The organism is Kaistella yonginensis, assembly GCF_030409525.1.
Classification (GTDB): Bacteria; Bacteroidota; Bacteroidia; order Flavobacteriales; family Weeksellaceae; genus Kaistella; species Kaistella yonginensis.
In genome coordinates this window covers 1-57,671 of sequence record NZ_JAUFQB010000022.1, presented here as the reverse complement: position 1 = coordinate 57,671, position 57,671 = coordinate 1, and the positions used below count along the sequence as shown (strand labels likewise).

The following is a 57,671-nucleotide window of genomic DNA, read 5'->3' as shown; positions in this document are numbered from 1 at the left end:
AAGTAGAAGCCGGTATTCCAGAAGACGATCCGAGAAACCCTGCAACAATCGCTGATAACGTGGGGGATAATGTAGGAGATGTGGCCGGAATGGGTGCTGACTTATTCGGATCTTATGTTGCAACTGTTTTAGCCACGATGGTTTTGGGTAGAGAAACCTTATCTGTAGATGCTTACGGAGGTTTTGCTCCAATTCTTTTACCCATGTTGATCGCCGGAACAGGAATCATTTATTCTATCATTGGAACCTTGTTTGTAAAGATTGCCGAAACAACAAGTTTAGATACTGCTCCTGTACAAAATGCCTTAAATTTGGGGAACTGGGGAAGTATTGTCTTAACTGCAATTTCTTCGTATTTCTTAGTGACTTATTTACTACCTGACACCATGGTTTTACGAGGTCATGAATTCACCGAAATGGGTGTTTTCGGTGCAATCATCGTAGGTTTGGTGGTAGGAACTTTGATGAGTATCATTACGGAATACTATACCGCGATGGGTAAACGACCGGTTAAAAGCATCATCAAACAATCATCTACTGGTCACGCTACCAATATTATTGGCGGTCTTGCCGTTGGGATGGAATCGACCATGTTGCCAATACTTGTTTTAGCAGGTGGTATTTATGGCTCTTACCTTTGCGCTGGTTTATACGGTGTGGCGATTGCAGCAGCTGGTATGATGGCAACAACTGCCATGCAATTAGCGATTGACGCATTCGGTCCTATTGCAGATAATGCAGGTGGAATTGCAGAAATGAGTGAATTACCAAAAGAAGTGCGTGAAAGAACAGACGTACTCGACGCGGTTGGAAATACTACAGCAGCTACAGGAAAAGGTTTTGCAATTGCTTCTGCTGCATTAACTGCGCTTGCCTTGTTTGCAGCCTTCGTAGGAATTGCGGGAATCGATGGAATCGATATTTACAGAGCCGATGTATTGGCAGGATTATTTGTGGGAGCCATGATTCCATTTATATTCTCCTCCTTGGCAATTAGAGCCGTAGGAACTGCCGCGATGGCAATGGTAGAAGAGGTTCGTAGACAATTCCGCGAAATCCCAGGAATCTTAGAAGGTAAAGCAGTTCCGGAATACGAAAAATGTGTAGCAATTTCTACCGATGCCTCTCTGAAAAAAATGATGTTGCCAGGTGCAATTGCTCTTGTATCTCCTTTAATTATGGGCTTTATTTTCGGTCCAGAAGTATTAGGTGGATTCTTAGCTGGTGCTACGGTTTCCGGAGTATTGATGGGAATGTTCCAAAACAACGCAGGAGGAGCTTGGGATAACGCTAAAAAATCTTTTGAACAAGGCGTAGAAATCAATGGTGAAATGCATTACAAAGGTTCAGAAGCGCACAAAGCTTCAGTTACCGGTGATACCGTTGGTGATCCATTCAAGGATACTTCAGGACCATCGATGAATATTTTGATTAAATTAATGTCTATTATTTCTCTGGTAATTGCTCCGACTTTAGCAGTAATGCATAAAGATAAAATCGAGGAAAATAGAAGGGCTAAAATCGAATCCCTACAAGGATTTTCAAGCGTTGCAGCGCCTACACTTTCTGTAGAAGGTACAGATGCTAGCACAGCAATAGTTCCCGTAACCGTAAAAGGAACTTTGAATGAAGAGGGTGATTTCGTATATGACACGGGAAACATCCAAGAAATTAAACTAAGCAATAAATCTATTGCACTGGGCGAAAATAGCCAATTGTATGCCTTGTATAACGGATTGAAATTAGAAGATAAAAATGTTTTAGACCAATCAACGTGGTTTACCCTAGAAAATCTGTATTTCCAAACCGGAAGCAGTGATTTAAAACCAGGCTCGCAAGAGCAAATCAATAATCTGGCTGAAATTCTAAATGCTTATCCTAATGCTAAAGTTAAATTAGGAGGATATACCGATAACACGGGTAGTGATGAAAGCAATTTAAAATTATCAAGCTTACGAGCGCAGGAAGCAAAATTAAAATTAATAGAATTGGGTATCGGATCTGATCGCATTGAAACAGAAGGGTATGGCTCTCAACACCCTGTGTGTGCAGCAAACGACACCGAAGAATGTAAAGCACAAAACAGAAGAATTGATGTGCGTGTTTTAAACTTTTAAGTTAGAATTCGCTTCTTTTAAAATAGTAAATCCCAGCTTTAAGTTGGGATTTTTTTTGCTCAAAACGCACCTATTTTTACGGCCTAACTGCTATTAATCTTCGATTTCCTGTCACTGTCTATTGTCTATAAGCGAATCAGCCTTCATAATTACCAGCCCTTTTTTCTAACGTACAAGAACGTAATAGAAGTAATTACGGCCATTAATCCCAGCGTAATATAATACCCATATTGTAAATTAAGTTCGGGCATGAAAACAAAGTTCATTCCGTAAATCCCTGCGATAAAGGTGATCGGAAAAAAATACATCGAATAGATGGCCAGAACCTTCATCACTTGGTTGGCCTTTTGATCACTCATGGCCAAAAACATAGAAATTAAGCTGGCCACCTGTGTATTCAAATGTTCAAAATCTGCAATTACATCCTTATGTTTATCCTTCAGATCGGTTACTGCAGTATCATCAAGTTGCAGCAATTTAAACTTTTCTACCCAGACCGTTGATATATTTAGGATTCTGGTGTTCAAGCCAGATTTTCTTTTCAGTCGATATAAACGTCGGATATGATTAGAATGATTAGTGGTTTTAAGGAAAATCTCACTCTCAATTTGATCCATTATTTCTAATAAATTTTTTGATTCATCATCAAAAGATTTCATCACCTTTAAGGCTAAATTTAATGCAATATGGTCGCGGTTAATATCTATATTAAGAGGAAGTAAAATTTCTTTTTTTAACTCGTAGATGCTTCTATTCTTTAACCGGTGAATGGTAATAATCACGTCATCCATCAAAAACACTCCCAATTTTGTCGAAATATCACTGATCGTATTTAGATTAGATCTTTCTAATTGTGTGTTTTCGCGCATGAGGAAAAAATTCACATTTCCATCTTGTTCAAATTTCGGTAAGTGATTCGCATCAATGGTATCCTCCAAAAGCAGCGTATTAATTTGGTACCGACTATTCAAAAAATCCAAATCTTCTTCAGTAGGACTTTCTACATCAATCCATTCGCAATGGTCATTTTTATAAATAATTTCAATAGGCATTCCGCAAATTTAGGTTAAAATTAACTTTCATTTATACAAAATTTTCTATGTCTTAAATTAAATTTATCTTTGTTTAAATTTCAAATTTATGCTTAAAAGTAGTATTAAAGGAGTCGGCCATTACGTGCCAGAGAATATAGTGACCAACGATGATCTGTCTAAATTGATGACCACCAACGACGAGTGGATTACCGAAAGAACGGGAATCAAAGAGCGCCATCATCGAAAAAACAGAAATGATTCCGAAGAAACAACCGCTCATTTAGCTTTCAAAGCCTCGGAAGCGGCATTAAAAATGGCAAAAATGTCTGCTAAAGACCTTGATTATATCGTCTTCGCAACACTCTCTCCCGATTACTATTTCCCTGGTTCTGGTGTACTTTTGCAAGAAATGTTAGGCTGTGAAACCATCGGAGCTTTGGATGTAAGAAACCAATGTTCTGGTTTTGTTTATGCAATGAGTGTGGCCAACGCTTTTATCAAATCTGGGCAGTATAAAAATATTCTGGTGGTCGGTGCAGAAGTTCACTCTTTTGGATTGGATTTTTCTGATGCCGGGCGTGGCGTTTCTGTTATTTTCGGAGATGGCGCCGGAGCCGTAATTTTATCGGCAACCGAAGAGGAAAGTGCTGGCGATATTTTAGCAACAAATATGCACGCTGAAGGAAAGCATGCCGAAGAATTATGCACCAAATTTCCTGGTTCTAAATTTGGTTGGAGTGACCGCATGCGTTTGGAACCAGATGAGGTAACCGATGCTGAAATCTACCCGATTATGAATGGTAATTTTGTTTTCAAACATGCCGTCACCAGATTTCCTGAAACCATGATGGAAGCCCTAAACAAAGCGGGCAAAAAACCAGAAGATCTGGATATGTTTATTCCCCACCAAGCCAATTTAAGAATTGCCCAATTCGTACAGCAACGATTCGGTTTGCCCGATGAAAAAGTGTACAATAATATTCAACGATTTGGCAATACAACCGCTGCTTCAATTCCATTGGCTTTAAGTGAAGCGATTGAACTAGGTAAAATCAAACGAGGGGATTTGGTTCTTCTATCTGCCTTCGGAAGTGGATTTACCTGGGGCTCGGTCTTATTTAATTATTAAAATATCAAATGCGTCGCTCGACGCATTTTTTAGTGCAGGTATGATTTTTATCAAAGGTGATTTTTATCATTTTATCTGAATATTCCTGAAAACAGCAGAGTTGTAACTTTACATAGAATCAAATGATTAGAAAGTGATCATTCATAAAAATACACTATGGCAACTCAAACTAAAAAACAACAAAAGTATGTTTATTTCTTCGGTGGTGGCAAAGCCGATGGTAATGAATCCATGAAAAATCTTTTAGGAGGTAAAGGGGCAAACCTGGCGGAAATGGCAGGTCACCCAGAATTGAAACTTCCCGTACCTCCGGGATTCACCATCACTACCGAAGTCTGTACGTATTATTATCAACACAAAAAAACATATCCTACCACTTTAAATCCCCAAATTAAGGACGCCGTTAAGCAAATCGAAAAATTAATGGGTAAAAAATTTGGCAATCTGAAAGATCCCTTGCTCTTGTCAGTACGATCAGGCGCCAGAAGATCAATGCCCGGCATGATGGATACCGTTTTAAATATCGGTTTAAATGATGAGACTGTAAAAGGTTTAATTAAAGTTACGGGTGACGAACGATTTGCCTACGATGCCTACCGAAGATTGGTGATGATGTATGCCGATGTGGTAATCGAAAAAGCTGGTGGATTGGAACCAGCAAAAGGAATCGGTATTCGCCGAATTATGGATGACAAACTTTCCGAACTTAAAAAAGAAAAAGGCGTAGAACTCGACACCGAAATTGAAGCCAAAGATTTAAAAAAATTGGTCAAAGAATTCAAAGCTTTAACCAAAAAATATTTGAAACAAGAATTTCCAGAAGATCCTTGGGATCAACTCATGGGCGGTGTTGGTGCCGTCTTCGCTTCCTGGAATGGAAAACGAGCCATTGAATACCGCAAAATCGAAAGGATCCCAGAAGAGTGGGGAACTGCTGTAAACGTACAGGCCATGGTTTTCGGTAACATGGGCGATGGTTCTTGTACAGGAGTTGCCTTTACCAGAAACCCTGGAAATGGCGACAATCATTTTTATGGTGAATATTTGGTGAATGCCCAAGGTGAAGATGTGGTAGCAGGAATCAGAACACCAGCTCCTATCAATAATTCCTCTAAAAATGACCACAGTAAAAAGTTAGTGACCTTAGAAAAATTAATGCCTGCGCAATTTAAAGAGCTCGATGATTTTCAAAAAAAATTAGAACGTCATTATAAAGACATGCAGGATATTGAATTTACGATTGAGAAAGGTAAACTATTTATGTTACAATGCCGAGTCGGAAAACGAAATGGTGTTGCTGCCGTAAAAATGGCAACCGACATGTACAAAGAAAAACTCATTACTGCAGACGAAGCCATCATGAGAGTGGCGCCAAATCAGTTGGTAGAGCTTTTGTTACCCATGTTCGATCTTGCAGAAGAGATGAAAAATAAACCGATTGCAAAAGGACTTCCAGCCGGGCCGGGCGCAGCAGTTGGTCGTTTGGTTTTTGAATCTTCAGAAGCCGTTGAATGGGCTTCCCGCGGTGAAAAAGTAATTCTTGTAAGAGAAGAAACATCCCCGGAAGATGTAGACGGAATGCACAAAGCTCAAGCAATTATCACCTCAAAAGGAGGCATGACTTCGCACGCGGCTTTAGTAGCAAGAGGTTGGGGTAAATGCTGTATCGTAGGTTGCAGTGAAATAGAAATTAGGGAACATGAAAAGATGCTCATTACCAAAGAAGGAAAAAAAATTCACGAAGGAGATTGGGTCAGTTTGAATGGAACCAAAGGCGTGATGTACGAAGGTGTATTGGAACTGATTGGAACTGATCTTAATAAAAACAAATCCTATCAGTCCTTAATGAAACTGGTAGAAAAAGCAAAAGTGCTAGGGGTAAGAACCAATGCGGATAATCCTAAAGATGCCATGCAAGCTGCCTATTTCGGTGCAGAAGGAATTGGATTATTCCGTACAGAGCACATGTTTTATGGGGAAGGAAGTGAAAAACCACTTTTCTTACTCAGAAAAATGATCATGAGCGATACCTTAAAAGAAAGAAAATCTGCGCTCGACGAATTATTCAAATTCGTAAAAAAAGATATAAAAGCCACTTTAGAAGTGATGGATGGAAAACCAGTAACCATAAGACTTCTGGATCCGCCTTTGCATGAATTTGTGCCACATGACAAAGAAAAATTAATGGCTTTAAGCAAAGAATTGGGCGTAAGCATGAGTATTTTGAATAGAAGAATTCTTGCTTTGCACGAAAATAATCCGATGCTAGGTCACCGTGGCGTACGTCTGGGCATTTCTTATCCAGAAATTACTGAAATGCAAGTGCGCGCAATTTTAGAAGCTGCTGGCGAATTGATCAAAAACGGGAAACACGCGATGCCAGAAATTATGGTACCTGTAACAATGGGCAAACATGAACTACGTCATCAAAAAGAGATTGTAGATCGGGTGTATTCAGAAACCTTGAAAAAACTTAAACTTAAGAAAATCGTTTATCTCTATGGCACCATGATTGAAATTCCACGAGCCGCTTTAAAAGCCGACTCAATGGCAGAAGTTGCCGATTTCTTCAGTTTCGGAACCAATGATTTAACACAAATGTCATTTGGTTTTTCCAGAGATGATATTGGTGGATTCTTGCCAAAATATCTGGATCTAAAATTACTACCAGACGATCCTTTCGTTACCATTGACCAAAGTGGCGTGGGAGAATTAATAAAAATTGGTGTAGAAAGGGGGCGCAGTACCAAACCAAAATTAAAAGTGGGGATTTGCGGCGAACATGGCGGCGATGCAGAATCCGTAAAATTCTGCCACCGACTCGGAATGAATTACGTAAGTTGTTCCCCCTACCGTGTACCGATTGCGAGATTGGCTGCAGCACAAGCAGCAATTGAAGATAAAAAAGCGCTATAGATGTTAGCATTAATAAATGTGAAAACTGCCCCGAATCGAGGCAGTTTTCACATTTTTACAAAAGGGCAATGAAGCTCAATAATCTATTCAAAAATTTCAAAAATTTCTCCATCAAAACTGGCAAAAACCATGGTTGGATAAGAATCCTGATGTGCTATATTTCCGTGATAATCAATGGCAATGATGCCGGCAAAACCATCAATTTCATGCAATTCTACAAAAGTTTTTTCCACCGCCGCTCCTAGGGAAAAACCATCGGTTACCCGGGTTACAATTTTAGCGGCAGTAGCATTGCTCACCAGATCTTCCCCAACTCCCGTACAACTTACTGCACAATATTTATTGGCGAAATTTCCGGCCACGGTAGCAGAATCAGAAATTCTTCCCACCAGTTCAAAACCTTTACCACCCGTAGAAGTTGCCGCAGCCAAGCTCCCATTCTTATCCAACGCTACGCAACCAACCGTTCCTTTTCCACCATTTTTTAATTTCTCTTCATATTCTTTTCTTCGTTGTGGGATTTCGGTAGAATACTGCTCAAAACCACTTTCAGTGGCGTATTTCTTAGCGCCATTTCCACCGAGAACCCGGTCGTCTTCTTTCATTAAAACCTGTGCAACTTCAATCGGATTTTTTACATTTTCAATATTAATAACCCCTGAAAATTTTTGGGTGTTACCATTCATCAAAGAAGCACTCATCCTGATTTTACCATCACTTTGGATTTGAGAACCCATTCCCGCATTATAAAGCAAATCGTCTTCCAACATTTTTACGGCATAAACTACCGTTTCCTCGGCGGAATTGGTTTTTAAAAATTCAAAAGAAGTCTTGGCGATTTCTTTCAAAGAATTTTGCTTGGCAATTTTTACTTCTAGACTTTGGTCGCTTTCCGAGAAAAAACCACCATGAATAATTATTTTCATTTTTTTTGATGCTAAAATTTTTTGCAATTATGCCTGTGGAATAGGATTGTATTGCGAGTTAACAATGGTCAGGTTCTTCGCTTTTAAGTCATAAAAATCATTTTGAGACAAAACATGTACGATGAGATTATCAATAGAGATAGGCTTTCCTAGATCAATGTTGGTCAGGTTAGTGTCTTTTATAAAACGACCATCAACCAAGATTACAAGTCCCGACCCAATGGCAGTCATAATATCATTATCGATAAAAAGTCCCGTATCTTCACCGAGACCTATTCCTAAAGTTCGGGGATTATTTACCACAGCCTGAAACAATCTTCCGATTCTCCCGCGCTGTACAAAATGCGTATCTACAATCACGTTATCGATAAAACCTAAACCTTGCGTAGTTTTAATTTCGCCTTTAAGTAAAGCTTCGCTGCTGGATCCTTGATAAATCATATTTTCAGAGGCAGCTGCTGCTCCCGCAGAAGTTCCAGCGTAAATGAAATTTTCCTCCTGATATTTTTGTAAAATAATATCATGAAACCGAGTGCCACCCAAAATTGAGGTTAACCGAAGTTGATCACCTCCCGTAAACATCACCACATCAGCTGCGCACGCACGTGCTGTAATGGCATCGCTGTTGGCTTGCTCACGATTTATAATATCTAAAATATTTACATTTTTAGCTCCTAAGAATTCAAATGCTTTTTTGTATTCAGGACCTACAATTTGTGGAATTTGCGAGGCAGTAGTGATAATTTCGATGACCGAATTTTCTTTTAATCGAGATTCATCAATGATTTTTCTTAAAATTCCACGCTCAAAAAAATTTAGATTTTTTTCGATATTCTGATCATAATCGGTTTCGGAGAAACTGCCCTTGTTTACGGCGCCACCAATGATCATTAATTTTCCAACTGCTTTCATAGGGTGCAAATTTAAAAAAATATTCTTGGTAGTTCAATAAAAATTAAGCAGATTGATTGCGGAAACGATTGTTTTATGAGAGGATGTCTAAAAAAAATGCTTTTAATTTTTATTATTTTTTTCTAATTATTAAGGTTTTCGTTTATCTTTGATAATCAAACAAAATTTTACACCACACAAAAAGACGATAATAACCTATGAAAATTGACAAAATACAAGTTTTACGCGGACCTAACATTTGGAGTATCAGAAGAAAAAAACTAATTCAAATGCGTTTGGATTTGGAAGAAATGGAGCATTTGCCTACCAATAAAATCGATGGATTCCGCGAACGGTTACAACTGCTAATGCCTACATTAATCTCTCATCGCTGCTCAGAAGGCGTAGAAGGTGGCTTTTTTTTGCGAGTCGACATGGGAACCTGGATGGGTCATGTCATTGAACATATCGCTTTGGAAATTCAAACCCTGGCTGGTATGGATACCGGCTTTGGAAGAACCAGAGAAACAAAAACACCTGGCGTTTACAACGTTGTTTTTAGTTACTTAGAGGAAAACTCGGGTATCTTCGCTGCAGAACAATCGGTTGAAATGGCGAGATGCCTGATTGAGGATCGGCCCTATAATCTGGACGAATGCATTCGGAATTTAAAGGAAATTAGAGAGCGTGAACGCTTGGGTCCTTCTACTGGAAGTATCGTTGAGGAAGCTGTTGCCAGAAATATTCCTTGGATTAGATTAGGCAGAAACTCCCTGGTTCAGTTAGGATATGGCGTTAACCAAACCAGATTTCAAGCAACCATTACGGGCAACACCAGTTCAATTGCGGTAGATATTGCGTGCAATAAGGAATTGACAAAAAAAATGCTCGATGAAGCTGCAATTCCCGTTCCCACAGGTGACTTGGTTCAGGATGATGAAGGCTTAGAAAGAGTCATTAGAAAAATTGGTTATCCCCTTGTACTTAAACCTCTAGATGGCAATCATGGCAAAGGTTCATCAATTAATGTTAATGATTTTGAAACCGCAAAAGCAGGTTTAGTTCACGCACAAAATTATTCTAAGAAAGTGATTGTAGAACGGTTTATCACCGGCTATGATTTCCGAATTTTGGTCATTAATCATAAAATGATCGCCGCTGCCAGACGAGTCCCGGCGCATATCATCGGCGATGGCGAGTTGACGGTTCAGCAATTAATTGATAAAGAAAACTTAGACCCTAGAAGAGGGTATGGACATGAAAATGTTTTAACCGAAATCCTGGTAGATAAAGATACCAATGAACTTTTAGAGAAGTTACATTACACCTTAGAAACAGTTCCTAAAAATGGTGAAATTGTTTATTTAAAATCAACAGCCAACCTTTCAACCGGCGGAACCTCAATCGACGTTACCGATATGGTTCACCCAGAAAATATCGTCATGGCAGAAAGGGTTTCGAGAATTATCGGCTTAGATGTAGCTGGAATCGATATTATGGCAGAAAACCTCACCCAACCTTTGAAAGAAAGTGGCGGCGCAATTTTAGAAGTAAATGCTGCACCTGGTTTTAGAATGCATCTTGCTCCGAGTGAAGGTTTGCCCAGAAACGTTGCCGCACCCGTCGTAGACATGCTGTATCCTCCTGGGAAACCTGTTAAAATACCGATTATTGCGGTTACGGGGACCAATGGTAAAACAACCACCACAAGACTTATTTCCCATATCGTGAAGAATAATGGTTTTAGAGTAGGCTTCACCACCTCAGATGGAATCTATATTCAAAATACCATGCTCACAAAAGGAGATACGACCGGACCGATTTCTGCCGAATTTATTCTTAAAGATCCCACCGTAGAATTTGCCGTTTTAGAAACTGCAAGAGGCGGTATTCTGCGCGCAGGCTTGGGTTACAGTACTTGTGACATCGGCGTTTTAACCAATATCAAAGAAGATCATCTCGGGATGAATGACATTCATTCCTTGCGCGATTTGACCAAGGTAAAAAGAGTCGTTATGGATTCTGTGAAGAAAGATGGCTGGAGTGTTTTAAATGCAGACGACGAATACTCCATGAGATTGATGCCTGAGTTGGATTCTAAAATTGCGATTTTTAGTTTAGATGAAAACAATCCGCACATTAAGAAATTTGCCAAAGAAGGAAAAGTGACTTGTGTGTACGAAGAAGGATTTGTAACCATCAAAAAAGGAGACTGGAAAATTCGGATTGCCAAAGCGCACAATATTCCAATTACCATGGAAGCCAAAGCAAAATTCATGATTTCTAATGTTTTAGCCGCGAGTTTAGCGACTTACCTCTATGGTTTTGCAATTGAAGATATTGCCAATTCTTTGCGTACTTTTATACCCAGCCCAATGTTGATGCCAGGCCGTTTAAATATTTTTAAATTTAAAAAATTCCAAGTATTGATCGACTTTGCACACAATCCAGCGGGTTATGAAGCCATCGAAGATTATCTTAAAAATGTAGAAGCCACCAAAAAAATCGGAATTATTTCTGGCGTGGGCGACCGTAGAGATGAAGATATTAAAGAATGTGGTAAAATTGCCGGTAGAATGTTCGACTATATCATCATTAGAAATGAAAAACATTTGCGCGGCAGAACAGAAGAAGAAATCAATGATTTGATTATTTCTGGCATTCAAGAATCGGATAGTACCGTAAGTTACGAATCGATTCCCAAAGAAATAGAAGCCTTAAAACACGCCATGAGTATGGCCGAAGAAGGCACATTTATCACCGCACTTAGTGACGTGGTCACCAATGCCATAGAATTGGTGCAGGAATACCAAACCCGCGAAATCCTGGAGGAAGGCAACATCAGTTAAGCAAATAAAGCAGTCTTGTTGGGCAGAGATTTCCGTCTTCCATTCCCGCTTTTTTGCTCCACTACGTTCTGCAAAAAGAGCTCCATTCAAGCCGGGCTGCAGTATTTGCACCGTTCAAACTAGGTCTTAATTTACCTTCGGAAACAAGTTTAACTCTCAAAATTATATATTTTGGGAGTTTTTTATTGTGAACGAACATTGACTTTTGAAGCGATTAAATTCATAAAAAAAAATAGGAATAATAATTTCGGGCTTCTGTTTTATTTTCCCAATTATTTCCCTATTTTTGACCAATGGAAAATTTCGTGGTTTCTGCAAGAAAATACCGTCCGCAAGAGTTTGATACTGTTGTGGGACAAGGTCATATTACAGAAACACTGGAACACGCCATTGAAGAAAATCAGTTAGCACAAGCCTTACTTTTTTGCGGACCAAGAGGAGTGGGTAAAACAACTTGTGCTAGAATACTCGCACGCAAAATCAATGAGCGAGACGGTTCTACCTCAGAAGATGGTTTCGCGTACAATATTTTCGAACTCGATGCGGCTTCCAATAACTCAGTTAATGACATTCGGGACCTGACCGACCAGGTTCGTTTTGCACCTCAAGTTGGGAAATATAAAATCTATATCATTGATGAGGTTCATATGCTATCTCAAGCGGCGTTTAATGCGTTTTTGAAAACCTTAGAAGAACCACCCGCACACGCCATATTTATTTTAGCGACCACCGAAAAACATAAAATCATCCCGACCATTTTGTCGCGCTGCCAAATTTATGATTTTAAGAGAATCACCATAGAGGATATTCAACTTCATTTAAAGAAAATTGCCGAGAAAGAAGGAATCCAATATGAAGATGATGCACTCTATTTAATTGCACAAAAAGCAGATGGAGCATTGCGTGATGCACTGTCGATCTTCGACCGACTTTCTACTTTTTCACAGAAGAATATCACTTTGGCAAAAGCAGCCGAAGTTTTAAATGTTCTGGATTACGAACAATATCTTTCCATTGTAGATTTAGCGCATGAAAATAAAATTTCTGAAACTTTGTTTGCTTTAAATGAAATCATTAAAAAAGGTTTTGATCCCCATATTTTTATTGCCGGTTTGGGAAGCCACTTTAGAGATTTAATGATGGCTCAAAATCCACAAACGGTCAGTTTAATTGAGGTGGGAGAAAAAACAAAAACCAAATTTTTAGACCAAAGTAAAAAGTGGAATGCGCAGCAATTGGTGGATGCCGTTGAGATTTGCAATCATGCAGACATTAACTATAAAAATTCCAAGAATCCACGTTTGACCGTAGAAATCGCGTTAATGCAACTTTCTTCTTTATCTGCAAACACGGCAGATTCTAAAAAAAAAAGCATCTGATTTTAGCGCCGTTTCTTAGGACTGCTCCTGTAATGAAAAAGGTTCCTACCAAAGAAATACCTAAAGAAACTTTAATCGAAACACCAGAGGAAATCAAAAAAGTTGTTCAAAAAACGACGGTTCCTTTGGGTCAACCAAAAAAATCTTCTCCATTCAGTATCAGTGCTGCTTTAGAAAAATCTGAAGAAGAACCTGAGCAAATCATTGATTCAACGCAGAAAAATTTGCCGAGTCAACATTTTAGTGAAACGGATTTAAAAATCGAGTGGCAAAAATTCTTGGCCGAACTGCAACCGAAAGATATCATTATCTATAATGCAATCAATTCTTTTACCCTTCAGAAAAAAACGGAAGATATTGTGGAAGTTACGTATCCTTCAGAATCTGCAAAAGGAGAATTTGAAAAAATACGAACCGAATTTTTCAATCACTTTATGCACAAAGTCAATCATTATAACATCAATATAGACTATCGGGCAGATTTTAGCATGAAAAAAGAAATCGTTACCAAACGAAAGATTTTCGATAAATTTGCCGAAATAAATCCAGTCCTTAAGGAATTAGATGATCTTTTTAAATTGGATTTTAATTAAAATTAATACTTCACAACCTTCCATATGAATTTACAGAACTTAGAAAACAATTGGATTAAAGAATTTTCCAATCCCTTAATTATTGCCGGACCTTGCAGTGCGGAGAGTGAATCACAAATGCTGGAAACCGCTAAAAGAATCAAAGAATCAAATGCTGATGTACCAATTTTTCGGGCCGGAATCTGGAAACCAAGAACAAAGCCTAACGGTTTTGAAGGCGTAGGAGTGATTGGTCTAAACTGGTTAAAAAAGGTAAAAGAAGAGTACGGATTCAAAACAGCTACCGAGGTTGCTAATGCCCATCACGTAGCAGCTGCCTTAGAAGCAGATGTTGATATTTTGTGGATTGGTGCCCGCTCGACCGTAAATCCTTTTACCGTTCAGGAAATTGCAGAAGCACTCAAAGGAACAGATAAACCGGTCTTGGTTAAAAATCCAGTTAATCCAGATTTGGCTTTGTGGATTGGTGCTTTAGAAAGACTACTGGGGCAGAATGTTAAAAACCTAGGGGTTCTTCACCGAGGCTTTTCAACCTATCAAAAAACAAAGTATAGAAATATTCCAAATTGGCAGATTGCCTTGGATTTTAAAAATCAGTTTCCAAATATTCCTATGTTGGTTGATCCCTCGCATATTTGCGGGAACAGAACAGGCTTAGCCGGCATTGCGCAGGAAGCCTTGAACGTGGGTTATGAAGGAATGATGATTGAAACACATTGTACTCCTGATGAAGCGTGGAGCGACGCGGCACAACAAATCACACCCGAAACCTTAGCCGATTTAATGCAGAACTTGCAGGTTAGAAATTCTGACATTTCTGCTTTTGATGGAGAAATGGGTCGCCACCGAACTTTAATCTCTGATTTGGATTTTCAGTTGATCGATTTATTATCTCAAAGGATGAAGATTTCTGAAAAAATAGGGAACTTGAAAAAAGATAATAATATTGCGATTTTTCAACCCGAACGATGGAAAGTAATTACCGAATATGCTACGCAAAAAGCAGATGAATCAGGAATGTCGGCCGAATTTATAGAAAAAGTTTTCAAGGCAATTCATGAAGAATCGATTGAAGTTCAGAACAGTATTTAATTCTTATTTTTAAAGTTAATTTCCCTCAAAAATAATTCGTGAAAGGACTCATTACAAAATCCACCGGAAGTTGGTACCAAGTTTTAGAACGTGAAACCGGAAGATTTTTCGAGGCAAGAATTCGTGGAAAATTTAAACTGATCAAAACGCGTTTAACTAACCCGCTCGCTGTAGGGGATTTGGTAGAGTTTTCTTTGGAACAGGATGAAGTCGCTTGGATTACAAAAATTAAACCCAGAAGAAATTATTTGATTAGGAAATCGGTTAACCTATCTAAGGAAGCGCATATTATCGCCTCGAATATTGATATCGCGTGTTTTATTTTTACGCTTAAACATCCAGAAACTTCGTTCGGTTTTCTGGATCGTTTTCTAGCCTGCTGCGAAGCTTACAATATAAAACCGCTTATTTTATTTAATAAAATGGATGTCTTGTCGGAACAAGAAAAAGAATTTTCGGCAGAAATAGAAACCTTGTATGAGAACATAGGATATGAAACTTTGGAAATTTCGTCTTACTCAAAACTAAATCTAGAGGTACTACAGAACATCATCAAAGATAAAGTTTCGGTGTTTTTTGGCCATTCCGGCAGTGGCAAATCTACCTTGGTCAATGCAATGCAACCAGAACTTAATTTAAAAACTTCTGAAATTTCTGAAACGCACCTGAAAGGAAAACATACAACCACCTTTGCTCAAATGCATTTCTGGCATTTTGGCGGAAGTGTAATTGATACACCTGGCGTGCGTGAATTTGCAATGATTGATGTGCAAAAAGAGGAAATTCAACATTATTTTCCAGAGATTTTTAAAGAGGGTCGGAAATGTAAATTTCATAATTGTATGCACATTAACGAGCCAAAATGTGCGGTATTGAAAGCTATAGAATTAGGAGAAATAGAGGAGACACGTTACATCACCTATTTAAAAATCATGGAAGAAGCTCAGGAAAATACAGCACAATAAAAAACCCAGCCGAAGCTGGGTAAAAACTAATAACCATGAAAACTCAAATTAAACATGAGAATCGTGAATGAATTCACAACTTTCGTGCCAAATAAATTTGGCAAATCTCTGTAAGAATTTTCAGTACAAATATAGAAAAGTTTTTTGTATTTTCGCACCACAATAAAACAAGATTTATGTCAGGTAACATTACATTCACCATGATTAAGCCAGATGCAGTAGCAGACGGACATATCGGTGCTATTTTAGGAAAAATTTCAGAAGCTGGTTATAAAGTAAAAGCTTTAAAACTAACACAGCTTACCATTTCAGATGCAAAAAAATTCTATGAAGTTCATGCTGAAAGACCGTTTTACGGCGAATTGGTTGACTTTATGAGTTCAGGACCAATGGTAGCAGCAGTTTTAGAAAAAGACAATGCTGTTGAGGATTTCAGAACATTAATTGGGGCAACCAATCCTGCGGAAGCAGCAGATGGAACCCTTAGAAAAATGTTTGCAAGAAGCGTAGGAGAAAATGCGGTTCATGGTTCAGACTCAGATGAGAACGCTTTAATCGAAGCAAGTTTCCATTTTTCTGGTAGAGAAATTTTCTAAAAAAACAACATCGTACCGCGATGATGTTTAGAAAAAAAAATCATAAAAAACCCTTTCAGTACTCATACTGAAAGGGTTTTTGTCTTTAAATGTATTGCTTTTTTATTTATATTTTCAATAATTCAATCATTTTTTCCGGACTGTCTACAGAAAAAACTGCATTTCCAGCAACTAAGACATCAGCGCCTGCCTCAAAAAGCTTAGAAGCATTGTCTAAATTGACGCCGCCATCAATCTGAATGAGCGCCGTAGAATTATTAGATAAAATTAAATCTCTGGTTTCCGCAATTTTCTTGTAAGTATTTTCAATAAATTTCTGTCCACCAAATCCTGGATTTACACTCATAAGTAAAACCAAATCAACATCAGCAATAATATCTTCCAACATTAAAACAGGGGTTGCAGGATTAAGAACAACTCCAGCTTTCGCACCTTTGTCTTGAATTAGATTAATGACCCGATGTAAATGCGTACATGCTTCATAATGCACCGAAACCAAGTCTGCACCTTGATTGATGAATTCTTCCACATATTTTTCTGGTTCTACAATCATCAAATGCACATCGATAAATTTTTTGGCGTGTTGCCGAATTGTCTTCATCACCGGAAAGCCAAACGAAATATTGGGTACAAACCTTCCGTCCATAACATCTACATGAAGCCAATCAGCTTGTGATTGATTGAGCATTTCTATATCTCTTTGCAAATTTCCGAAATCTGCGGATAATAGGGAAGGAGCGATTAATTTTGTTTTCATTATTATTTATTTTCGATTTACTTTTTATTTAAATTAATGATATTTTAAAGCCATCGTAGGTTTAATCTGTAACAAAGTGTCATAAATAAGTTGAATTACATGAGCCACGTCTTCCTGAGCAACCATTTCTACGGTTGTGTGCATATATCGCAATGGAAGTGAAATTAATGCTGATGGCACTCCGCCATTCGAATGGGCAAATGCATCGGTATCAGTTCCGGTTGCTCTGCTCGCAGCGGCTCTTTGGAAAGGTATTTTTTTTGTTTTTGCAGTTTGCACAATCAGCTCACGAATGTTATGGTGAACACTTGGCGCAAAATAAATAACAGGACCATGCCCACACTTTAAATCTCCTTCTTTTTTCTTTTCGATCATCGGGGTAGAAGTGTCATGGGTAACATCCGTCACAATGGCAATATTTGGTTTAATGGTGTCTGCAATCATATTGGCACCGTATAAACCAACTTCTTCCTGAACAGAATTGGTCACATATAAACCGAAAGGGAGTTCCTTTTTGTTCTCTTTTAATAGTCTGGCAACTTCGGCAATCATAAATCCGCCAACCCGATTATCTAAAGCACGTGACACGAAATATTTATTGTTTAATTGAAAAAATTCGTCGGGATAGGTAATCATGGTACCCACAAATATTCCTAATTCCTCCACCTCTTTTTTGTTGGAAGCACCACAATCGATGAAAATGTTTTCTAGTTTCGGAACGGGTTCATCAGAATTTATTCCTCTTGTATGGATTGCAGGCCAGCCAAAAACACCTTTGACAATACCTTTTTCGCCATGTAAATGAACCACTTTCGAAGGAGCAATCATTTGATCTGAGCCTCCATTTCTGATGACATAAATAAGTCCCTCATCAGTAATATAATTCACATACCAAGAGATTTCATCTGCATGGGCTTCAATAACTACACGAAATTCTGCCTCGGGATTAATGATTCCGTAACATGTTCCGTAATGATCAAATTCAATTTTATCCACATAAGGCTTTAAATAATCCATCCAGATTTTCTGGCCGTTGTGCTCGTAACCTGTTGGAGATGCACAGTTTAAATAATTTTCTAAAAATTCTAATGATTTGTTTTCAAATTTCATAATAAAGGAATGAATTTTGCTGAGTTAAATTTTGATTTAATAGAAGGTAAAAATAATGAATTTTAATAGACTGATCTTTATATTTCTTCTGTTTTTCGCAGTTCATGCAAATGCGCAGGAGGTTTTAACTACACTAAAACCCATTAGCGAATATCCACCTGAACTTCTTAAAACTGATGAATTTGGAAGTAAATATTACTACGATGCCAGTCAGAAGGCGAGAATTTATGAAATTAACGGCGAAAATGTGGTGGTTATGGACGAGCTTTTCTTAAGAAATAAACCCCGATTTAACAATCAACTCGATCGCAATTATTACTATTTTCTTAATAAAAAATTAAACCGAGTTTATCCGCTTTTCCTGACTGCGTTGGAGCAGTATGAAGATATTCAAGACGAAATGCAATCGCTTGATAAAAATTCGCAAAAACAATATGTTTATCAACGTCAAAAAGATTTGGCCAATCAATATGAAATTCAATTGCGCGATTTAACAACTACTGAAGGTCGAATTTTTGCCAAACTCATGAATCGTGCCACGGGGAAAACCGTCTATGATATAATCAGAGAGTTGCGTGGCGGATGGAGTGCTTTCTGGTGGAATGTGAAGGGGAATATTGCAGATGTAAGTCTCAAAGAACCTTACAATCCGCATAATGATCGAAGTGATGAATTTTTAGAATCATTGCTTCAAACGAATTGGAATAGCGGATATTTGCAACCTTATCCAGGTTATCTTACTTTTAAAGTCAAAAAATAATATGAACAAAATTTTACAGAATTCGGTACTGCTGCTTGCTTTATTAAGTTTTAATTTCGGTTATTCTTGGGGAACTACCGGTCACCGAGTAATCGCAGATATTGCAGAAAATCATTTATCTGCAAAAGCTAAGAGAAATTTAAAGAAAATGATTGGCGATCAGAAATTAGCCTACTGGGCAAATTGGCCAGATCAAATTAAAGCAGATACCACTGGAGTTTGGAAACCTACGGAACGCTGGCACTACGTAAATGTAAATCCTCAACCCAATATTAAACAATTTTCAGACAGTCTGAAAGCGCAACAAGGACCAAATATTTATACGCAAATCAAAATTCTTTCAGAGCAAATTAAAGATAAAAAAACGCCTGCTCAAGATCGCGAAATTGCGTTGCGATTTCTAATTCACCTCGTTGGTGATGCGGCACAACCCCTTCACGTAGGTCGCTATGAAGATTTGGGCGGTAATAAGATAAAAATAAATTACTTTGGTTTACCTACCAACCTGCATGCCCTCTGGGATTCTAAAATAGTCGATTTTGAAAAATACAGCTATACCGAATACACCAGAGTCTTGGATGTAAAATCCAAACAGGAAGTAAAAACCATTCAATTAGGAACTCTGGAAGACTGGTTGTACAATAGCCAGAAAGCAGCAAATAGAATTTATGCAAATTCGGTTGCAGAATCAAATTATTCCTACGATTATAATTATAAATTTCAGCCTTTGATCGAGCGACAATTGCTGTATGGTGGTTTGCGTTTGGCCAAAATTCTGAACGAAATTTTATAAAATTCTTTTCTTTAAAACATCAAAAGCAACTTTATCAATAGGTAACGGAAATGGGTTTTCTTCGGTATTGAGGGAAACCCATTCAATTTTCTCAATACAAGGATCTAAAATCAGTAATTCGTTTTCATCGACCATTTCTGCAAGATAATAAATGGATAAAAGCTGTTCATTATTTCGAAATTTTGAGACCAAAAAATCTTCTTGAGTATATAAATGTTGTATATTTTTAACTTTGATATTAAGCTCCTCCTCTAATTCTCGTTGGACACATTCTAAAACGCTTTCGCCCAATTCTAAGCCACCACCCGGAAACTTCATCAATTGTTCACCCACATATTCTTCATGAAGAACCAGCACCTTGCCATTTTTCAGAATCATTGCATAGACTCTAACATTTATTTTATCGATCATAATTAAAGTTTAGATTTTTTAATCGTTACAAGTTAGGAATTTTTGCCTCATTTAATTCTTGATGGCATTAATCATTTCACGTTTTCCCGGAGGGCCTGATTTTTTTTCTACTTTAAAGTTTAATGCCGTTAAAATGCGGCGAACACTGCCTTTAGAAGAATAGGTTGTTAGCAATCCTCCAGATTTCATAGTGTCTGCAACCAATTCAAAAAGAGGTTTTTCCCATAAATCAGGTTGAACTCGCGCACCAAAACAATCAAAATAAACCAAATCAATTTTCGGGAGGTCTAGATTTTTAAGCTCAAAAAAATCAGCCTGGTATTTGGTAAGGAAGAAATTTGGCCAAATTTCGGTCTTTTTGCTCCAATGAGCATTGTGAATTTTTAGGAAAATTTCCGACATTTCATTTTTAGAAAATAGTGATCCGTAATTTAATTCTGTCACTTCATCTATATTTATAGGATATTTTTCAAGGGTAAAATAATGAATTTTATGATTTTTGTCAGTTTTCAAAAATTCATCAATTGAGACTAAAACATTAAGACCTGTTCCAAAACCGAGTTCTAAAATATTAATATCGCAATCTTTTATTAAATTTAATCCATTATCAATAAATACGTGTTTGGCTTCCTGAAGGGCACCGTGGTGCGAATGGTAATTCTCATTTAATTCATTGATATATAATGTTTTGCTACCATCTGAGGTGGTTTTTATTTCTCGTTTCATGCTATTTTTTTTCAAAATTAATTTAAAATTTTGATATTTGAAAAATTATTATAAATTTGTAGAACATCAATAAAAATTTAAAAAATGATAATTGAAAAATCTACTCATCCGAGAATTTCAGAATTTGATCCAGAGAACTTTTCTTTCGGAAATATGTTTAGTGATCACATGGTTATTTGCGAATATGAGAACGGGAAATGGGGAGATGTGAAGGTAATGCCTTACGGCCCACTTCCTTTTACTCCAGCAATGATGGGTGTTAATTACGGCCAAGCCTGTTTTGAAGGAATGAAGGCCTATAAAGATAAAGACGGTCAAGTTTTCATTTTCCGACCAGAAAAGAATTTTTCCCGAATCAATAAATCAGCCACTAGACTTGCAATGCCAGAAATTCCTGAAGAAGTATTTTTAGGTGGTTTGAAAGCCTTGGTCGACCTAGATAGAGATTGGGTCCCTTTTGGCGAAGGAAATTCATTATACATTCGACCGCTAATTTTTGCGACAGAAGAAGCCTTAAAAGCTAGAATTGCCAATAAATACATGTTTGCTATCGTAGCAACACCAGCAAAAAGTTATTATTCTGCACCCGTTTCCGTAAAAATTTCTGATTATTATTCTAGAGCTGCCAACGGTGGTGTAGGCTTTGCCAAAGCTGCAGGAAATTATGCCGCTTCTTTTTACCCGACTAAATTGGCGAATGACGAAGGATTTGAGCAGATTATTTGGACTGATGATTCTACGCACGAATATTTTGAGGAAAGTGGTACGATGAACGTTTTTGTTCGGATTAATGATACGATTTATACACCACCAACTTCAGAAAAAATCTTAGACGGTGTTACCAGAGACAGCTTCATCCAACTAGCGAAAAAGAGAGGAATTGATATAAAAGTGGAACCCGTTTCCGTGAAAGCTGTTGTTGAGGCGCATAAAAATGGCGAATTGAAAGAAATCTGGGGAGTAGGAACTGCAGTTGTTACGTCCGTTTTCAAAGCGATAGGTTATCAAGGTGAGAAATTAGAATTGCCACAATTATCATTAGAAGAAAGTTTTGCCTTAACCCTTCAAAAAGATTTGGTAGATATTCAAACGAATATTGCTGAAGATCCTTTTGGGTGGAGAGTTTTAGTAGAAAAAAACATTTTATAAACGGTATAATTTTTCCAGATCATTAGCAAATTAAAACCGGGAATAATTTCTTCTCGGTTTTTTCGTTTTTGAATCTAAATCGAAATGCTTATTTTCGCAAAAGTTTTTATGAAAAAATTGATTGTATTTTATTCGTTATTAATGATTGGCTGTGTGGAACATGCACCCACACATCCACCAGTAGGTGGAATATTGAGTGAAAAAGATTTGGATATTTCGAAAAACAGATCGAAAAACCTAAATATTCTTGAAAGAGGACAAATTGAAGACTGGATTAAAAACCAAAATGAAGACTTTTATCCCATGAAGATGAATTATTGGGTAAATGATGCAAATCTTCAAAATCAAAACAGGAAAAGTAATGGTGACTCGATCTCTTACCTATATTATATTTATGATTTTGATTGGGTAAAACTGTATGAAACTCCCATAGAAAATAAAAATGTTGTTTTTGGTCATTTCCAAGAGCTAAAACCCATAGAAGATGCATTACGGTATATGGGCAAAGATCAGGAAGTAACGTTGCTGATTCCGTCTGCCTTAGGCTATGGAACGTACGGAGATAATGATCAGATTTCAAATGATATGCCTTTGATAATTAAATTAAAAGTACTCTAAAATATTGCTATTTATGTTAAAAAAGAATTTATTAATCGCGATAGCAGCGATTTCAATAACAAGTTGCACCCCAATTTATAAAAAAATGAATGTAGACAAAGAAACTTACGCAGGTCTGAAAGAAGGACTTTATGCCAATTTCCAAACTTCAAAAGGAAATATGATTGTAAAACTTGAAGACAAAAAATCCCCCGTTACCGTGGCGAATTTTGTTGGATTAGCTGAAGGAAAAATTGAAAATACCGCAAAAAAGAATGATATTCCTTTCTACGACGGTACTATTTTTCACCGGGTAATTAAAGATTTTATGATTCAAGGTGGAGATCCAAAAGGAACCGGAATGGGCGATCCAGGATATAAATTTGATGATGAAAAAAACGACCTTCAGCATACCGGAAAAGGAATTCTATCGATGGCAAATTCAGGACCGAATACCAACGGATCACAGTTCTTCATTACAGAGATTGCAACCCCTTGGTTGGATGGAAAGCACACCATTTTTGGTGAAGTAGTCAACGGAATTGAAGTTATTGATTCTATTGCCACGGTAGAAAAAGGAGCACAAGATAAACCTAAAACTGATGTTGTTTTAGAAAAAGTGGCCATTTTCTCAAAAGGTGATCAGTACAAAAATTATGACGCTGCAAAAATTTTCACAGAAGGAAAAGGAAAAATCAAGGAAAATAACAAAGCAATTCTCGACAAAATAGAGGCAGATAAAAAGAAAAAAGCCGAAGAGTTTGCTGCCAATCAGCAAAAACTAGTTGATGACTTAAAAGCCACAATGCAAGCGACACCTTCTGGATTATACTATAAAATTACAGAAACAACCAATGGGAAGAAGGCAAATACAGGCGATGTAGTATCTGTGCATTATGCAGGAAAACTGGTTGATGGAAAAGAATTCGACTCTTCATTTAAAAGAAATGAACCGATTGAAATCCCAATTGGGGTAGGACAAGTAATTAAAGGTTGGGATGAAGGAATTCTTTTATTAAAAGAAGGAGAATCAGCTACTTTACTAATTCCATCGGAGCTTGGTTATGGAGCAAATGGAGCGGGTGGTGTTATTCCTCCAAACGCATGGCTCATCTTTGATGTAAAATTGGTAAAAGTGAACAGCACGCTTGCACAATAGATTTCCAAAAAAATCCTTTTGATGGATTTTTCATTGCAAATTAAACAAAAGCACTTCAAGCAATTGAAGTGCTTTTTAGGTCTTAATAGCTCCTATTAATAATTATTTGCATTATAAATTACTTTTCTAATAAAAATAGGGTGATTTAACGGTGAGTTTTTAAGGAATTAACTTTTATATTTGTAGCATAAGATCAAGCACTATGAATTTAATTTTATTTTTTCATTAATCTATTATAATCTACCGTAAGATTTATTTCTCAATGGGGTCAATTCATATTTCTTCGATCTAATTTAATCTTAAAAAATAGGGTAAAAGCTACAAACCAATCAAACACAAATGATGATTTTTTTAACCCTAAAAAATCAAGATTAAGTAAAAAGCCAATTACGAAAACACAAATGATTGGAAGGAAGAAAAGGTGCATTTTTTAATGTACCTTTCTTTTATTCAACGATTCTCTCCCCACAAATTTTACAAAATCTGGAGTCGTCATCAACATCTCCATTACCACAGCGGTTGCAAAATTTACCAATCTCCTGGCGTTTATTTCTCATTTCAGCGGTAACAATCCCGGTAGGAACAGCAATGATTGAATACCCCGCAAGCATTAATAATACCGAAAGAAATTTTCCCAATGGTGTTCCCGGTGAAACATCGCCATAACCAACTGTTGTCACGGTAACTACTGCCCAATAAATACTCTGAGGTATACTTTCAAAACCCTCACGGTGACCTTCTACCATAAACATCATCGAACCCACGATTACTGAGAATATCATTAAAAATAAGAGGAAAATATAGATTTTTCTGGAACTATTCTTCAGCGCGGTGACAATGAAATAACCATCGTCCATAAAATCCATTAAGTTTAAGATTCTAAAAATTCTTAACATTCGGAGCATTCGAATGATGAGGAAGTATTTGGTAATGGGAAAAAATAAACTCAAATAGAAAGGTAAAATTGCCAGAAAATCGATTACCCCAAAAAAACTAAAAATATAATCTTTTTTATTTTTAATAGTGATGACCCGTAAGGCGTATTCGATCGTAAAAAAAACCGTAATGATGATCTCTACAATCACAAATACATTATGCAGTTTGGCATCGAACACCCGAACACTTTCCATCATGACAATGAAGGTGCTGAGCAGGATTAAGACCAACAGCATGATATCAAAGAGTTTACCCATCTTGGTATCAGCTTTGAAAATAATGCGGAATAATTTACGTTTCCAGCGGGTTCGCTCCGGCATAAAATTATGTTCTCTTTCCATTGCTATTGAGGGTATATTTACAGATTTAATTCTTAAATTCGTTGCAAACATAAGAAAATGACAGTAAATGAATTAATTATTGACCTGAAAAGAATAATTCCTTTAGCACAAGCGGAAGATTATGATAATGTAGGCTTACTTTGCGGAAATCTAGAACGGCAGGTTTCCGGTATTTTGGTCTGCCACGATGCGTTGGAATGTGTTATAGAGGAAGCTATTACTATGAATATTAATTTCATTGTGACTTTTCATCCCATTATTTTTTCAGGTCTAAAATCGATTACCGGAAAAAACCATGTTGAAAAAGCAGTGCTGAAAGCCATCGAAAATAAAATCGCTATTTATGCTATTCACACGGCTTTTGACAATGACTTTTTTGGTGTGAATTTTAGAATCTGCGAAGAGCTTGGACTTCAAAATCAAAAAATTTTAATGCCAAAAAAACAAAACCTGCATAAACTTGAAGTTTTCGTTCCGCAAAATTTTAGCGAAAAATTGCAAAATGCACTTTTTGATTCTGGTGCGGGAAATATCGGCTTTTATGAAGAATGCAGTTTTTCAGTTTCGGGCCAAGGAACATTTAGACCAATTGAGGGAGCAAAGCCATTTTCCGGAACACTAGGAGTTCGAGAAAAGGCTGATGAAGTGCTGATTTCTGTAATTTATGAAAATTACAAAAAAAACCAGATTCTCGCTGCCATGCGGTCGGCCCATCCTTATGAAGAAGTAGCCTATCAAATCATTCAGCTAGAAAATGAAAATCAATTTGTAGGTTTGGGACGATTTGGAGAATTTGAAGAACCAATGCACGAAGAAGAATTTTTAGGTTTTGTACAAGAGAAATTTAATTTACAAGCCATTCGGCACTCCAATTTAAACAAGAAAAAAATCAAACGAGTTGGGGTTTTGGGTGGAAGTGGAGCAAGTGGAATAGGCGCCGCTCTTGTGCATCAATGTGACGCATATTTAACAGGCGACCTCAAATATCATGATTATTTTCTGGGAGAAGGCAAAATGTTAACCTGTGATATCGGTCATTTTGAATCTGAACAATTTGTTACGGAGCATTTAGTTGATATATTATCACAAAAATTCACTACCTTTGCAGTCTCAAAATCTACCGAGAAAACCAACCCTGTAAACTATTTTTTATAAAATATGGCTAAAAAAACAGTAGAAATCGCCGTTGAAGACAAACTAAGAGCACTTTACGACCTACAAATCATCGATTCAAGATTAGACGAAATCCGTAGCACAAGAGGCGAATTGCCGATTGAAGTTGAAGATTTAGAAATTGAAATCGAAGGTCTGGAAAAAAGAGCTGATAAGTTTCAAAGCGAGATTAAAGCTCAAAGTGATGAAATCAATACAAAGAATGAAGTGATTAGTCACGCAAAAACTTTGATTGATAAATACAAGTCTCAGCAAGATAACGTAAGAAATAACAAAGAATTTGAAGCTTTGGATAAAGAAATTGAATTCCAGGAATTGGAAATTCAACTTTCAGAAAAAAGAATCAATGAATTTAGTGTGAAAATTGGTCATAAGAATGAAACTTTAGAGGAGTTAAATTCTAAAATTGCTGATTTAAAAAATCACTTGAAATTCAAAAAAGAAGAGCTTGAAAACTTGGTTTCAGAAACACAGAAAGAAGAAGATTTCTTAATCGGAAAATCAAAGGAATTTGCAAAGAATATCGATGAGAGATTATTGGCATCATACCAAAGAATCCGCACGAATTCACCAACCGGTTTAGCAGTTGTAGGTTTAGAAAGAGGTGCGCCGAAAGGATCATTCTTTACATTGCCGCCACAAAAGCAAATGGAAATCGCACAGCGTAAAAAAATAATTATCGACGAACATTCCGGAAAAATCCTGGTAGACGATGATTTGGTAAACGAAGAAAATGAAAAAATGAAAGATATTATTAAATTTTAATACTTTCTTATAAGAAAAAAAAACCGGTTTGAAATAAATATTCAAACCGGTTTTTTTATGGGTTATTTATTTAGCTGAGTGCTACATTTTCTAAAAATTCATGAATCCTTTTCATGGCCTCTTTCAAATCTTTTTCAGACGCTGCATACGAAAAACGAATGCATTTGGGGTTGCCAAAAGAAACGCCACCAACCGTACCAACATGTGCGTTTTCTAATAAAAACATTGCAAAATCATCAGCATCGTTAATGAAGTTTCCATTTAATGTTTTACCGATATAATATGAGATATCTGGAAAAAAGTAGAAGGCCGCTTTCGGATAATTAACATTGAATCCTGGGATATTTTTAATCAATGAGTACACCAAATCCCGTCGCTTTTTGAATTCCTCAATCATAAATCGATATTCGCCTGGATCGGTTCTCAAGGCAGTGATAGAAGCTTTCTGAGCCATTGAATTCGCACCGCTGGTCATCTGCCCCTGAATTTTTTCACATGCTTCTGCCAACCAGGTCGGGCAAGCCGAGTAACCAATCCGCCAACCCGTCATCGCAAATGCTTTCGACATGCCGTTAATCACTGCAGTTTGTTCATAAACCTGCGGAAACTCTGCAATGGAAGTATGTTTTCCTTCGTAATTAATGAACTCATAAATCTCATCAGAGATAATTGTTATGTGCGGGTATTTTGCAATCACATTTGCAATACCTTCCAATTCTTCGTAAGTGTAATAACTTCCCGAGGGATTGCAAGGAGAACTGTAAAGCAAGGCTTTTGTTTTAGGCGTAATGGCTTGTTCAAGTTGCTCAGCGGTAATTTTAAATTCAGTATCAATCGATGTTTTTACAAATACCGATTTACCACCCATCATTTTAACCATTTCGTCATAACTGACCCAGTAAGGTGCGGGTAAAATAACTTCGTCACCATCATTAATAATAGAAGAAAGTACGTTTAAAATCGCTTGTTTGGCGCCATTGGACACGCAAATTTGCGCTGCGCTGTACTCTAAATTATTATCTCTTTTTAATTTTTCGCAAACCGCTTCTCTTAAATCTAAAAATCCCGGCACAGGCGAGTAGTGGCTAAAATTATTATTAATCGCCTCAAAAGCCGCTTCTTTAATATTTTGTGGCACATCAAAATCTGGTTCACCCAAGGTTAAACTGATCACATCAATCCCTTCTGATTTCATTTGGCGAACTTTGTTGCTCATTACAAAAGTCTGTGAAAAGCTCATTCGGTTTAGGCGGTCTGAGAATTTTTTCATATTGATTTTAAAAGAATCAAAGATAATTTTTTAGTTTGAAAGTGCAAACCAAAAAATTGTGAATTCGTTTGTTTATTTTTGTAAAAAATTTATTTAAAAATGTCTGTAGAATTAATTGAAAAATATTTTCCTAATCTTTCTGACACTCAGAAAAAACAATTTGTAGACCTTGAGCAATTGTACCAGGAATGGAATGAAAAAATCAATGTGATCTCTCGAAAAGATATGGATTCGCTTTACGAAAAACATATTCTACACTCCCTTGGAATTGCCAAAGTAATGGAATTTGCACCAAATACCAAAGTTCTAGATATTGGCACTGGCGGTGGATTTCCCGGTATTCCATTGGCTATTTTATTTCCTCAAGCTCATTTTACTTTGGTTGATTCCATCGGTAAAAAAATTACCGTGGTTAAAGAAGTTTCGGCGGGAATTGGCTTAAAAAACGTAACAGCAATTCACGAAAGAGCAGAAGATATGAAAGACCAATTTCATTTTGTGGTGAGCAGAGCAGTGACACAAATGCCGGTTTTTTTACGTTGGTTGAAAGGTAAATTTTTAAAAGAGCAATTTAATCCAAAACACAACGGTGTGCTTTATTTAAAAGGAGGAGATTTGGGCGAAGAGCTTGCTGGTTTGAAAGCAGAGTTATTTCCATTAAAGAATAATTTTGAAGGAGAATTTTTTGAAACTAAAAAAGTAGTATATTTATCTAAGGGAAATTTTAATTCCTAAAGAGATTATTATTTTAATTAAAATTTTACTGCAATGAAAAATAGTTTAAAATTCAGTTTGGCACTTTTGGTGTTTTTCTCATTGACGAGTTGTAATGACCGTGAAGAAGAGGATTTAATACAAAGTGTAGCTCGTGTAAAAATTGATAGTGTAAAAATTGCACAAGATTCGATGGATGTTTTTACGACCCAAACCATCAAAACCTATTCTAATTTCACTACCAAATGCGAAGGCTTTTATGGTTACGATTATATTCATACGGATGAACTTAGCCGTTCTGTGAGTTCTTTTAAATTTAAAACTGGGGTCGCTTGTGGAGAAGAAGTTGCACGCGCTGCCCAAATTAATTTCCGTCCGCAAATGCCGGGTAATTATGTTTTTAAATTTTGGAATGGAAAAGATGCTGCCGGAGAAAACACTTGGATTGAAAAAACAATCGTGGTACAATAAATACATAAGTTATTCAGTACACTTATTATAATTATAAAGCATTAAGATTTCAATTATTCTTAATGCTTTTTTATTTTATTTTTCTTATTTTCATCTTCTAAATAATCTTTAGGATTAAAGGCAGTAATTAAGAATATATTTATGAAATTTCTCCATAAAATCATCACGGAACTTCTGGTACAAGATGCAGATCTATCCACCTTTAATATTGTTCTTCCGGGAAAAAGACCGATCGTTTTTATCAAAAAAATATTGAAGGAAAAACAGTATTCTGGGATGCTGCCGAATTTTTTTACCGTAGAGGATTTGATCAAAGAAATAGCTGATCAACAGCCCGTACAGGGCATTGCCTTGTGGCTCTTTTCTTTTGAGGTGTATCGCGAAATACAACCCTCAGAGGATTTTGCCAATTTTTTGAAATGGTTTCCAACGTTGTTAAAAGACTGGGATGATATATTGAAATTTTCTGAATCCGACCAAGCGGTGTTGGAATTTATGTTTGACGATGAACAAATAAAAAACTGGTCAGAGAACTTAGAAATACGCGAAGACGGATCCTTAAGAAAATTCCTCACGTTTTGGCAAAAAATGAATTTATTTTTACCATTATTAAAAAAGAAGTTGACTGATAAAAGTTGGGCAACCTCTGGAATGATTCATGAAACTGCAAAAAATAAAATCGAAAATTATGCGCAGAAAACAAGTGGAAAGTTTGTCTTCTGTGGCTTTAATGCCTTTACACCGGTAGAAGAAAAACTAGTAAGAAACCTAATGCAATGGGACAAAGCACAGTGTTTTTTCCAGGCTGATGCCTATTATATTGATGATGAAAGACAGGAAGCCGGCAAATTTTTGCGAACCATAAAAACCTGGAAAGAGTTTAACGAAAATCGAAATTTCAACTGGATTGAAAATGATTTTTCACAACCTAAAAACATCAAAGTGTATGAAGTTTCCGGAAATATAACCCAAGCCAAAGTGCTGCCGGAAATTTTTGCTGAAATAAATGATGAAAATTTATCAAATACCGCAGTTGTTTTATTAGATGAAAACTTGCTGCCAACTTGCTTAGATGCCATGAGCAGTGTAGAATATTTGAATATTACCATGGGATTTCCATTGAAAAATCTTGGGTTCAGCAATGCCATGAAACAGCTTTTTTATCTGCAAAAACAGTTGGAGAAAAAAGACTCTTCGTATTATTACAATGATGTTTTATCGGTTTTAGAAGAACTTCCTAATGAGGAATTTGATCAGCAGCTTGTTTTGGAATTTAAATCTAAAATTGAACAAAGAAATATCGTGTATATTTCAAAAAAGCAATTCAACTCATTTTTATCAGAACTTTCTTATTTTACTTTATTTGAAAAGCCCACCTCAGTAAAAAAATTCATTGATGATTTAATCGCTTATTGTTATCAATTAAAATACAGAGACTTAGACGATATTTTGTATGAAAATATTTCCCATTTCGAAAAAAGTTTTAAAATTATTAAAAATCAACTTTCACCCTATTCATTTGAAATAAAAATGGAAACTTTGGAAGTGTTGATTAATCAATTGGTGAATTCGGAAACCATTGATTTTCAAGGAGAACCTTTGCAAGGATTACAGGTCATGGGACTTTTGGAAACCCGATTATTGAACTTTGATAATATTATTTTATTATCCACAAATGAAGGAAAATTGCCTTTAGGAAATTCGCAGAATACCTATCTCCCTTTTGATGTTCGGCAACATTTTCATCTGCATACTTTTTTAGAAAATGACAGTATTTATGCCTATCATTTTTACCGCTTACTGCAGGATTCGCAAAATGTTCATTTGTTGTTTAATGCCTTAAGTTCGGGTGTAAATACAGGTGAAAAAAGCAGATTTATTACTCAAATTGAAATCGAGGATCAACATCACAAGCTCGAAAATATTGTTATAGAAAACGCTTCAGAGCCGATTAATAAACAATTGATTCAAATAGAAAAAACGCCTTCTGTTTTGCAGAAATTAGAGGAATGGAAAAAAAGAGTTTCACCCTCACACTTAACTTCTTTCATTTATAATCCGGTTGATTTCTATTTAACAAAAATTCTAGGAACCAGCGAAGCCAGTGAAATTGAAGAAGAACTTTCGCAAAGAAGCTATGGGAATTTGGTTCATTATGCACTGCAAATTATTTATGAGAAGCACTTGGGTAAAAAACTAACTGTTAACGATTTAGAGCTTTCAAATCAACAATTGCTTGAAGTAATGAACCAGGCGATTATTCAATTAAATCATCAAACCGATTTTTACGAAAAAGGGATGAATTATATTCATAAATCAATTGCAGAAAGGGTAGTGCGAACGATTTTGGTGGTGGATCAAAAAATAATATTAGATGGGAATATTTTAGAAATTTTAAGTGTGGAAGGGAACTTTGAAAATATTGATTATTACCTTGATGAAGGGAAAACTGACAAGGTTTCTTTCTACGGATTTATCGACCGAATCGACCGACTGAACGGGAACCTAAGAATTATTGATTATAAAACAGCAAAAACTAAAAACCTGCTCATTAAAGAACCTAAAAAAGAAGAGGATGCAGAAAAAATGGAGCAGTTATTTTTTAGAGATGATTATAAACAGGCAATGCAACTGTGTGTTTATGCTTATGCGGTTTTAAATGAAAAAAAATATCCTGATCATTCTTTAGCATGTGGCATTTGGAGTTTTGCAGAAGCCAACAAAGGCGTGCAGAATCTACAGATTTATGGTGATGATACGATTAGCAATCAAGCACTTGTAAGTCCTATGAATTGGGTTAAAAACGTAATTGTAGAAATTCTAAATCCAGCAAGTGATTTCGTAGAAGAAGTGAAACAAAGTTGGTAAAATAAAAAATCCTTCAAAGTTTCTAAAGCCTTGAAGGATTGAGTAAATTATCCGAAAGCATTAATTCCGGTAATATCCATGCCTGTGATTAGCAAATGAATATCGTGGGTTCCTTCATAAGTTATTACAGATTCGAGGTTCGCAGCATGTCTCATCATCGGGAAATCTCCCATAATTCCCATACCACCCAAAATTTGTCTGGACTCTCGTGCGATGTCAATTGCCATTTTCACATTGTTCCTTTTCGCCATAGAAATTTGCGCTGGCGTTGCGGTGTTTGCATTTTTCAAATTTCCTAACTGAAGACAAAGCAATTGTGCTTTCGTTATTTCCGTTAAAAATTCTGCCAATTTTTTCTGTTGCAATTGGAAAGAGGCAATTGGTTTTCCAAACTGCGATCTTTCTTTTGCATATTGAACTGCGGTGCAATAACAATCGATTGCGGCACCAATTACACCCCATGAAATTCCGTATCGTGCAGAATTTAAACAAGATAAAGGTCCTTTTAAACCAGTAACTTTCGGTAGTAGATTTTCTTTTGGAACTTTCACATTATCAAAAACCAATTCTCCTGTTTTGGAGGCGCGAAGAGACCATTTGTTATGAGTTGTTGGTGTTGTAAAACCAGCAAAATTTCTTTCTACGATTAAACCTTGAACTTTTCCTTCTTCATTTTTTCCCCAAACTACAGCGATATCACAAACAGGAGCATTGGTAATCCACATTTTTGCACCGTTCAGCAAATAATGATCGCCTTTGTCCACAAAATGAGTTTCCATAGAACTAGGATCTGAGCCGTGATTGGGTTCGGTTAAACCGAAAGCACCAATCATTTCGCCACTTGCTAATTGCGGAAGAAATTTCTTTTTTTGTTCTTCGGAACCGAATTCATTAATAGGAAACATCACCAATGAACTTTGTACAGAAGCCGCTGAACGAACTGCCGAATCGCCTCTTTCTAGTTCCTGCATGATAATTCCGTAAGAGATTTGGTCTAAGCCAGAACCGCCATATTCTTCCGGAATATAAGGACCGAGTGCACCAATTTTCCCCAATTCCTTCATTAAGTTTGGAATATCAGTATGGTTTTGCGCGGCTTCATCAATTTGCGGCATCACAAAACTTTCTACCCAATCACGAACAGACTGGCGTATAAGTAATTGTTCCTCAGTAAGTAAATTGTCAATTCCGTAATAATCTGGAATAGCGTTCAGTGGATAGTATGACATAGTATTTTGTTTGTCCTAATTTAGGATATTTAAAAATTTTAAGAAGATATTTAATGAAAATTAACTGACTTAATTAACAGTGAGGATTTAATTATTTAGATTTTGGCATGAAACGATATAAGTACGGGGCTTTATTTGCAGATCCATCGAAGAGTTTTTCTAAACGTTCCAAGGAATTTTCTGCGAGTACTTTTCTCTGAAAATTGTTTCGGCGGAACTTTTCGTCCAAGACGGTTTCATATACATTTTGCAATTCCTTCATGGTAAATTTCTCAGGAAGAAGATTACTTGCGACCAATTGGGTATCAATATTTTTTCGAATATGTTCTAGTCCTGCAGTAATAATAATTTCATGGTCAAAAGCCATTGGGGGTAAGTCATCGACTTCGAACCAAGCGCAGGTCTCATTGAAAGCATCAGGAAAGGTGTCTACCAAAGAAAAATCGATTAAGCTACAATATCCAACGGTGATAAACCTTTGAAAAATCCAATGATCTTTTGGAAGCTCAATATTTTTATTTTTCAGTAAGATTTGATGTACATTATTTTCTGTTCGGTCAATGCTACCAAAGGTATGAAATTGTTCCAGGAAAATATCTTCAAGGTGCGTTCTTTCGTACAACACTCGAAAAGCGGCATCGTCTAAATTTTCATCATTGAAAATAAATCCGCCAGGCAATGACCATAAATCTAAATCGTGGTATTTTAAAAGAAGAACTTTTAAAATATTTTCATGGAAACCGAAAATAACGCAATCTACCGAAAGATGTTGTACAAAGTCTCTGGTATCAATTAGTTCCTGTAGCGATTGTTTATTTTTAGAGGAATCTACTTTCATATCTAACAAAATTAACACTTATTTTCTTATTTAGAGACAAAGGATTTAAAATAAATGAAACTTGTAATAAAGACAATGATCACCGCAATCGAAATAAAAATAGCGTAATAACTTCCCAATTCATTTTGGAACAAAAAAGAAATGGATATTGAACCGACCGAACTTCCGAGCGATGAAAATATGACCATTAATGAAGTGAAAATATTGATGTCATCTTTCTTGATTCCCGCAATCATTTTAGAACTAATCACAGGGTAAAGTGGCGCTAGAAATAAACCGATCAACGGAAAAAGAAAAAGCGTGATTTGTGAGTAATTTAGTGTTAAAAGCAAATGCGCAACCATTAACATCACGAAAATAAAAACCAGACAAGTCATGAAATATTTTGCCAGCGAAAATTTATGAATAATGTGAGCAGTAATAATTCGACCGATATACGAAAATAAAGCTAAGAAAGCAGAGGCTTGTAAAGCAGAAAATGTACTTACATTCAAATGTTTTTTGTAGAAGGAAGGCAACCAAGAATTGAAATTTTGCTCCACAAATACAATTCCGAAAATGATGCTAAAAAACAACACCGTTCTGCGCCTAAAAAACTGGGCGAGAATGCTTTTAGAGAATACTTGAGTTCTTGTACCACCATCTACTAATTCCGTTTTAAAAAGGATTAAAAAATTAAAGAAGGCCAGAACAGCAATCAACCAAAATCCAAATTTCCAGTCTGCTGCATATTTACTTGCCAATAACCATCCAAAGCCGATGTTTACTAGAAAAATCCCGAGCATAAACGATGCTTCTACGCTGCTCATCACTTTTGCTAATTCGTTTTCTGTGGAAATATTATTTCTAATAAGTCCGTAAACGGCAATTTTGGCCATTCCAAAACAAATACCGATGATGCTAAACCAAATTTTGAAAAACCAGAAATCCTGTAGAAAAGGGAGGATAGAACAACAAACACCCACAATGAAAAGTGCGATTAATAATGATTTTTTATTTCCTAATCGATGTATAAAATTAACTGCAAACAACGAAACAAATGCGATTGGTAAATCTTTGAAAGCCTCTAGCAGACCTAATTTATTATAAGAAACCTGCGTGTCTGACAATTGCAGAATAACGATTCCCATACAGTTTAAAACCATAGAGAATATTAAGAAACTCATTTTCAATCCAAGCGTATTTGATGAAAAAATTTTAACAGTCATTTGTAAAAATTGGGATTTCCTTCCTCCAAAGTTCGTTTTTGGGAGTAATTATTTACCGTTTATCGTTAGTTTTCACTCCAGTGAATCGTTAGAAGTGCCAAAAATACTAGAAAAATAATTATTACAAGAAATAATTTTGTTGTGTTAAAATAATCTCTAACTTTATTGTCTCAATATGAGATAACAAAAACTTAAATAATATGAACTTAAAGTATTCAAAAAGTCTGGGATTAATCGCAGTACTTTATTTTGCCTCCGGAATGAATGCCCAAACAACCGATTCGATCAAAGAAAAAACGATTGAAGAAGTGGTGGTCATTGGTTATGGTTCTGTAAAAAAGAAAAATGTAACCAGTGCAATTGAAAACATCAAGTCGGATGTTTTTGAAGACCGACCGATTTATAATATTGGTCAGGCACTTCAGGGAAATGCGGCTGGAGTAAGTGTTATTCAGAATTCTGGGAAGCCTGGTCAATCTTTAAACGTAAAGATTAGAGGAAATAACTCGATTTCATCTGGTGTAAACCCACTTTATGTGGTAGATGGTATTCAGACCAACGATGTAAGCGGCATCAATACTGATGATATCGTTGATATTACGATTCTAAAAGATGCAACTTCTACTGCAATTTATGGGATTAACGGTTCTTCGGGTGTTGTAATCATTACCACCAAAAGAGCAAAAGCCAATCGTTCTGAACTTAATTTCAATGCCTATTGGGGAGTTTCTGAACAAGTTGATAATGTAGATGTACTGAATCCTGAGGAATACCGAAAATTAATGGGAGAAATTAATCCAGCCTATCTTACGACGATTGACAATCCAAGATATGCAGGAATCCAATCAGACTGGCGTAAAGAAGTTTTCCGTACCGGATTTGATCAGAATTATAATGTAAATTATACCTTCGGCAATGAAAAAATGAGGGCTTATACCTCCTTGGGTTACCAAGGAATTGATGGCATCGTCGCTCCTTCCAAATTTGAGCGGGTTTCTGCCAAAATCAACTTAGACTCAAAAATTAATCATTGGTTGAAGGTTAATGCATCTTTAAATTACATTAACACAAAACTTAAAAACACCAATGATAATGCCGCTGGAGCTAGAGCAGGTGTCATTCTAAGTACCTTAACAACCCCTACTTTTATGCCCGCTTATGCCGATCAGCTGAAAGTTAGAGAAACCGATACGAACGGAAATTACCTTGATGGTTATAAAGACGGGCAGTTTGCCATGAACCCTTTTACAGCAGGTTGGGAAAATCCAGTCGCTTTTCAGTACAGAGGTTTAGACAATACCAATACACAAAGATTCCTCTCCAATATCGGTTTAGAAGTACATATTCTACCCACTTTAGTTTGGAAACCAAGCGTGTCTTTGGATGTCATTGACAGTGTAAACGATAAATTCATCGATGCCTATCGTTCTGTTTATGGTCGCTCTGAAAAAGGAACTGGCTCCCAAAGTTTTAATCTATACCAGGATTTTAACTTTGAAAACACTTTAAATTATACCTTAAAATCTGGCGTTCACGATTTGGGATTATTAGGTGGGTTCCAATTGCATGAGCGTAACACGCAAGGACAATATTTTTGGGGAAATAAATTTCCAGAATATTTAAGAGAGTTTGTTTTTGACTTATCTGAAAATCCGAACCAAGTGTTCCGTAAGGAAATTTTAAGAGAGCTTTCTTATTTCGGCCGTGCGATCTATACCTTAGATAACAAATATACGGTAATGGGTGTTTTCCGTTATAATGGAAGTTCAGCGTTAGATCCTGACAAAAAATGGGGCTTCTTTCCAGGAGTTTCTGCATCTTGGAATATTTCAAATGAAAATTTCTTAGTCGACAATACAATAATTTCCGACCTGAAACTACGAGGAGGTTGGGGTAAAACCGGTAACGCCTCTGGAATCCCACCTTATTCTCATTTTAATTTAGAACGATTAAATCAAGAAGGACCAAATGGTTCTTGGTCTACCTACCAATGGGCGAGTGATATTGGCTGGGAAGTGACCACCGACACTAACTTTGGAGTTGATTTCGGCTTTGTAAATAACAGAATAAAATTAACCGCTGATTTCTACAAAAGAACTACTGATGATTTGATTATGCCAATTGCAATGGGACAAATCGGAAACATCCTGCGAAATGTGGGTTCTATGGAAAATAAAGGAATGGAATTTACCTTAAACACGGTGAACATTAAAAATGAAAATTTCACTTGGAATACCAATTTTAATATCTCCTTTAACAAAAGTAATATCAATGAAATTGCTTGGATGCCAAATATAGATAGAGCAGGGATCGAAGGAATGGGTAATCTTGTACGATTTACAGCTGGGCAACCAATCGGTGCTTTCTTTGGTTACCAGATGGAAGGAGTAAATCCACAGACTGGTGATATTGTCTATCGAGATTTAGATGGCGATGGTACATTTAATACCGCAGATCGGACCTTTATAGGAAATCCAAATCCGGATTATACGTTTGGATTTAGCAATAACCTCACTTACAAAAATTGGTATTTTGATGTGTTGGTTACGGCTTCCCAAGGAAACGATATTTATAATGCATCGCGTTTTGAGTTGGAATTAATGAACGATTTTAAAAACCAGTCAACAGTAGTTTTAGACCGTTGGACAACGCCGGGACAAATTACCAATGTTCCACGCGCAAAATCGAATTCTGCCATGGTTATCTCCGATCGATTTATCGAAGATGGCTCTTTTATTAAACTGAAAAGTGCTACTTTAGGATATAATTTTGCCAAACCAATGAAAGGAGTTAATAAACTAAACCTTTATGTAACGGGACAGAATTTGTATACTTGGACTGATTATACAGGATTTGATCCTGAAGTGAATGCTTTTGCAAATACCAATGGAGTAACAGGAATTGACTATGGAACCTATCCACAAGTTAGAACCGTAATCTTCGGTCTTAAAGCTAATTTTTAATCTTATAAAATCTGAATTATGAAACTTAATAAAACCATATTTTATTTATTTTTAGGAACAAGTTTGGCTTTAGGCACAACTTCTTGCTCCGACTATCTTGATACCGAACCCATCACAGATCAAGCGGTACCACTGAGTGATACACCATATACTACCGCTGTACAAGCAGAAAACTTGATGAATACCATTTATAATGGTTTAGGGAATGAATATTGGCAGCTGGATTATTTTTTCAATGGAGATGCTCAATCAGACGTTGCATACATGGGAGGCGATAATCCTCAAAATCAGCAACAAGCAGAATATCGAATCCAAGCAACCAACAGTAATGTTAGCCGTGATTGGAACTATCTTTATGGCTTAATTAATAATTGTAATAAAGTTCTGAATTACGTAGACAATATTCCTGATCCAGCGCTTACAACAGCTAGAAAAGCACAAATGAAAGCCGAGGCTGCCACCATGAGGGCGATGTATTATTTTCACGCTGTTCAACTTTGGGGCGATGTTCCAATTGTTACCAAAGCAGTCATTGGAGTAAATTCCCAAAACTTTGAAGAAGTATATGCTCAGGTTTATCCAGCAAGAAAACCTGTTAGCGAAGTCTACGCACTCATTCTTTCTGATTTAGAAGGCGCAGCAGCCACACTACCTTCTTCTGCAGATAAATATAAAGTATCGAAAGGCGTAACTTTATCTTTACTCGCCAAAGTAAATGCAACTAAACCAAGCCCTGATTATGCAAAAGTAATTTCGTATTCCGATGCAGTGATGGCACAAGGTTACAGTTTACTACCGAATTACGCAGATCTTTTTGATAATGCCCATAATGCAAATGCTGAATCAATTTTTGAAATCAATGGTAATGGGTCAAGCATCTGGTGGTGGGGAGCCTCTATGTTTGTTGGTAACGATTGGAAAAAATTCAACACGCCGTCTAATGATTTGGTAAAATCGTTTGATGCTGAGGCTGATGCCGTAAGAAAAACCGCAACGGTTAAATTTGAAGCAGTGGGCTGGGCAGATAATTACTGGCCGAGCAGCAATTATCCTTTCGCCTGGAAACAAAGAGATACCAGCGGAAATCAAAATAATTACATCTTAAGATTAGCAGATATTCTTTTGTTCAAAGCAGAAGCAAAAGTTAAAACTGGCGCGTTCGGAGAAGCGACTACGCTGATTAATCAAATTAGAAGTAGAGCAGGATTGACACCTATTGCAACAATTACCAGTGAGGCAGACGGAATTAATAAAGTTTTGCACGAGCGTAAATTAGAATTGGCATTTGAAGGACACCGCTGGTTCGATCTAAAACGCACAGGCAAAGCCATAGAAATCCTAAGCAACAGACGCGATCAAAACGGAAACATCTTGAGTTACGCGTCTAATATCAATCAAAACAGATTATTATGGCCGATTCCGCAAAATCAGCTTGATAATAATCCGAACCTTACCCAAAATCCAGGGTATTAATGAAGGAGTTTAAAACCTCATATAGTTTCTTTTATAAAGGTGCTGCACTGTGCGGTGTAGCACTTTTTTCTTTGTTATCTTGCGGTAACAGAGTCGGCGAAATCACCCCAAAACCAATGGATAATACGATTGAGGTTTGGTTGACCAAAGGTGATGAATCCGTTAAATTACAACAGCAAAATAGTTTACAATTTACTGCGGAAACCAATCAATTGCAATCCATTGTTATTGATGACACCCAGAAATTTCAGACGGTAGATGGATTTGGCTACACCCTAACCGGTGGCAGTGTAGAAGTGATTAATCAACTGTCGGCAGTCAAAAGAAAAGAGCTTCTGGAAGAACTATTTGGTAAATCTGGAAAATCGATTTCAGTAAGTTATTTACGACTGAGCATCGGCGCTTCTGATTTAGATTCCGACGTATTTTCTTACAATGACTTGCCCGCTGGGCAAACAGATGAGAATCTAACCAAGTTTAGTTTGGCAAAAGATGCGAAACTCATTTTGATGCTAAAGGAAATACTGACCATTAATCCAGATATAAAAATAATGGCAGCACCATGGTCACCTCCCGTTTGGATGAAAGATAACGGCAGTACCGTTGGTGGAAGCCTGATACCAGAGTTTTACCAAACATATGCAAATTATTTCGTAAAATATATTCAGGGAATGAAAAAAGAAGGTATTATTATCGATGCAATTACGCCTCAAAATGAACCACTGCACCCGGGAAATAACCCCAGTTTATATATGACCTCTGACCAACAACGTGATTTTATTAAAAATAATTTGGGTCCCACTTTTAAGACAGAAAATATCAAGACCAAAATTGTACTTTACGATCACAATTGCGACCGACCAGAATATCCGATCAATATCTTGAATGATCCTGCCGCAAAGAATTTTATTGATGGTTCTGCCTTTCATTTGTACAATGGTTCTATTTCTGCCTTAAGTACCGTGCACAATGCACATCCTGATAAAAATGTTTATTTCACTGAACAGTGGACAGGCTCAAAAGGAGACTTTATTGGTGATTTAAACTGGCATATAAAAAATGTAATCATTGGTTCAATGAGAAATTGGAGTAAAACTGCGTTAGAATGGAATTTGGCCAATAACGAAGAATTCGGCCCACATACGCCTGGGGGTTGTACCGAGTGTAAAGGTGCTATTACCATTAACTCCAGCGAATATTTCACCAGAAATGTAGCGTATTATATCATTGCACATGCTTCTAAATTCGTTCCAGCAGGCTCAGTACGTGTTGCTTCTTCAGAAACATCTAAAATTTCTAGTGCCGCATTTACTACACCGCAAGGAAAAACTGTGCTAATTATACAAAACGATCATTCTGATCCAGAAAATTTTAATATTAAATATAAAGGAAAGACAGCAACGGCAACGATAGCAGGAAAGTCGGTTGCAACCTATCTATTTTAGCAGATTTATCAAAAGTGATAAACTGTGAAAAGTAACAAATAAAAATAAAGATAAAATGAAAAGGACTATAGTAACTCTATTTATTCTAGGCAGCATGGTGAGCATCAATGCGCAGAATTTTTGGAAGAATAATACTGGAATTGAGGCGAAAATTATTTTAACCAATGCAAAAACCGGCGAGAAATTTGCTAAAAAGGGCAGTGCTTCATTCGCAACATTTGCCCAACCCAAAGAAACTGATGTTTGCGTATTCATTGATCCAGATTATAAATACCAAAAACTCATCGGATTTGGTGGTGCAATTTCTGATTCCTCAGCAGAAACGCTGTATAAATTACCAAAAGATAAACAAAAGGAAATTCTAGAAGCCTATTATGGGAAAACCGGCCTAGGATATAATATTGTTCGTACCAATATGAATTCTTGTGATTTCTCCAGCAGTTCTTATACCTATGTAAAAGACGGAGATATTTCGTTGAAATCCTTCGACATTAAACATGATGAAAAATATAAAATTCCCATGATTAAAGAAGCGCAAAAATTGATTGGGAAAGATCATTTCCTATTTTATTTTTCACCGTGGAGTCCACCTGCTTGGATGAAATCTAATAAAAGTATGCTGCAAGGCGGAAGGTTAGAAGATCAGTATTATCAATCCTGGGCGAATTACTACATTAAATTTATTCAGGAATACGAAAAACGTGGCATGCCAGTTTGGGGATTAACCATACAAAATGAGCCAATGGCAACCCAAACCTGGGAATCATGTATTTACACTGCCGATGAAGAAGCTAAATTTTTAAGAGAAAACCTTGGACCCACTTTATGGAAAAATGGGTACAAAGACAAAAAAGTAATCATTTGGGATCATAATCGAGATCTAATTTTTCAGCGTGCTACAACCACTTTGCAAGATCCAGAAACGGCAAAATATGCACACGGAATTGGGTACCACTGGTACGAAACCTGGACGAAAAGTAAACCTCTTTTTGATAACATCGGAGAAACCGCCCGAGCTTTTCCAGATAAATTTTTAATATTTACAGAAGGGTGTAAAGAGCAGTTTGATTTCAGCAAAATTTACGATGTAAGTTTAGGCGAATTGTATGGTAGAAATATGATTAATGATTTTAACCAAGGTACAGCAGCTTGGACCGATTGGAATGTTTTATTAGATGAAAATGGGGGACCAAATCACGTTGGCAATTTCTGTTTTGCACCCATTATTGCAGATACACGAACGAACGAAATTCATTATACCTACGAATATTATTACATCGGTCATCTATCAAAATACGTGAAACCACAAGCACAAAGAGTTGCAACCTCTACGAATCGCGACTTTTTACTGTCAACCACTTTTATGAATGAAGATGGCAGAATGGTCAATGTCATCATGAATGAAGGTGATACCGACACTGATGTGTTTTTATGGATTGAAGGAAAAGCAACGAAACTTAAAGCGCCAGCACATTCAATACAGACCATCTTACTTTAATTATTTTTTTCATGTTAAAGGAAAAGAGCAATCAAAATTGGTTGCTCTTTTCTCATGATAAAAATAAGTGATTATTTGTGGGTGAAATTTTTATCAAAATCGGTACAATCTACTTGTTTTAAAGTATGCCCTTCATATTTCAGTTGACGGTCATTGGCATAAGTCGATGTATTCCCATCAACTTTTTGTTCACCAATTCCTTCAATTAAATTTTCGCCTTTTCGCAAGAAATAAATCATACGGTCAGAAGTTGTACCTTCTGCTTCAAAAGTATAGGTTAATTTTAAAGTGTCCCCATATTGGCTTCCGATCACTGTTCCCATAGAACTGTCTTTTTCGAAATTCTTATAACGCATTTTCCCGATTATTGTACCTAGATTATCTTCCAAGGAAACAAAGACAGAATCCTTTCCAGAGACCTCTAAATAACATGTTTGTAGCGTAGAGGACTCAATAGGCTCGTTGGTTTCCGGAACCACGACCATAGAATCCATCGGTGTGCTATGTACGGTTGTTTCTGCAGAATTTTTATTGCAGCTTAGAGCCAGTAGAACAACTAAGGCAGAAATAATGAATTTTTTCATAAATTGATAAATCGTTTGTTGAAGCTTAAATTTACGAAAATTAAAATAGAGCGAAAAATATTATGTTAAATTTGAAAATGATTTTAATCATGGTCAATCTTACAGGGAATAAGATGCAAGCCGAAAACTTCTAAAAATTTATTTGAAACTGGAAACAAAAACTAACTCGGAATATTCCATTAAAATTTTGGAATGCCAGTATTTTCCAAAATAATAGAATTTGAATCTTAAAAGAAATTCTAATTAATGTTCACCATGCTAAAGATTTTTTAATCGTACGTAAGAATATACATTTTTTAAACGTTGAGAATCGACTGTATTTTTTTTACGGCCAAAGCCAGATGAAATACTGCCTATAAATTCTCGATTGGGTAAAATTTTGCTTTAAGACAGATTGCAAAAAGTCCTATAATTTATATTATGTTAAATCGTAAATATTTCTTTAGAAAGGAGTCTATCTACTAATCATACATCATTTTCAATTAAATAATCGTTTGTTAAACAATGACTAATTGTTCAATAAAAAAAGTCTTCCACTTGAGAAGACTTTTTTTTACTATTATTTATTTTTTAAACACTTTTCAAGAAACTGATCTTGTTCCCACAACGTATGTAAAATACTTTCTTTGGCTGCATAACCATGAGATTCCTTTGGTAAAAGGACCATTCTCACTGGAGCTCCCAAATTTTTCAATGCTTGGAAATATCTTTCGGTTTGCAAAGTAAATGTTCCAGGATTATTATCCGCTTCACCGTGAATTAGCAACAATGGTGTTTTCATTTTGTTGGCTTGCATAAATGGTGACATTGTATTGTAAATATCTGGAACATCCCAGTAATTTCTCTGTTCACTTTGGAATCCAAATGGTGTTAATGTTCTGTTGTAAGCTCCACTTCTCGCAATTCCGCAGGCATAATCTTTGGAATGAGTCAGAAGATTCGCTGTCATAAATGCACCGTAAGAATGTCCACCAACCGCTACTTTCGTTCGGTCAATATATCCTAATTTATCCACTGCATCAATCGCTGCTTTTCCGTTAGCAACCAATTGAGTTATAAAGGTGTCATTCGGTTGCGCATTTCCTTCGCCAATGATTGGGAACGCCGCATCATCTAAAACTGCATATCCTTTGGTTACCCAATAAATAAACGATCCATAACTGGGGAAAGTAAAATCATTGGGATTCTGCGTGTTTTGGCCGGCCGTATCTTTACTCACAAATTCTCTTGGATAAGCCCAAATTAAAAGTGGTAATTTTTCTTTAGGGTTTTTACGATCGTAATTTGCTGGTAAATACAATGTTCCTGTCAGTTCTACTCCATCATTTCTTTTATAAGTAATTACTTCTTTATACACATTTTTAATGCTTTCAAAAGGATTGGCAAAATGGGTAACCGCTGTTGCTTTTCCGTTCTTAATATTTCTTACAAAATAGTTCGGATATTGACTTGCCGATTGCTCAACTACTAAAACTTGGCCACTTTTCGCATCTAAAATATCTACAATACTTTCTTTAGAATTTTTCAGTTTTGAAGTGTACATTCTGTTCTTTTTCATCGTGACTAAATCCAATTCATCAATAAAAGGAAACTGACCATCTTTTGTAAAACCAGGACCAATAAGTTGTGCTTTATTATTTTTAATATCAATAACGTTTCTACCAAACTGATTTTTATTTTCTACAAAATTACCGGGGTTGCTGTACACATCTTGGTAATTACGATCATCAATAATCTTAGAAGAATGATCTTTAAGATTAATTAGATAAGATTTAGAGTTTCGGGTATCATACCAACTGTCTGAGACGATGGCAAAATTTCCATTAGACCAATCAATTCCTCCAAATCTTTGTTGGGTTTTGAAGAAGGATTTTGGTGCGGCATTAAAAGGAGCTTCCCAAGTGAAAATTTCATCACGGTATGTTACTTTTTTTGCTTGATCTCCACCATCAAGTGCTTCCGCAAAAACCAATGTCGCGGGTTGATCATCTCTCCAGCTGATGTTTCGTTTTCCTTCCCGCACAGACGAAAATCCTTTCGGCATAATTTCGTTCAGTGGTGTTTCATTCACAACTTTAACTAAATTTCCGTTCAGATCATACACCGTTGAAGTCATCGGAAATCTGTTCAAAGGCACGATATAAGAATAAGGTTTCTGAATCGTGGTCAACATCAGATATTTTCCATCTGGTGAGTAGTTCATTGAAGCATAAATGGCATCGCTTTTAAATTTATGCTGCGTTCCATCAATAGAAATCTTAACCAATTCCGATTTTGCCAAGGTTTCGAAATTCGCTTCATCCTGTGGATTTTTCAATAAATCTTGATAGGTTCTATTTTGCGAAACTTTTCCGTCTGAATTAGAAACGGTTGGTCCGGTGGGTAAATTTTGTTTTTCATCAATCAAAGGATTTCGATTGCTTGGGATTTGCTTGATGAGCAGATTTTCTGAATCAGACATCCAAACATACGGGCTACCCAAATTTGCATTCAATGGTTGATTTGAAATCTTTTTTGCCGTGTTAGAGGCAAGATCTAAAATCCATAATTCTACTGCATTTTTGGTTGTATTGGTGAATGCTAATTTTTTTTCATCGGGCGAAAAAGACATATAAGATATTCTTGCATTTGCGGGTAATCCTTTAACCTGTATTTCAGATTTATCTTTTAACTTGCGTGTTTTCAAGTTATTAACGTAAGTCATCGTACTTGAAATATTGGTCACCGGATTTACCCTTAAACCTGCCAATTTCATTTCATCTTGGTTCAAATCATCCAGGGATTTATAGGTGTCTCGGTAAGAAAAGATCATTTGATCTCTTTTACTGTCCATCATTACCGACGGTGCCCGTTCAAAATCTGCCAATTGCATTATTTCCGATGAGGGTTTTTGGTAGGTAATGCTTTCTTGCGCAGTTGCAAAAACAACAAACAACAAGGCAATAGCCGTAAGTCTTTTTTTCATGTATACTCTTTTTTCAAAAGTATCAATAATTAATGTTTTACGCAAATAACCATCAATAATAAAACAAAAAACCACCAAAACATAAATGTTAATTGGTGGCTGTTGCTATTTTGTGAGGATTTACCAACGGGACTCTCTCCTCTTGGCAATCATATTATCAATTGAAAATTTTCGTGGGCCGAAGGAAAAAATTAAAGCAAAAAGAGAAAGGTATAAAAGACTGCTTTCTTTGATCGTGAAAGGATCTGCAGCATGAACTGCAATTGCGGCAACGGCCATTACTAAAATTAATAGTAAACTTGCTGCTCTCGTGAACAAGCCAATCATGATTAAAAAAGCACAAATGAGCTCTACCAATATGGCCAGAATTAAAGTTGTATTGGAGCCCAACCCCAAAAAGTTATAAAATTGAATCTCACCACCTGCCATAAATTTTTGTAATTTAGGCAATCCATGCAAAATAATCATGGCCACTCCTACAAAAATTCGGACTAGCAACATTATAATATTATTAACTGCAGGATGGTCTTTGGTCGAAGAAAAGTAATTCATTTATAATAAATTAGATTAGGATATTAATTAAAACATCGAAAATACAAAATATTCATCTAAAAATTGCTAACGATAACCGAAATTTTTTAAATCGCGATCATTTTTACGCCAGTCTTTTTTAACTTTCACAAAAAGCTTTAAATGTATTTTCTTAGAAAAGAATTTTTCTAAATCTATTCTAGCCTCAGTGCCCACTTTTTTTATTGCGTCCCCTTTATGACCGATGATAATTCCTTTCTGCGTATCACGTTCTACATAAATAACAGAATCAATAAATAGCATTCCTTCCGTCTCTTTGAACTGTTCGGTCACGACTTCTACGGAATAAGGAATTTCTTTATCATAATTCAACAAGATTTTCTCGCGAATGGTTTCATTCACAAAGAATCGTTCTGGTTTATCAGTATATTGATCTTTGTCGTAATAAGGTGGATTTTCCGGTAACATTGATTTTAATTTTGGTAAAATCACTTCTGTATTAAAGCCGGTCAATGCAGAGATCGGCAAGATTTCCGCTTTTGGAATCTGCTCGTGCCAAAATTTCATCATTTTTTCCAAATCAGCTTGATTAGAAGCATCAATTTTATTGACCAAGATTAAAACCGGCACTGGGATTTTATTCAGTTTATCAACTAAAAATTCACTGTGTTCAGCGCGATCCGTAATATCGACAATGAAAAGAAAAACATCGGCATCTTGCAGAGAATCCTTTACAAAATCCATCATCTTCTCCTGTAAACCATATTTTGGATCTAAAACGCCGGGCGTGTCTGAAAATACAATTTGTAAATCCTCTTCATTATAAATCCCGAAAATACGATGTCTGGTCGTTTGTGCTTTTTGGGTAACAATCGCGAGTTTCTCACCCATGAGTTGGTTAAGAAGTGTTGATTTGCCTGCGTTGGGTTTTCCTACGATATTAACGAAGCCCGCTTTATGATTGCTCAATGTATTTTAATTTTAAAGTAAAGGCAAAGTTAAGGAATTTTCGACGGTGTTGTTTTTATTTGTAGATAAAATGATGTATTTACTAATTGAACACAACAGAATGATCACTACAAAATGATAAAGACCAGCCTGCCTTTTCATTCAATTTTGCAGAGAATTGCCAGAACTAACTAAAATTAAGGTCAGAATCTTTTAAGAATTGCACACTTTCTTTGGCCCACAATTCATAGGTAAGTTCTGAAGGGTGAATTCCATCACTGAAAAAATCAAGAACTGTTTGATGGTCATTCAATTCACTCATCCATCGATCGATATTTATTTTCTTATTTGGAAAATAAATGTTCTTATTTTTTGAAGTTTGCAGTTCCAAATAGTCTGCCAGAAGATCTTTATGATTTCCGAGGACGAATTGCATTTGTTTTGTCAGCGCAGGAAAAACTTCAATCGTAGGCAACTGCACAAATGAAATTGGCGTTGTTGGGAATTTATAGCGCAAAGAATCAATGAGAAGTTGAATATTCTCTTGCCATTTTTTTGGGTGAGTGAATTCAAAAGAGTCATTGGCACCGATACCGACCACCAAAAGATCACATTTAGTTTCTGTAATTTTAGGAATAATTCGTTGCTGAATTTTACCAACATTATATCCCGTTTTAGCATACACTTTCCAGTTGACATTGCGGTTAAACAATTTTGATAATTCAGTAGAAAAATGGCCTGCAAAACTATTTTTATGAAAATCTGAACCTACACCACCAAAGGAACTTTCGCCGATAAAGAGTAGGTCTAAAGTTTTAATAGAATTGATATCAACTGAACCTTGCGGATTTTTTGCTTCTGGTAGAAATTGAATTTCTTTCTTAATGCGCTTACCCTGAAAATAAATAACCGGTAATAAAGGAATCGACTTTAATAAATGAATAAAATATTTCTTTTTCATGTCGATTACTTTCACTTATTTTTTAGAGATCACGGGTAAAATTTCATTTTCCATCAGTCCAAATTTTTTGCGTTCTTCTGTAGAAAATTGTTTTGAATAAAAGTTAATATCAACCTCAAAACCAGCGATTTTTAAGCGGTCAAAATAGTCCATTCCGTACCAACGAACATGATCGTATTGCCCGAAATGCTTCTGTTTTTCTTTGGGATCTTTGATGGAGAAGTCTTCGTAGGTTTTTTCTAAAGAATTCTTCATTGGAACTTGAAAAATTCCCCATCCTCCACTTTTCATCACCCGAAAAAGTTCGCTCATTGCTTTTCCGTCGTCTTCAATATGTTCTAAAACATGGTTGCAAAAGACAATGTCGAAACTTTCATCTTCAAAAGGTAACTCTAAAATATCTGCTTTTACATCGACAATCGGTGAATATAAATCGGCAGAAATATAATCGAGATTCTTCATTTTCTTGAATTTTCGCAGAAATTCTTGTTCTGGAGCAATATGTAAAACTTTGTAATTTTTGGTAAAAAAATCGGTTTCATTTTGCAAATACAACCACATTTGGCGGTGGCGTTCTAGGCTTAAAGTTCCGGGTGATAAAGCATTTTCACGTTGTTTGCCATAACCGTAAGGTAGAAATTTTCGGTAGGATTTTCCATCGATTGGATCGGTGAATGTTGTCCCTTTAAAAAATAAATAAATCAAGGGCCGTAATAAAACGCTTAAATGAATAAGCACCGGTCTTGGGATTGTATTCAAAAGAAATTTGGTGATTTTTTTCATTAAAAATCCAGTGTAAAAGGTTTTTCCTCATCACTCACAATTCCCAAAGCTTCATAAATGTATTTGAAGGTTGACAATAAAACGGGTTTCCCGTTGATGATACAAACATCATGTTCGAAATGAGCAGAAGGTGAGTTATCGAGTGAGGTGACCGTCCAGCCATCATCATGAAATTTTACTTTTTCTGTTCCTAAATTAACCATTGGCTCGATTGCAAGCGCGATTCCATCTTTTAAAACCTTACCACTTCCTTTTTTTCCGTAGTTTGGAACCTGCGGGTCTTCATGCATTTTTCGGCCTAAACCATGTCCGACCAGTTCCCGAACAACACCGTAACCATATGCTTCACAATGTGATTGAATGGCATGTGAAATATCTCCTACTCTCTTTCCACGCACGCATTGTGCGATCCCTTTGTAAAGAGATTCTTTGGTCACTTTTAAGAGTTTTTTGATCTCTGGGGTCACCTCACCTACTTCAAATGAATACGCGTGATCACCGTAAAATCCATTCATATAAACGCCACAATCTACCGATAGGATATCACCTTCCTGCAATGGCTTTTCATTAGGAATACCGTGCACAACTTCAGCATTTGGCGAAATACACAGGTTTTTAGGGAAACCATACATTCCTAAAAAAGCTGGTTCACCACCATGATCACGGATGAATTCTCCCCCCAAATTATCCAGATGTAAGGTGGTTATTCCCGGTTTTATTTCTTTGGCAAGCATGCCCAAAGTTTTAGAAACCAATTGTGCGCTTTCGCGCATTAAGCGAAGCTCTTCTAATGTTTTTAACTGTATCAATGTATTATTTCATCTTAATAATTGCTAAAAAGGAATGAGAAATTTTAATGAAAATTTACCAGAATAATCCTTTCTTTTTATCTTTTTTTATTTTAGAATAAGCCAAAACTTCTTTGCCTTCTACACGAAACTCTATTCTTTCACTTATGATATTATAGATTTCGCCCCAGCCAGGGAATCCACCAAGATTTCGGTCATCGATGAAGAGGTCAGCATCAATTTTGCGGGACGCATTTTCCTGCTCAAAAACTTCCCCTTCAAAACTTGAATTAACCGCATAAAACTCAACGCCATTTTTTTTGCAAAATTCCACTGCTTCATCCAAAGTTTTTCCATGCCGGTAAGTCCAGAGGATCAATCGATAGCCTTCGGACTGTAATTTCTTAAGGGTTTCAAAAGCAAAGGTTTTTGTTTTCCCGATCCCAGGATATCCATCGTCTACGATTGTTCCATCAAAATCAATAGCAAGTTTTTTACTGTTTCTCATTGTTCTAAAATTTCAATGGTGCAAAGATAATAAATTTCGTTCGTTGGGAAGAAATACGCAACGATTGTTATATTTCTGATTTTGAATAAAAAATTAAGATTTAATCCATTTGAATTGGTATTCCTGATCTGGCGTAGCAATTCTATCGGTAATTCTTTGCAATCTTCCTGGGAGTTTCATTAAATATTCCTGTGCTTTTTCCGCTGATTCATTTAAACCGCTAATGTGTTCAATTTTCCAGTCTTCTAAGAGTTCTGCTAAAATATTAATGTAATCTTGCCCGGTATAGACCATCGCTCTTTGTGCTGCATCGGAGAAATGTCCCCAAAGTTCGCCTGCTTTTTGGCCGGATTCGCGCATTAAGTGTGCCGGCATTACAATTTTCTTACGCATCATATCTTCAAAAGCCAACATCATTTCAGAGGGATCCAGTTCGAAAATTTTGGTTACGAAATGTTTATAAGCTTTGGCATGCCGTGCTTCATCAGCAGCGATTACGCCACACATTCTGGATAGTTTTGTGTTTCCACTTTGCTTTGCCAAAGAGCCAACTCTTCGGTGCGATATATTGGTTGCAGTTTCCTGAAAGCTGGTATAAACGAAATTTCGGTAAGGATCCATGGTCGTTCCGATATCAAATCCATCTTGAATTAAATATTGGGTGGTGATTTCTACTTCGCGCATATTTACACGACCACAGAGGTATAAGTATTTATTCAGCAAATCACCATGTCTATTTTCTTCTGCGGTCCAACTTCTAACCCATTGCGACCAACCCGATCGTTCTTCCTGTTCTACTCCATCAATTCCCATAATCCAAGATTCATAACTTGGTAAGGCTTCTTCGGTAATACAGTCGCCGATTAAGGTTACAAACAAATCATAACCCATTTCCTGGGCGTAGGTTTGAAGTTCCTCTACATCATATCTAAAACTGTCTGCGGAGGGATCTGGTAAAAAATCGGTCGGCTGCCAAATTTTTTCTGCGGGCGTTAAATAGGAGTCTATGTAGTCATCAACATTCTTGCCTAAAGTCCTCATCACTTCTATCCTCATTATTTTATTATACATTTTTACTTTATTTGATTGAAGACAAAGATAAAATAAAAATTATTATCTATGACATAGTTTTTTTTGCGATTTGACAAAGAAAGCAATTTTTTAGTAACATTGAAAAGCACAATATTGTACGTTATAAAGCTAAGCCGACTTAAAATTTAAAATAATATTCAACTTTAATCTCTTAATAATTGAAAAATAATTAAGTACCTTCTCCTACACTCTAAAAAAAATTAACTCACCAAAACCTCTCCAGTCATTATTTCAGGAATTTCAATTCCCATTACCGCTAGAATAGATGGTGCAATATCGCCTAGTTTTCCGGGTTTTAAATTCCAAGTTCGGTCTTTATCCATTACAATTAAAGGAACCAGATTGGTTGAATGTTGGGTATTCGGACTGCCATCTGGATTTTTCATCACATCTGAATTTCCGTGATCTGCAAGTATGAAAACGGCATAATCATTTTCATAGGCTGCGGTTGCAACGCGCGAAATACATTCATCAACTACTTCTGCAGCTTTTACAGCGGCTGAGAATACACCAGTATGACCGACCATATCAGTATTAGCGAAATTTAAACAAATAAAATCAGCGGCTTCACTTTCAATTTTAGGTAGAATTTTTTCTGTAATATCGTAAGCAGACATTTCTGGTTTAAAATCGTACGTTGGGACTTCTTTGGGACTTGGACATAACAAGCGAGTCTCGCCCACAAATTCTGCTTCTCTACCACCCGAAAAGAAAAAAGTTACATGCGGATATTTTTCAGTTTCTGCCACCCTTATTTGGGTGCGATTATTTCTTTCTAAAACTTCCCCCATTGTTTCATGTAAAACTTCTTCATCAAAAACGATATGAACATTTTTGAAATGCTTATCATAATTGGTCATTGTAACATAATACAGCTTCAATGGGTGCATTCCAAATTCTGGGAACTCTTGTTGTGAAAGAACTTCTGTGATTTCTCGACCTCGGTCTGTTCTGAAATTAAAGCAGAAAACCACATCATCATTTTCAATTTTTGCAATGGGTAAACTGTTGTCTTTCAGGCAAATAATTGGTTTCAAAAATTCATCGGTGATTTTTTCTTTGTAATAATGATCGATACTTTGAATAACATCTCGGGTACCTTCGCCAATTCCATTGACCATCGCATCGTACGCTACTTTCACGCGTTCCCATCTTTTGTCGCGATCCATCGCGTAATACCTCCCAACTACAGAGGCTAATTCGCCCGTGGTTGCTTTCATGTGCTCCAGAATTTCCTTAATAAAATTTTTGCCGGAATGAGGGTCACAATCTCTACCATCGGTAAATGCATGTACAAAAACATTTTTATTTAAACCGAACTCGTGAGCGGCAGTCAATAAACCTTTTAGATGATTGATGTGAGAATGAACGCCACCATCTGAAACCAAACCGATAAAGTGAATTTTTTTATTGTTTTTTAAAGCGTAATCAAATGCTTTTGTAATTACATTTTCTTTTCCTAACGTCGCATTTTCAACGGCCATATTTAATTTTACCAGATTTTGGTACACCACCCTGCCTGCGCCTAGATTCATGTGTCCAACCTCTGAGTTTCCCATTTGTCCGAAAGGCAAACCTACTGCAATCCCACTTGCTTCCAGGGTGGTATGCGGAAATTTTTCATAACAAGAATCGATAAACGGAGTACTTGCCTGTGCAATTGCCGAAACTTTTGGATCGGTTCCTATTCCCCATCCGTCAAGGATTGCTAAAATGGCTTTTTTTGACATTTCTAATGATTTTTTATTGTAGACAAATTTAGTGATTTCACAATTATTAAGCGATTGATTTTAAATAAACTTATAAATCAATCGCACTAAGTGAGTAGCTTTTCAAAAGCTTTTCGGGCAGCGTTACGAAAATAAACTTCACCACAATATTGATATCCAAGTCGATCTAAAATTTTCAACATCGGTTCATTATCAAAATTGGTATCCACTTTAATGCTGAAAACCTTATTTTCAATGGCCAGTTTTTCAATTTCTTCAAAAATATGCGTTGCCATTCCTTTCCCCGCTGATTCTGTGGAAACGGCAACCCGGTGAATCACCACATATTGACCGTTCGACAACCATGTTTCTTTCATTGCTTCATACGCGGGCTCTGGATCAAAGATCACGGCAGCATAAGCCAAAACATCATGTTTTGAGGTTAAGACAAATCCGTATTGATTTTTAAGATCATTTTCAATGGTTTGCAGATTTGGATACCCGTCTTGCCACTGGTCACTCCCATCTTGTTTACGCTTTGTAATAGCTTGCTGCAGGATTTTCCAGATTTTTTCTTTATCTGCCTGTTCGGCCTTTCTAAAGTGGAGTTGATTTTCTATTGCATCCATAGCACTGTTTTTTTTACAAATTTAATGAAGATTTTTGTTCATTGAAGTAGTTGTCTCATTTCAAGAGTCATTTTAAATTCTTATTTTTAAAAAAAAGTTTAATGAAAAAGAAATTGGTGGTTTTTTCAGGTGCAGGTATTTCTGCTGAAAGTGGAGTGCAAACTTTTCGCGATTCTAATGGTTTATGGGAAAATCATCGTGTAGAAGACGTGGCAAGTCCACAAGGGTTTGCTAAAAACCCGAACATGGTATTGGATTTTTACAACGCTCGCAGACGGCAATTGCGTGAAATCACACCCAATAAAGCTCATTTTATCTTAGCTGAATTAGAGGAATATTTAGACGTGCAGGTGATCACACAAAATGTAGATGATTTGCATGAACGAGCAGGATCTACTCAGGTAATTCATCTACATGGGGAGCTGAAAAAAGCAAGACCAGTGAACGCTGATTCAGAAGTAATTCCGTGGGAAACCGATTTGAATTTGGGTGATTTTAATTCTGAAGGGATACAACTCCGTCCACACATTGTGTGGTTTGGAGAAATGGTTCCTGAAATGGAAAATGCCATACAGGCTGCAGCACAAGCCGATTTTTTCTTGGTTGTGGGAACCTCGATGAGTGTTTATCCTGCTGCGGGACTCATCCACCACATTCCAGAAACTTGTAAAATATTTGTGATTGATCCCCTACTAGAAAATACCTTTACCAACAAAGAAAACCACTTTAAAACATCGGCTACAGAAGGTATGGATTATTTTAAGTCGATCATCTTACAAACAATCAAGTAAATCAGTCTAAACAAAAAACCGATTATTACAACCGGCTCTTTATCTTTTTCACTAATTCTGTCTTTAGTAATCCTGCTGCAAATATATTATAAATTGATATTAAATAAAAGGGTGAAATCACCCTTTTTTTAACACATATCATGTTTTATTGCAAATAACACAATTCCTACTCTGGTTTTTACATTAAGTTTGGCAAACACAGAGTCTCGGTAACCATCAATTGTTCTGGGACTTAAGCACATTTGTTCGGCAATTTCTCTATACGTGAGTTCAGAACAGGCAAGTTTAACAAATTCTATTTCCCGATCTTTCAATCTTGACGAAATTTCTTTGGTTTCTTTTTCCTCTGATTTTATTTTCAATAAACTTTGGGTGACAATATCGGTATAAAACACGCCCTTTTCATGAACGATATTGATCGCATCAAAAAGGATATTGGGCGACATGTCTTTCAGCAAATATCCCTTTGCGCCAGCTTTTAGCATACTGATGATGGTGCTTTCATTATCTTCCATGGTTAAAGCAATTACTTTAAAATCTGGATATTTTTTGGATAATTCGATGGTTGTTTCTATTCCGTTTTTACGGGGCATGTTAATATCCATTAATACCACTTCCGGAAGTTTTTTTTGAATTTGTAATTGATTCAGGAAGTCCTCGCCATTAAAACAATTCATAACCACTTCAAATTTTGGATTAAATGAAATCATATTTTCTATTGCTTTAGAAACCAATTTATGGTCATCTACAATTGCAATCTTTATTCTTTCCATCATTTTGGTTTTTTATAGGTAATCGTAATTTCTGTACCAAGCGCTTCAGTTGATTTAATTTTAAAGTCAGCATTAATAATCTTTGCTCGATTTTTAATGTTTTCTAGCCCACTTCCATCTTTTCTTTCTTGTGCATTAAATCCGATCCCGTAATCATTAATATTAATTTCTATAAAATTGAGATGATCATCAATTCTAATGACTATTTTATTTGAGCGAGCGTGTTTTATTACATTAGTGATACACTCCTGAATGATTCGAAATAAAATAAGTGCATGTTCGGAGTTAATTTCTAAATGGTGATTGTTTATTTGATAATCTACCTGCAGCAAATCTAATCGTTCGATTCTGAAAATTTCACGTTCCAAAGATTCTACAAATCCGAAATGCTTTACTTGTTTACTGATAAATACTTTAGAAAGATTTCTAATATCTTGGATGCATTCCCCAATTAACATATTAATTTCATGAGCAATATTTTTTTGATCACTTTCATCAGCCATTGCTATTTTATTGGTCATCAATCGCGCTACAGAAAGCTTTTGCCCCAAATCATCATGCAATTCTTGTCCTATATAATTTAAAGTTTGCTCTTTAATTTCCACCTGAGAAATCGCCAATTCCTGCACGAACAGCGCTTCTTTTCTTTGTTGTGAAAGTAAAAGTTCGGATTTTTTTTTCACAAAAACACCATAAACCAGAACCATCATTAATATTACAATAAGAATTATAAAAGTGGTAATGGTAAGAAGGAAATCAGTCTCTGTAAGATTCATTTTCTTGAATTAATATTTTCCGCAAAAAAAATTCCTGTTATAAGTATCGAATAACCGATAACATTAACAATAAATAAAATTATGAAAAATATATTGATATTCATCAATTGCATCGCGGAATTACTTATAATTAATAATGGCGTAACACCCAAATAGATGGTCATTAAACCAATACATGCCCAAAAAGGGTAAAAAGACCGGATATATAATACTTTGTCGGTGTTAAATGTTTCATGTAAGACTAAATAAATATTTCCTAGTAAGATAATGACTTCAATAAAATAAAATTTGTACGGAAATCTGTAAAAAAACTGATCAGAAAAAATAGCAAATAATAGATAGATCACTACAAATATAAAGGTCAAAACAAGGTTTAATCTTTTATTTCTCTTTAATTCTAAAATGGCATGAAAATACAAAAAGAAAAGTAAGAACACGAAAAAGTTGACTCCTACGGTATATAACGGCGTACTATTAAATTGCGGGACGGTGATGCGCATAATGAAAATAATTGCATCAAGAGCCATTACTACTCCACTGGATATAATAAAATAAATAATCCCAGGTCCAAGTTTTTTTCTATTTATAAGACACTATCCCGTAAAGTGTGTAAGTTGAAAAGTTTGAGGCTTGAATTTTTATAATTTGAGCCTTTCTTCAAATATAAGCATAAATTGATTTAATACAATTCC

General features: G+C 36.2%; 49 protein-coding genes (1 of these 49 running past the window's edge). 24 read left to right on the top strand and 25 right to left on the bottom strand.

Going from position 1 to position 57,671, the window contains the following annotated elements; all coding sequences use genetic code 11:
• Positions 1-2,117: the 3' portion of a sodium-translocating pyrophosphatase gene (locus QWY78_RS08655; RefSeq protein WP_290218785.1), read on the top strand. The gene continues 622 nt to the left of window position 1, outside the view; the window shows 2,117 of its 2,739 coding nt (coding positions 623-2,739); the start codon falls outside the window, past its left edge; the stop codon is at positions 2,115-2,117.
• A gap of 149 nt (positions 2,118-2,266) precedes the next feature.
• On the opposite strand, the gene QWY78_RS08650 is transcribed toward QWY78_RS08655, so the two are convergent.
• The gene (locus tag QWY78_RS08650; protein WP_290218783.1) at positions 2,267-3,169 is read right to left on the bottom strand and encodes a CorA family divalent cation transporter; all 903 of its coding nucleotides are present in this window, start codon (positions 3,167-3,169) and stop codon (positions 2,267-2,269) included.
• Between the two features lie 88 nt (positions 3,170-3,257).
• Between QWY78_RS08650 and QWY78_RS08645 the strand changes: the two genes are divergently transcribed.
• Together QWY78_RS08645 and ppdK are read left to right on the top strand one after the other, a co-directional pair.
• Positions 3,258-4,280 (top strand): 3-oxoacyl-ACP synthase III family protein, encoded by a 1,023-nt coding sequence (locus QWY78_RS08645; RefSeq protein ID WP_290218781.1) that lies wholly within the window; start codon positions 3,258-3,260, stop codon positions 4,278-4,280.
• A gap of 156 nt (positions 4,281-4,436) precedes the next feature.
• Entirely contained in the window at positions 4,437-7,196 is a 2,760-nt protein-coding gene (ppdK, locus tag QWY78_RS08640) for a pyruvate, phosphate dikinase (RefSeq protein WP_290218779.1), read from the top strand.
• A gap of 83 nt (positions 7,197-7,279) precedes the next feature.
• On the opposite strand, the gene QWY78_RS08635 is transcribed toward ppdK, so the two are convergent.
• Positions 7,280-8,122, bottom strand: coding sequence for an isoaspartyl peptidase/L-asparaginase (locus tag QWY78_RS08635; protein ID WP_290218776.1), 843 nt, complete (start codon positions 8,120-8,122; stop codon positions 7,280-7,282).
• A 27-nt stretch (positions 8,123-8,149) separates the two neighbouring features.
• Entirely contained in the window at positions 8,150-9,034 is an 885-nt protein-coding gene (locus QWY78_RS08630; RefSeq protein ID WP_290218774.1) for a cyanophycinase, read from the bottom strand.
• A 197-nt stretch (positions 9,035-9,231) separates the two neighbouring features.
• On the opposite strand from QWY78_RS08630, the gene cphA reads away from it, so the two are divergent.
• The 6 genes from cphA (at position 9,232) to QWY78_RS08600 (ending at position 16,487) form a co-directional block, all read left to right on the top strand.
• Positions 9,232-11,862 (top strand): cyanophycin synthetase, encoded by a 2,631-nt coding sequence (gene cphA / locus QWY78_RS08625; RefSeq protein WP_290218772.1) that lies wholly within the window; start codon positions 9,232-9,234, stop codon positions 11,860-11,862.
• 293 nt (positions 11,863-12,155) lie between these two features.
• On the top strand, positions 12,156-13,241 hold the full coding sequence (dnaX, locus tag QWY78_RS08620; protein ID WP_290218768.1) for a DNA polymerase III subunit gamma/tau: 1,086 nt from the start codon (positions 12,156-12,158) through the stop codon (positions 13,239-13,241).
• A gap of 32 nt (positions 13,242-13,273) precedes the next feature.
• On the top strand, positions 13,274-13,834 hold the full coding sequence (locus QWY78_RS08615; protein ID WP_290218766.1) for a DUF8439 domain-containing protein: 561 nt from the start codon (positions 13,274-13,276) through the stop codon (positions 13,832-13,834).
• 24 nt (positions 13,835-13,858) lie between these two features.
• Positions 13,859-14,926, top strand: a complete 1,068-nt coding sequence (locus QWY78_RS08610; RefSeq protein ID WP_290218764.1) for a chorismate mutase — start codon at positions 13,859-13,861, stop codon at positions 14,924-14,926.
• A gap of 38 nt (positions 14,927-14,964) precedes the next feature.
• Entirely contained in the window at positions 14,965-15,891 is a 927-nt protein-coding gene (gene rsgA / locus QWY78_RS08605) for a ribosome small subunit-dependent GTPase A (protein ID WP_290218761.1), read from the top strand.
• Between the two features lie 176 nt (positions 15,892-16,067).
• Positions 16,068-16,487 carry a nucleoside-diphosphate kinase gene (locus tag QWY78_RS08600; RefSeq protein ID WP_290218759.1) on the top strand — a complete coding sequence of 140 codons (420 nt, stop codon included), beginning with the start codon at positions 16,068-16,070 and terminating at the stop codon, positions 16,485-16,487.
• Between the two features lie 106 nt (positions 16,488-16,593).
• Here QWY78_RS08600 and rpe read toward each other — a convergent pair whose 3' ends face one another.
• Together rpe and QWY78_RS08590 are read right to left on the bottom strand one after the other, a co-directional pair.
• Positions 16,594-17,244 (bottom strand): ribulose-phosphate 3-epimerase, encoded by a 651-nt coding sequence (rpe, locus tag QWY78_RS08595; RefSeq protein WP_290218758.1) that lies wholly within the window; start codon positions 17,242-17,244, stop codon positions 16,594-16,596.
• Positions 17,245-17,277: 33 nt separating this feature from the next.
• The gene (locus tag QWY78_RS08590) at positions 17,278-18,354 is read right to left on the bottom strand and encodes a M42 family metallopeptidase (RefSeq protein ID WP_290218756.1); all 1,077 of its coding nucleotides are present in this window, start codon (positions 18,352-18,354) and stop codon (positions 17,278-17,280) included.
• Positions 18,355-18,409: 55 nt separating this feature from the next.
• Between QWY78_RS08590 and QWY78_RS08585 the strand changes: the two genes are divergently transcribed.
• Together QWY78_RS08585 and QWY78_RS08580 are read left to right on the top strand one after the other, a co-directional pair.
• On the top strand, positions 18,410-19,114 hold the full coding sequence (locus tag QWY78_RS08585; RefSeq protein ID WP_290218754.1) for a DUF4294 domain-containing protein: 705 nt from the start codon (positions 18,410-18,412) through the stop codon (positions 19,112-19,114).
• A gap of 1 nt (position 19,115) precedes the next feature.
• Positions 19,116-19,907: a S1/P1 nuclease gene (locus QWY78_RS08580; RefSeq protein ID WP_290218753.1), complete on the top strand. Its 792-nt coding sequence runs from the start codon at positions 19,116-19,118 to the stop codon at positions 19,905-19,907.
• On the opposite strand, the gene QWY78_RS08575 is transcribed toward QWY78_RS08580, so the two are convergent.
• The gene (locus tag QWY78_RS08575; RefSeq protein ID WP_290218751.1) at positions 19,902-20,318 is read right to left on the bottom strand and encodes an NUDIX hydrolase; all 417 of its coding nucleotides are present in this window, start codon (positions 20,316-20,318) and stop codon (positions 19,902-19,904) included. The two genes, QWY78_RS08580 and QWY78_RS08575, sit on opposite strands and share 6 nt — an antisense overlap.
• Before the next feature lie 51 nt (positions 20,319-20,369).
• Complete coding sequence (gene mnmC2, locus QWY78_RS08570) at positions 20,370-21,044, bottom strand: tRNA (5-methylaminomethyl-2-thiouridine)(34)-methyltransferase MnmC2 (protein ID WP_290218748.1); 675 nt, start codon at positions 21,042-21,044, stop codon at positions 20,370-20,372.
• Positions 21,045-21,128: 84 nt separating this feature from the next.
• Between mnmC2 and QWY78_RS08565 the strand changes: the two genes are divergently transcribed.
• The 3 genes from QWY78_RS08565 to QWY78_RS08555 all read left to right on the top strand — a co-directional run bounded on the left by QWY78_RS08565 (position 21,129) and on the right by QWY78_RS08555 (position 23,949).
• Entirely contained in the window at positions 21,129-22,193 is a 1,065-nt protein-coding gene (locus QWY78_RS08565) for a branched-chain amino acid aminotransferase (RefSeq protein WP_290218746.1), read from the top strand.
• A gap of 108 nt (positions 22,194-22,301) precedes the next feature.
• A complete protein-coding gene (locus QWY78_RS08560) occupies positions 22,302-22,811 on the top strand; it encodes an FKBP-type peptidyl-prolyl cis-trans isomerase (protein WP_290218731.1) in 510 nt (169 codons plus the stop codon).
• An 85-nt stretch (positions 22,812-22,896) separates the two neighbouring features.
• Positions 22,897-23,949, top strand: a complete 1,053-nt coding sequence (locus QWY78_RS08555; protein ID WP_290218730.1) for a peptidylprolyl isomerase — start codon at positions 22,897-22,899, stop codon at positions 23,947-23,949.
• A 446-nt stretch (positions 23,950-24,395) separates the two neighbouring features.
• Here the strand turns inward: QWY78_RS08555 and QWY78_RS08550 are convergent, their stop codons facing one another.
• The gene (locus QWY78_RS08550) at positions 24,396-25,226 is read right to left on the bottom strand and encodes an ion transporter (protein ID WP_290218723.1); all 831 of its coding nucleotides are present in this window, start codon (positions 25,224-25,226) and stop codon (positions 24,396-24,398) included.
• Between the two features lie 57 nt (positions 25,227-25,283).
• On the opposite strand from QWY78_RS08550, the gene QWY78_RS08545 reads away from it, so the two are divergent.
• Positions 25,284-26,381: a Nif3-like dinuclear metal center hexameric protein gene (locus QWY78_RS08545; RefSeq protein WP_290218721.1), complete on the top strand. Its 1,098-nt coding sequence runs from the start codon at positions 25,284-25,286 to the stop codon at positions 26,379-26,381.
• A gap of 3 nt (positions 26,382-26,384) precedes the next feature.
• Complete coding sequence (locus tag QWY78_RS08540; protein ID WP_290218718.1) at positions 26,385-27,164, top strand: zinc ribbon domain-containing protein; 780 nt, start codon at positions 26,385-26,387, stop codon at positions 27,162-27,164.
• A 70-nt stretch (positions 27,165-27,234) separates the two neighbouring features.
• On the opposite strand, the gene QWY78_RS08535 is transcribed toward QWY78_RS08540, so the two are convergent.
• Complete coding sequence (locus QWY78_RS08535; protein WP_290218717.1) at positions 27,235-28,434, bottom strand: pyridoxal phosphate-dependent aminotransferase; 1,200 nt, start codon at positions 28,432-28,434, stop codon at positions 27,235-27,237.
• Between the two features lie 99 nt (positions 28,435-28,533).
• On the opposite strand from QWY78_RS08535, the gene rsmG reads away from it, so the two are divergent.
• The 3 genes from rsmG (at position 28,534) to QWY78_RS08520 (ending at position 32,487) form a co-directional block, all read left to right on the top strand.
• Entirely contained in the window at positions 28,534-29,169 is a 636-nt protein-coding gene (gene rsmG / locus QWY78_RS08530; protein ID WP_290218715.1) for a 16S rRNA (guanine(527)-N(7))-methyltransferase RsmG, read from the top strand.
• A gap of 33 nt (positions 29,170-29,202) precedes the next feature.
• Entirely contained in the window at positions 29,203-29,619 is a 417-nt protein-coding gene (locus QWY78_RS08525; RefSeq protein ID WP_290218713.1) for a hypothetical protein, read from the top strand.
• A 141-nt stretch (positions 29,620-29,760) separates the two neighbouring features.
• Positions 29,761-32,487 carry a PD-(D/E)XK nuclease family protein gene (locus tag QWY78_RS08520; protein ID WP_290218711.1) on the top strand — a complete coding sequence of 909 codons (2,727 nt, stop codon included), beginning with the start codon at positions 29,761-29,763 and terminating at the stop codon, positions 32,485-32,487.
• Between the two features lie 47 nt (positions 32,488-32,534).
• Here QWY78_RS08520 and QWY78_RS08515 read toward each other — a convergent pair whose 3' ends face one another.
• The 3 genes from QWY78_RS08515 to QWY78_RS08505 all read right to left on the bottom strand — a co-directional run bounded on the left by QWY78_RS08515 (position 32,535) and on the right by QWY78_RS08505 (position 35,762).
• Complete coding sequence (locus tag QWY78_RS08515) at positions 32,535-33,716, bottom strand: acyl-CoA dehydrogenase family protein (protein ID WP_290218708.1); 1,182 nt, start codon at positions 33,714-33,716, stop codon at positions 32,535-32,537.
• Positions 33,717-33,807: 91 nt separating this feature from the next.
• Positions 33,808-34,554 carry an NUDIX hydrolase gene (locus QWY78_RS08510; protein ID WP_290218706.1) on the bottom strand — a complete coding sequence of 249 codons (747 nt, stop codon included), beginning with the start codon at positions 34,552-34,554 and terminating at the stop codon, positions 33,808-33,810.
• A 26-nt stretch (positions 34,555-34,580) separates the two neighbouring features.
• Positions 34,581-35,762: an MFS transporter gene (locus QWY78_RS08505; protein ID WP_290218705.1), complete on the bottom strand. Its 1,182-nt coding sequence runs from the start codon at positions 35,760-35,762 to the stop codon at positions 34,581-34,583.
• Between the two features lie 200 nt (positions 35,763-35,962).
• Between QWY78_RS08505 and QWY78_RS08500 the strand changes: the two genes are divergently transcribed.
• The 4 genes from QWY78_RS08500 to QWY78_RS08485 are packed head-to-tail and all read left to right on the top strand — an operon-like array spanning position 35,963 to position 43,141.
• Entirely contained in the window at positions 35,963-38,725 is a 2,763-nt protein-coding gene (locus tag QWY78_RS08500; RefSeq protein WP_290218703.1) for a SusC/RagA family TonB-linked outer membrane protein, read from the top strand.
• A gap of 18 nt (positions 38,726-38,743) precedes the next feature.
• Positions 38,744-40,198 (top strand): RagB/SusD family nutrient uptake outer membrane protein, encoded by a 1,455-nt coding sequence (locus tag QWY78_RS08495; protein ID WP_290218701.1) that lies wholly within the window; start codon positions 38,744-38,746, stop codon positions 40,196-40,198.
• On the top strand, positions 40,198-41,643 hold the full coding sequence (locus QWY78_RS08490; protein ID WP_290218699.1) for a glycoside hydrolase family 30 protein: 1,446 nt from the start codon (positions 40,198-40,200) through the stop codon (positions 41,641-41,643). Before QWY78_RS08495 ends, QWY78_RS08490 begins: the two co-directional genes overlap by 1 nt.
• Before the next feature lie 55 nt (positions 41,644-41,698).
• Positions 41,699-43,141, top strand: a complete 1,443-nt coding sequence (locus QWY78_RS08485) for a glycoside hydrolase family 30 protein (protein ID WP_290218697.1) — start codon at positions 41,699-41,701, stop codon at positions 43,139-43,141.
• Positions 43,142-43,212: 71 nt separating this feature from the next.
• On the opposite strand, the gene QWY78_RS08480 is transcribed toward QWY78_RS08485, so the two are convergent.
• The 11 genes from QWY78_RS08480 to QWY78_RS08430 form a co-directional block, all read right to left on the bottom strand.
• Positions 43,213-43,725, bottom strand: a complete 513-nt coding sequence (locus tag QWY78_RS08480) for a hypothetical protein (RefSeq protein WP_290218694.1) — start codon at positions 43,723-43,725, stop codon at positions 43,213-43,215.
• Between the two features lie 559 nt (positions 43,726-44,284).
• The gene (locus QWY78_RS08475; RefSeq protein ID WP_290218693.1) at positions 44,285-46,690 is read right to left on the bottom strand and encodes an alpha/beta hydrolase family protein; all 2,406 of its coding nucleotides are present in this window, start codon (positions 46,688-46,690) and stop codon (positions 44,285-44,287) included.
• A gap of 120 nt (positions 46,691-46,810) precedes the next feature.
• Complete coding sequence (locus tag QWY78_RS08470; protein WP_290218690.1) at positions 46,811-47,242, bottom strand: DoxX family protein; 432 nt, start codon at positions 47,240-47,242, stop codon at positions 46,811-46,813.
• A gap of 66 nt (positions 47,243-47,308) precedes the next feature.
• Positions 47,309-48,190, bottom strand: coding sequence for a GTPase Era (gene era / locus QWY78_RS08465; protein ID WP_290218689.1), 882 nt, complete (start codon positions 48,188-48,190; stop codon positions 47,309-47,311).
• Between the two features lie 166 nt (positions 48,191-48,356).
• Positions 48,357-49,130 (bottom strand): SGNH/GDSL hydrolase family protein, encoded by a 774-nt coding sequence (locus tag QWY78_RS08460; protein ID WP_290218686.1) that lies wholly within the window; start codon positions 49,128-49,130, stop codon positions 48,357-48,359.
• 15 nt (positions 49,131-49,145) lie between these two features.
• Complete coding sequence (locus QWY78_RS08455) at positions 49,146-49,913, bottom strand: class I SAM-dependent methyltransferase (protein ID WP_290218684.1); 768 nt, start codon at positions 49,911-49,913, stop codon at positions 49,146-49,148.
• Entirely contained in the window at positions 49,913-50,722 is an 810-nt protein-coding gene (map, locus tag QWY78_RS08450; RefSeq protein ID WP_290218682.1) for a type I methionyl aminopeptidase, read from the bottom strand. The genes QWY78_RS08455 and map overlap by 1 nt, the downstream gene beginning before the upstream one ends.
• 55 nt (positions 50,723-50,777) lie before the next feature.
• The gene (locus QWY78_RS08445) at positions 50,778-51,209 is read right to left on the bottom strand and encodes a BT0820 family HAD-type phosphatase (protein ID WP_290218679.1); all 432 of its coding nucleotides are present in this window, start codon (positions 51,207-51,209) and stop codon (positions 50,778-50,780) included.
• 93 nt (positions 51,210-51,302) lie between these two features.
• Positions 51,303-52,280: an acyl-ACP desaturase gene (locus QWY78_RS08440; RefSeq protein ID WP_290218676.1), complete on the bottom strand. Its 978-nt coding sequence runs from the start codon at positions 52,278-52,280 to the stop codon at positions 51,303-51,305.
• A 221-nt stretch (positions 52,281-52,501) separates the two neighbouring features.
• Positions 52,502-54,031, bottom strand: a complete 1,530-nt coding sequence (gene gpmI / locus QWY78_RS08435; RefSeq protein ID WP_290218673.1) for a 2,3-bisphosphoglycerate-independent phosphoglycerate mutase — start codon at positions 54,029-54,031, stop codon at positions 52,502-52,504.
• 86 nt (positions 54,032-54,117) lie between these two features.
• A complete protein-coding gene (locus QWY78_RS08430) occupies positions 54,118-54,639 on the bottom strand; it encodes a GNAT family N-acetyltransferase (protein ID WP_290218669.1) in 522 nt (173 codons plus the stop codon).
• Positions 54,640-54,740: 101 nt separating this feature from the next.
• Between QWY78_RS08430 and QWY78_RS08425 the strand changes: the two genes are divergently transcribed.
• Positions 54,741-55,430, top strand: coding sequence for a Sir2 family NAD-dependent protein deacetylase (locus QWY78_RS08425; RefSeq protein ID WP_290218668.1), 690 nt, complete (start codon positions 54,741-54,743; stop codon positions 55,428-55,430).
• 128 nt (positions 55,431-55,558) lie between these two features.
• Here QWY78_RS08425 and QWY78_RS08420 read toward each other — a convergent pair whose 3' ends face one another.
• Both QWY78_RS08420 and QWY78_RS08415 read right to left on the bottom strand, forming a co-directional pair.
• A complete protein-coding gene (locus tag QWY78_RS08420; RefSeq protein ID WP_290218666.1) occupies positions 55,559-56,206 on the bottom strand; it encodes a response regulator transcription factor in 648 nt (215 codons plus the stop codon).
• Complete coding sequence (locus QWY78_RS08415) at positions 56,203-56,979, bottom strand: sensor histidine kinase (protein WP_290218663.1); 777 nt, start codon at positions 56,977-56,979, stop codon at positions 56,203-56,205. The genes QWY78_RS08420 and QWY78_RS08415 overlap by 4 nt, the downstream gene beginning before the upstream one ends.
• Positions 56,980-57,671 lie beyond the last annotated feature (692 nt).

What these genes read in the sequence shown, in the direction of transcription:
- QWY78_RS08645 (WP_290218781.1), top strand. Translation starts at nt 3,258, where the DNA reads ATGCTTAAAAGTAGTATTAAAGGAGTCGGCCATTACGTGCCAGAGAAT.
- QWY78_RS08580 (WP_290218753.1), top strand. Translation starts at nt 19,116, where the DNA reads ATGAACAAAATTTTACAGAATTCGGTACTGCTGCTTGCTTTATTAAGT.
- rpe (WP_290218758.1), bottom strand. Translation starts at nt 17,244, where the DNA reads ATGAAAACAAAATTAATCGCTCCTTCCCTATTATCCGCAGATTTCGGA.
- QWY78_RS08575 (WP_290218751.1), bottom strand. Translation starts at nt 20,318, where the DNA reads ATGATCGATAAAATAAATGTTAGAGTCTATGCAATGATTCTGAAAAAT.
- QWY78_RS08535 (WP_290218717.1), bottom strand. Translation starts at nt 28,434, where the DNA reads ATGAAAAAATTCTCAGACCGCCTAAACCGAATGAGCTTTTCACAGACT.
- QWY78_RS08525 (WP_290218713.1), top strand. Translation starts at nt 29,203, where the DNA reads ATGAAAAATAGTTTAAAATTCAGTTTGGCACTTTTGGTGTTTTTCTCA.
- QWY78_RS08520 (WP_290218711.1), top strand. Translation starts at nt 29,761, where the DNA reads ATGAAATTTCTCCATAAAATCATCACGGAACTTCTGGTACAAGATGCA.
- QWY78_RS08495 (WP_290218701.1), top strand. Translation starts at nt 38,744, where the DNA reads ATGAAACTTAATAAAACCATATTTTATTTATTTTTAGGAACAAGTTTG.
- QWY78_RS08500 (WP_290218703.1), top strand. Translation starts at nt 35,963, where the DNA reads ATGAACTTAAAGTATTCAAAAAGTCTGGGATTAATCGCAGTACTTTAT.
- mnmC2 (WP_290218748.1), bottom strand. Translation starts at nt 21,044, where the DNA reads ATGAAACGAGAAATAAAAACCACCTCAGATGGTAGCAAAACATTATAT.
- QWY78_RS08565 (WP_290218746.1), top strand. Translation starts at nt 21,129, where the DNA reads ATGATAATTGAAAAATCTACTCATCCGAGAATTTCAGAATTTGATCCA.
- QWY78_RS08555 (WP_290218730.1), top strand. Translation starts at nt 22,897, where the DNA reads ATGAATGTAGACAAAGAAACTTACGCAGGTCTGAAAGAAGGACTTTAT.
- QWY78_RS08515 (WP_290218708.1), bottom strand. Translation starts at nt 33,716, where the DNA reads ATGTCATACTATCCACTGAACGCTATTCCAGATTATTACGGAATTGAC.
- QWY78_RS08480 (WP_290218694.1), bottom strand. Translation starts at nt 43,725, where the DNA reads ATGAAAAAATTCATTATTTCTGCCTTAGTTGTTCTACTGGCTCTAAGC.
- QWY78_RS08600 (WP_290218759.1), top strand. Translation starts at nt 16,068, where the DNA reads ATGTCAGGTAACATTACATTCACCATGATTAAGCCAGATGCAGTAGCA.
- QWY78_RS08540 (WP_290218718.1), top strand. Translation starts at nt 26,385, where the DNA reads ATGGCTAAAAAAACAGTAGAAATCGCCGTTGAAGACAAACTAAGAGCA.
- QWY78_RS08615 (WP_290218766.1), top strand. Translation starts at nt 13,274, where the DNA reads ATGAAAAAGGTTCCTACCAAAGAAATACCTAAAGAAACTTTAATCGAA.
- QWY78_RS08415 (WP_290218663.1), bottom strand. Translation starts at nt 56,979, where the DNA reads ATGAATCTTACAGAGACTGATTTCCTTCTTACCATTACCACTTTTATA.
- QWY78_RS08560 (WP_290218731.1), top strand. Translation starts at nt 22,302, where the DNA reads ATGAAAAAATTGATTGTATTTTATTCGTTATTAATGATTGGCTGTGTG.
- QWY78_RS08430 (WP_290218669.1), bottom strand. Translation starts at nt 54,639, where the DNA reads ATGGATGCAATAGAAAATCAACTCCACTTTAGAAAGGCCGAACAGGCA.
- QWY78_RS08470 (WP_290218690.1), bottom strand. Translation starts at nt 47,242, where the DNA reads ATGAATTACTTTTCTTCGACCAAAGACCATCCTGCAGTTAATAATATT.
- QWY78_RS08610 (WP_290218764.1), top strand. Translation starts at nt 13,859, where the DNA reads ATGAATTTACAGAACTTAGAAAACAATTGGATTAAAGAATTTTCCAAT.
- QWY78_RS08630 (WP_290218774.1), bottom strand. Translation starts at nt 9,034, where the DNA reads ATGAAAGCAGTTGGAAAATTAATGATCATTGGTGGCGCCGTAAACAAG.
- QWY78_RS08445 (WP_290218679.1), bottom strand. Translation starts at nt 51,209, where the DNA reads ATGAGAAACAGTAAAAAACTTGCTATTGATTTTGATGGAACAATCGTA.
- QWY78_RS08510 (WP_290218706.1), bottom strand. Translation starts at nt 34,554, where the DNA reads ATGAAAGTAGATTCCTCTAAAAATAAACAATCGCTACAGGAACTAATT.
- rsmG (WP_290218715.1), top strand. Translation starts at nt 28,534, where the DNA reads ATGTCTGTAGAATTAATTGAAAAATATTTTCCTAATCTTTCTGACACT.
- QWY78_RS08455 (WP_290218684.1), bottom strand. Translation starts at nt 49,913, where the DNA reads ATGAAAAAAATCACCAAATTTCTTTTGAATACAATCCCAAGACCGGTG.
- QWY78_RS08505 (WP_290218705.1), bottom strand. Translation starts at nt 35,762, where the DNA reads ATGACTGTTAAAATTTTTTCATCAAATACGCTTGGATTGAAAATGAGT.
- QWY78_RS08440 (WP_290218676.1), bottom strand. Translation starts at nt 52,280, where the DNA reads ATGTATAATAAAATAATGAGGATAGAAGTGATGAGGACTTTAGGCAAG.
- gpmI (WP_290218673.1), bottom strand. Translation starts at nt 54,031, where the DNA reads ATGTCAAAAAAAGCCATTTTAGCAATCCTTGACGGATGGGGAATAGGA.
- QWY78_RS08590 (WP_290218756.1), bottom strand. Translation starts at nt 18,354, where the DNA reads ATGAAATTTGAAAACAAATCATTAGAATTTTTAGAAAATTATTTAAAC.
- QWY78_RS08485 (WP_290218697.1), top strand. Translation starts at nt 41,699, where the DNA reads ATGAAAAGGACTATAGTAACTCTATTTATTCTAGGCAGCATGGTGAGC.
- QWY78_RS08490 (WP_290218699.1), top strand. Translation starts at nt 40,198, where the DNA reads ATGAAGGAGTTTAAAACCTCATATAGTTTCTTTTATAAAGGTGCTGCA.
- QWY78_RS08475 (WP_290218693.1), bottom strand. Translation starts at nt 46,690, where the DNA reads ATGAAAAAAAGACTTACGGCTATTGCCTTGTTGTTTGTTGTTTTTGCA.
- QWY78_RS08420 (WP_290218666.1), bottom strand. Translation starts at nt 56,206, where the DNA reads ATGATGGAAAGAATAAAGATTGCAATTGTAGATGACCATAAATTGGTT.
- QWY78_RS08545 (WP_290218721.1), top strand. Translation starts at nt 25,284, where the DNA reads ATGACAGTAAATGAATTAATTATTGACCTGAAAAGAATAATTCCTTTA.
- QWY78_RS08635 (WP_290218776.1), bottom strand. Translation starts at nt 8,122, where the DNA reads ATGAAAATAATTATTCATGGTGGTTTTTTCTCGGAAAGCGACCAAAGT.
- QWY78_RS08650 (WP_290218783.1), bottom strand. Translation starts at nt 3,169, where the DNA reads ATGCCTATTGAAATTATTTATAAAAATGACCATTGCGAATGGATTGAT.
- QWY78_RS08585 (WP_290218754.1), top strand. Translation starts at nt 18,410, where the DNA reads ATGAATTTTAATAGACTGATCTTTATATTTCTTCTGTTTTTCGCAGTT.
- cphA (WP_290218772.1), top strand. Translation starts at nt 9,232, where the DNA reads ATGAAAATTGACAAAATACAAGTTTTACGCGGACCTAACATTTGGAGT.
- QWY78_RS08425 (WP_290218668.1), top strand. Translation starts at nt 54,741, where the DNA reads ATGAAAAAGAAATTGGTGGTTTTTTCAGGTGCAGGTATTTCTGCTGAA.
- QWY78_RS08460 (WP_290218686.1), bottom strand. Translation starts at nt 49,130, where the DNA reads ATGAAAAAGAAATATTTTATTCATTTATTAAAGTCGATTCCTTTATTA.
- QWY78_RS08550 (WP_290218723.1), bottom strand. Translation starts at nt 25,226, where the DNA reads ATGGAAAGAGAACATAATTTTATGCCGGAGCGAACCCGCTGGAAACGT.
- ppdK (WP_290218779.1), top strand. Translation starts at nt 4,437, where the DNA reads ATGGCAACTCAAACTAAAAAACAACAAAAGTATGTTTATTTCTTCGGT.
- dnaX (WP_290218768.1), top strand. Translation starts at nt 12,156, where the DNA reads ATGGAAAATTTCGTGGTTTCTGCAAGAAAATACCGTCCGCAAGAGTTT.